Source organism: Bacillus sp. HMSC036E02, assembly GCF_001836235.1.
Taxonomy (GTDB): domain Bacteria; phylum Bacillota; class Bacilli; order Bacillales; family Bacillaceae_G; genus Bacillus_A; species Bacillus_A cereus.
The window spans coordinates 434,131-491,801 of sequence record NZ_KV827856.1; the positions used below are offsets into that span (position 1 = coordinate 434,131).

Consider the following 57,671-nt stretch of genomic DNA (forward strand, 5'->3'; position numbering starts at 1 on the left):
AAAATTGCACATATACATGTTTACGCAATGGATTCACCTTCTTGATTTTTCTATACTTTTATTAAAAAATGGCTTGATGGTGGCACAAGTCCTACTAATTAAAATGTGTGCTATCTATTATCCATATTATGACCTTTTTAAAAGATTTCTTTCTACACACAACAATCTTATTAACTTTTTGTAGATGTTTACAATTATCAATACTGAGGATTCTAAAAAGGATAAGCTGAAAAATGTAATTTTTTAAGTATTTGAGCATCGTAAATTTGGCGGGTACAACTTATCTACTCTTTACATATGAGATAGAATCTACTCCTCTATTGGATTATAGCTGCTATCTGTCACACTTAAAAAGGAATGAAAATATACTATCATTAAAATAGAAATTCAAATTAGTTTACGAAACCAACTGTAACTATTATAGTTACACAAAAAGTTGATGTCAATTTCATATCCTCCCTTTTTAACGGACAAAAGACATGACCTATTGAACAAAAATGTGATGTTTATAAAAAGGGCGGTAAAGTTTTATCTCCTTACTCAAAGAATTATAAATGATTTAGAATTAGATGAAATTGAAGCCAATATTGCATCTCCCTAAAAAGAATGTTACTCTAAAAATAGAATTATGAAAGGAATGATGGATGAATAATGATTAACTAATTTATATTTTAAGTTGAATTTTATAACTTCAAACTACAAAATATAGGGTTAGTCTATCCATTTTTAAAATTCAGTTCATACTTTATTTGTCATGATTCAAATGATTAATAAGTACTTATTAAGTATAGACGAAAGACTAATCCTTCCGATTACAAATTGGGGGATTTTTTTATTCCCGTTTGCCTTAGTTGAAACTTACTAATTGTTAAATGTACTTCACAAATAAAGGAGCGAGAAAAATGAGTACTTCAGATACTATTGTTACACATGTAATGCTCTATATAAGTCGTTAATATCCATCAAACTTATATAGAGGAATTAAAAAATGGATGGATGTTCCGACTTTATATGAAACGTTTCGATATATAAAGGAGGAATTATTATGTCAATGATAAAGGTCCAAGACTTAACTTTTTCATACCCAGGTAGCTTTGATAATATTTTTGAAAGTGTAAACTTCCAAATAGATACGGATTGGAAGCTAGGATTTATTGGTAGAAACGGACGAGGTAAAACGACATTCTTTAATTTATTGTTAGGGAATTATGAGTATAGCGGGAAAATCCTTGCTTCAGTAGAATTCAATTACTTCCCCTACTCTGTTTCAGATAAGAACAAATTCACTCATGAAATCCTTGAAGAAATTTGTCCCCAAGCCGCAGATTGGGAACTTCTACGTGAGATATCCTATTTAAATGTTGATGCTGAGGTCATGTACAGACCATTTAAAACATTATCAAATGGGGAACAAACAAAAGTGTTGCTTGCTGCACTGTTTTTAAATGCGGGTCAATTTCTATTAATTGATGAACCAACAAATCACTTAGATACAGATGCACGAAAGATAGTCTCCGATTATCTAAGGAAGAAAAAAGGATTTATTTTAATTTCACATGACAGAATCTTTTTAGATGGGTGCGTTGACCATATCCTATCTATTAATAGAGCAAATATTGAAGTTCAAAGTGGTAACTATTCTTCTTGGAAGTTAAATTTTGATAGACAGCAAGAACACGAGAAGGCTACAAATGAGCGTCTACAAAAAGACATAGGGCGATTAAAACAGTCTTCCAAACGTTCAGCAAGTTGGTCTCATGACGTGGAAGCTTCAAAAAATGGAACGAGGAATTCAGGCTCTAAGTTGGATAAGGGATTTGTAGGACATAAAGCAGCCAAGATGATGAAAAGAGCAAAAAACCTTGAATCAAGGCAACAAAAAGCTATTGAGGAAAAATCAAAATTACTAAAAAATGTGGAAAAAACTGAGTCATTAAAATTGGAACAATTGCAATTTAAATCAAATGAATTGGTTACTTTAGTTGACGTGTCCGTTAAGTACAATGATCAAATTGTGAATGAGCCGATTAGCTTCATAGTTGAACAAGGTGACCGAATTGTACTTGATGGAACGAATGGGAGCGGAAAAAGTAGTATCCTAAAACTAATTCTAGGACATCCGATACAGCATACAGGCTTAGTTACTTTAGGTACAGGACTCATCATTTCCTATGTCCAACAAGATACTTCTCATTTGAAGGGATCGCTATCAGGCTTTATTGAAGAGCACAAGATTGATGAAACCTTATTTAAGTCCATCCTAAGTAAGATGGACTTTGACCGAATTCAATTTGAAAAAGATATATCTCATTATTCTGGTGGACAAAAGAAAAAACTGCTTATCGCTAAAAGTTTATGTGAAAAAGCTCATATATATATATGGGACGAACCACTAAATTTTATAGATATCTATTCCCGTATGCAGATTGAAGAACTTATTCAACAATTTAATCCCACAATGGTTATTGTTGAGCATGATAAAATATTTCAACAAACAGTTGCAACGAAAACTATATCTATGTAGCTCAAAACGAATACTTGAAAATATAATCATTAACTTGAGTCTTTGAATTATAAAAACTTTAATGAATTGATAAAAAAAGCCTAATTTCTCTACAATACATTGAGAAATTAGGCTTTAAATAGTAATAATAGAATTCATAAACACTGAATAATTTACACATTAGGTTTATCTGTTAATGCAGTAACAATCCTGTCCACTAAGTTTTCTGGCATCCATTCATGATTTGTATCATTCGTTTCATTTGGTCCTAAAAAATCAATAAACTTTTTAAACTTTGGAAATAAAACAATAGAAGTGATCCAATGTATTGTATGATTTATGGAGAAGAAATGAAAAACTCCTTGCTTTTCACCCTCCTGTAATATTTCTTTTAACTGTTCAAAATTACCTATAAAATATGGTTGCTATTTTAAATGCCATTCACGCTTAAATATAGGAGTCTTCTTGGCTAAAATGATAAAAATAAGCACATCTTGTTATAAAAACAGATGTGCTTATTTTTTAATTTCTATGCATTTTTACGTTTTAAGAAAATCACTCCACCAACAATTAACAGTAATGCTCCTGCAGCCATAGAGATCCAACTTGTAAGATTAGTACCTGTTTGCGGTAACCATCCAATTTTAGATTGAATTTCTTTCTTAAGTTGTGGTTGTTCTTTTACTTGCTCGTTAGGTTGCTCTGGTGTTGGCGTATTTTTACCTGAATTTGGCTGTTCTGGTTTTGGTTGTTCCGATTTTCCCTCTTTAAATTTCACTGTTTGTCCCTTATCTTCAATTTCAGCGTGAATAGCTACTAATATATTATCTTGATACAGTTCTTCAAATACTACTACTTCTTTACCTTGTAATGCAGAAGCATTGAAAGTGAAGTCTAATGTGATAGAACCATTCTTCTCTTTAGCAGTAAACTTAGATTCTACTGTTACTTCTTTACCATCAACTAATAATGGCTTGTTTGTTGCTTTATCCACTAGTTTACCTTTTACTACGTACTCTTTACCCACGATTAAGTCTTTGTATTCCACTTTATCTTGGATTGTTACAGTTTTAGAAGCGTCTAACTCTTTAGAACCATCAGCTTTATTTGTAGCTGTCGTTTTAATAGAAGGCTCTACAAATCGAACTGTTTGACCTACATCGTTAATATCAGCGTGAGTTGCAATTACTTGCCCTTCATGTAATAAGTCTTCGAACACAACTACTTCTCTTCCTTGCTGTTCAGCACCAACAAAAGTAAAGTCTAATGTTACAAAACCGTTCTTTTCTTTTGCAGTAAATTTAGTCTCAGCTGTTACTTCTTTACCATCAATTAGTAATGCTTTGTTAATAGCTTTGTTCATTAATTTTCCTTTTACAGTGTACTCTTTACCAACAACTAAGTTAGTGTACTCCACTTTATCCTGGATTGTGATAGAATCCTTTGAATGAATCTCTTTTCCACCATCAGCTTTGTTTGTTGCTGTCGTTTTTACTGATGGCTTAACGAACTTAACTGTTTGACCTTTATCATTGATATCAGCATGTGTCGTAACAACTTTTCCGTCTTTCAGTAACTCTTCGAATACTACTACTTCTTTTTCTTCTAAACCAGTTGCATCAAAAGTGAAATCTAGTGTAATAGAACCATTTGCTTCTTTTGGTGTAAACTTCGTTTCAACAGTTACTTCTTTACCATTTACAACGAATGGTTTATTAGTCTCTTTATTCATTAATTTACCTTTTAAATTGTACTCTTTACCTACTTGTAGATCTTTGTATTCCACTTTATCTTGGATTGTTACAGACTTAGACGTGTGCATTTCTTTTGTACCATCTGTTTTATCAGTAGCTGTTGTTTTTATTGAAGGAATCTTTTCATCTTTGACAATGTGTTTAATGATTTGACCATTCTCTTTAATTTCAAAAGAGAACGTTTCTTCATTTAATACATAACCGTTTGGTGCAACAGTTTCTTTATATGTGTATTTTCCAAATGGTAGCTTTTCAAATTTAGCGATACCTTTATCATCTGTTTTACCTTTTACTACTTCTTTTCCTGCTTCGTTATAAATTGTAAATTCTGCATTTGGAAGCTTGTTATTTCCATCAGCTACATCTACCTTTGTAATTTCTAGATCACCTTTGATAAGATGATTAACTGCCAATAACTCAATAATCTTTCCATGTTCCTTTATTTCGAACGTAATCGGTTCTTTAACAAGAACGTAACCATTTGGAGAAGCCTTTTCTACAAATGAATATTTACCATACGCTAAATCTTTGACGTTAATCTCACCATTTTTATCTGTCTTATATTCCCCAACTACTTTTCCACTTGCATCTTTTAGCTCGAATGCTGCACCTTCTAATTTTTTACTAATATCCTCATTATCTACTTTTAGTAATTTTACACTACCTTTCACTTCGGTATTTTCCACTGTAAAAGTAAGTGTTTTATTGTTCTCTTTAATTTCAAAAGGATACTTTGTTTTATTTCCAATATATCCATTAGGTGTTTTTGTCTCTAAGAAATAATATTTACCATACGTAAGATCTTCAACGTTTGCAATTCCATTTTCTTTTGTTACTACTTTTTTCACTTCTTTTCCATCTTCAGTGAAGACTGTGAATTCAACATTTGGTAAAATCTTTCCTGAATCACTAAGCTTTTTAATTTCGATGTTACCTTTTACTTTGTTATTTACTATTTGGACAGCTCCTGTTTCCCCTGTCTTAACTTCAATAGTTTGTGGTTTATCATCTGAAACATAGCCTGTTGGTGCTTTAATTTCTTTTAATGTGTAAGTACCAATTGGTAAGTTGTTTAATTCTGCCATACCATCAGCACCAGTCGTGATTTTTCCGACTGATTCATTATTTGCATTAAAGACCTCAAATACTGCACCAGCTAAAACTTCTCCATTTTCTCCAACCTTTTTAATTTTTAAAGAACCAGCTGCTTCCCAATTTACTGCAAGATCACTACTAAGCTTTTCTTCATTTCTCTCTAATAGTACTGTAGCATTCTGAACAGTATCCGTACCACGATAAGCAATTGCTTGAACTTTAGTTAAATTAGCAGCAACACTTAAATTAAATTCACCCGTTTTTGTATTCTTAGGAATTTGGATACGAAATTTTTCTCCAACTGAAAGCTGATCTTTCACTTCTCCATTTTCACTAACAATTCTAACTCCATTAGGTGCATTTTTCGCTACTACCTTATAAGAACCACTCTTAGCATTTGTTTGTACTGAATATAGATTTGTTTCGAAGAATTCACCCTTTAATTCTGCTTTTTGCTTTTCAGCAGGAATCACATTCATAAAAACATCTTGAGTCTCTTCACTATTGTTAGCATTACTAATAATAGCCTTAGCTGCTTTTTCAACATTTTTATTCTCATGTTTTAATTCATTTACATCGAGTTGACCTAATGCATTCCAAACCGCAAGTTGCGTTGCATAATGCGCTTCATTTTTATTAGCTACTCCCAGCTGTTCAGCACTTTTTTGCGGGAAACCATTTAATAAGACTCTATATACTACATTATCTGTTTTCCCCATTTCAGGAAGATCTTCACCATTTGGTGATTTTAATCCAAGGGTTAAGCAATAAGCAATTTGACCACTTGAATTTTTAATCATTTCAGTGCGAATGTACTTACCTAGACTATTACTATAACTCCAGTCCATTGAATATTTCTCATGCGTCATAACCTCTGCACTAGCCCTAGGTAAAAATACATTAAGGAATAATGCCAGTACTGATAATAATGTAAAAACTCTTATAATGACTCTCTTACCCAATTTTGTAACCTCCCTAGAATAAATTAATCCGAGTATATATCGCAATATCTAAAACATTCACGATCGACCCAATTATCATTATAAAACAATAAATTACAAATATTAAATAATTTTAGTAAAATAGTCAAAAAATTTACACATTTTATTATTTATCAAGTTTTTTAACGAATTTACTATATACAAATTCTAAAACACGCCTACAATTTAAAAGACAAATATGTATGTTAAATATATAAATAGCAATTCCTTTACTCCAGTTATTAAGCTTTCCCCTATTAAAAATAGCCTTTTCATTTTCTTGTTAACCTGAGTAATTTATACACCTCTTTTAATCTATTACATTCCTCCATTTAAATATAAAGGTGACTTCTCGTTCAAATAATAAAGCGAAACTTTAATCCGCCCGATTCCCACCTAACTTCTTTGCTTTCATTGAATTTTTGGGCGGGAGGCTTACTGCCCAAAAATAACGGGATATATTATGCAATATTGCATTTGATAATCATTTTCATTGTAACTATAATGATTACAGGATTACTATTAATCTAATATTCTACATGGAGGTTTTATTATGTTTAAAAAAATTATTGTATCTTCTATGGCGCTTACTATGTTCGGTGGAGCTGCAACTATGCTAGAGGCACCTACTGCTCAAGCAGCTTCTTATAACTCAACGTCATCCTCTTACTTTGATGTCACTCCTGAAGAGGCTGTGGCTTTCTATCAATCTCAAGACTATAAAAAATTAAAAGTATTTTTGGATGACTTTGAAGCTAGAAACCCTTATACTCCAGGTGGAGGCTACGCTCAAGGGAGTGTACGTATGCAAAAATTCAACGATGCTCTTAGAGATGCCAAATTAACAAATGTCTACCAAGAATTTATTAGAATCTCATACTACAATCATTATCCAGAACCAAAATAATAACAACAGATTAAATGTTTATTATTTCTATAACTTAGCCTAATTTTAAATGTATAACCTAAAAATAATTACTAAAAACCACTCATATAAGGGTGGTTTTTCTATTTCCCCATATAATTTAGCGGAATGTTACATCATCTTTATTTTAATATCTTTTATAGTAGACATTCTCTCGTTGACACAATCTAGTAGGTTAGCAATGGGGATATCAAAATATATTTATAATTATTTTCTGTTTAATAGCAAAAAACGAACACCCTCTCACAATTAGATAAGGTGCTCGTTTTCATTTTTATCGGTAATTCTCAATTCATTTTAGCTTCTTTCCAATAAGCAAAGATTAAATTAACTTAAAAACAAAGCGTTTTAAATTTAATTCACAGATCTTACTGAAACTTGGAATTGCCCCTTAGAACCATCATCATTTGAAACGTAAATTTTATATGTTCCATTCGGTAATGGAGATAAAGCATTCCGTACATTTGTAACATTAATTTGTTGTTCTCCAGGTTTTATATAACCACCAACAATTAGCTCTGTATTTGGACCTTTTACACTATATCCCATTGTATTTTGACCATTATTTTTCATAGAGAAGCTTAAGTCAGTACTCCCATCATATACGAAAGAAGTTACAGCCTCGCCACTATAATTCATTGTTTGGGTTAATAATAAGTCTGCAGAAACATGTTCAACTACATGAATTGGATCATTCGTTTTGTGTACTTCTTCAGCATAAGTATTATTCCCTAACACACCAAGTGTTAATGCTGAAACTACTCCACAACTAAGCACTAGTTTATTTAACTTCATTTTAAGTTCCCCCTTGATGTTTGTATTCTATTACCATCATACATCCTTTTTTAAGTGCGTTTTTATGTAATAATTCATATCTATAAACCCATATATATTAACTTTACGCCTTAATAGTTATTGAGAAAGCCCCATAGATAAAGCTACAATATTACACTTCATAAAAAAACATGTAAATTTTAAAGTCTTTTTCTAACAAAGTTTTATACGAGTAAGTACCAAAATACTCAAATAAATAGCATTTCTATTTCAGATAAAATGTACTAATAAAATTTTTCTAAAATTTCACTTTGTAATTTGATATATTCCATGTTAATATAACGAAGGCTACAAAACAGGAGTCACCACGCATATCTTTTTCACAGAATATTCATACTTAAAAAGACTTATTTTATCAGTAACTCAATCCAAATTTCACCTATACAAAAGTTAGTTTATGATTTCATATGTACATAAATTTAAATAGATTTTTTATCTATTATTTTTTTCTATTTTCCTTATCAATTTTAATACGAGTAATATAACAGCACTTTTCAAGTACCCTTCCTTTTTTAGATAAAAAGTCTACTAATACTAAACATCTATGTCCAACTCATACATAATTCTACTTACAAACTATCGGAGATGCAAAACTATGGGAATTTCTACTCTTTTATTAAATACCTTTATTATAATAATTTGTATCCTTAGCTATCACGTATTTTGGCTAGAGTTTAAAGAAAAAATAACATGTAATAATATGTTATTTTCTATCCTTTCCTCCATTGCTATTATTTTTTGTATGACTTTTCCTTTTCATTTACATGTGGGATTTATTTATGATTTACGTTTTATTCCTATTATATTAGTTTTTCTATATGGAAATACAAAAAACATTGTTTTTATAGGAATTTTATATCTTTCTTACCGGTTTTACTTAGGCGGAAATGGCGTTCTTCCATCATTTATTATCTTTACTATCATTTCTGTTATAACAATGCTCTTTCGTTACTTATTACCTATGTATTTTAAAGAAAAAAAGATATTATTAAGCTTACTTCTTATTTTAGTATGTACAGCTTCCCTTTCTATTTGCGGTATTGTAACTCAAATAAATACAGGAGGTAAAATAGACTCTACTCTCATAGAATTTTTATTAAATTATATAGTCATTAATATTTTCACAGTATTATTATCAGTTTATTTTATAGAGGAAATGATTGAGAAATATAAAATGAAAGAAAAACTGCAACGGGCTGAAAAATTTTATATAGCTAGCGAACTAGCAGCGTCAATTGCACACGAAATCCACAATCCACTAACCACGGTACATGGATTCACTCAATTATTAAATGAAAAACATGCCTCTAAGCTATCTCAGGATCAATACTTAGAAATCATGTTAATTGAAATGCAGCAAATACAATCTACTATTAATAACTATTTATCTTTAACCAAACCACAGAATACCCTAAAAGAAAAAATAGATATTAATCACATTTTAAATCAGGTGAAAGATACTATTTCACCACTCGCTCTATCATACAAAGTTGAAATCAAACAAAATAGTACAGATTCCTTTTATATAAATGGGGACCCCGAAAAATTCAAACTCTGTCTAAACAACATCATCCAAAACGGAATTGAGGCTATGAAAAATGGTGGATTATTACAAATAAATATACAAAAAGTAAAAGGGAATATCATAATTGATATTATTGATTCAGGAATTGGGATGTCATCTCAACAAATAAAACGAATTGCTTTGCCATTCTATTCAACAACAGAAAAAGGAACTGGGCTTGGTACTATGATTGCTTATAGTATTATTAGAGAATTAAACGGAGATATAGAAATAGAGAGTGAATTAGGTAAAGGGACACGCTTTTCTATTAGTATCCCTTGCTAATGTGATAACAATTTTCTGTTTAGTTAATTACATAAATGAATTTTAAGAATCCCGCTAGCTAGCTTACTTATTAATTATCTTAAATTCATATGCGTTAATTAAATATAATAAGGATCAGAGCCTATCTATTGTTACAGATACACTCTGATCCTTTAGTTTAATTCAATTAAAAACACTTAATATTTATAACTTTTCTTACATCGTGATGAAATACTAGTTCATCGCTTTTATCTTATTTACTGATTAGATTGGTTTAATATAAATATAACATCTCGCGACACTTAATTTGTTATTATCATTAGAGACATTGCCTGCAGTTGTTTTTTCATTAAAGTACAGACCTTTTTCCATTCATTGAAAAAGACAACTCCCCTTTTACTACTTCACTTCCACCGTATAATTCCCTGTCCCCCCGCCATACTGATACACATGTAAATAATACTTCCCTGGATACGTATAGTAACTACCTACTAGTTTATTCCCTTGTTGCTGAGCATACGTAACATAATTATTTAAATCTGCTTCAGAATAAAGTACCCAGTTCATTCCAATATTATTTTCATTCGTTACGTTAATTTGAAGGTTTTTAGCAGTCTCCACATTAAATTCAAAGAAATCACTTGTATCGCCATTTCCTAAACTAGCACGTAAAACTTGATTTAACTGCAATTGGTTTGCTGTTTGGAATGAGTTATTCGGTTCTTTTTCTACACTGTTATCTTCTTTCTTTTGAACAGTTACAGTCGCTGTAGCAGTATTAGTTGCTCCTTTATCGTCTGTTACCGTTAATTTCGTCGTATACGTTCCTTCTTTTGTATATACGTGAGTTGGATTTTGCTCATTACTTACTGCTCCATCACCAAACTCCCATTTATACGAAGTAATTTTCCCGTCTTCATCTTTTGATCCGTCGCTTGTAAATAAAATTGCTTCATTTACATTTCCGCTATACGGACCGTTTATAACTGCAACTGGTGCTTTATTCTCTGCACCTTCTTCTGTATTAATACCGTGGAACACAACATCATATTCAAATTGTCCTGATGTATTCACGCGATATTTTACAAAGTATGCTGTTACTGTTTTATAGCCTGTCCATTCCTTTGCACTTAAACGTTTTAACGTATCATTAACGTTTTGTGTAATTGTTTCCCAATCTTCATATTCTCCTTTTGCTGCAGTTCCTGTATATGTTCCTTGTAGTGTGAATGTATTAAAGAACTGTGATTTATTTTTCTTCACTGATACATTTTTCAATTTTGCTTCCGCTGTTATTTCTGCTGCAATATCTGAAACTGGCTTCGATGCATGATTCGCTAAATAATCGTCTGATACTAATGGCACATTATATTTCTCACGATTATCAACTAGCATTTGCATATAGTCCTGATATTCTTTATTTAAATTCGCATCTTTACTTAATGTAGAGCGATATGCATCATATGCTGTTACATCATTTTTCCTAATAAGATCATGTATTTTATCGAACATATCATATCTCTTATTGTACATATACGATTGTAAAGCAAAGGAATAATTATAGAAATCCCACGTTCCATACTTTGCATTTAACGTTCGCTCTGCCGTATAACGCTCTGCTGGATTTGAAGATAATCCTCCTATAATACTCTTTCTCGGTACAACATTATCCGTTCTCGTTGCCCCTGCAAAAAACTCAGCATTTCCTTCTTCAAACCAAGATAATCTTTCATTTTCATATATTTTCCCTTGTCCCCATAACCCTGGTACTTCATATCTACCTTGTAAATAATGCGTGAACTCGTGTCTGAATAATTCTTCTAAACTATAAATACTTTCTTCTGGCGTACGCTCATAAGTAAAGAACGTACCTGTTCCTTCTATATAAAGACCACCGTTATTCGTTTCATAACCGTACAATTGACGATTAAATTGATATTCTGCTGGGCTATTATAAATAACCATCGTTAATACATCATCAGGATTTCCTTTTTCTAAAGGTTGATCACTTTCAACCGTACGATGGAATTGTGCCTTTACTTCTTTTGCCGCCCAATATAAACGTTTTACTTTTTCTTCTGTCACTTTATCTCCAGCTTTTAAAACAATTGCCCCATCATCAAACGTATACGTTTTTGGCAAATATTTTTTCTTTCCATCTTCTCTTATTTGATCTAAATTCACTACTTTACCATTTGCATCTTTTCCGCCATAATTCGTTGCAATTTGCTCAGCAGCTACGAAATATTGCTCCCCTAAATACGGATACATTTTCATCGCATCTGTTACAACTTGTAACCCTTTCGTTCCTGTACTATGGAACATACCGAGTCTACCTGTATAATAAATGCCATTATTAATAAGCCAACCGTTTTTTTCTGTAATCGTTCCCATTAATGCAAAACGACTTAATTCATTAATATAACTATCTATTTTCTGATACCATACTGTATCTTTCGGTGCTTTCCTCGTATCGTACAAATACGATTGAATGTCGTAATCAACACCTTGCATAATATCGTAAATAGCATTTCCAGCTGAAAGATTATCTACTAATGTAGAAAAATTATCATTATATTGTTTAAAAATCTTTGCAGCCGATGTTATCGTTTCCACATCGCTCGAAGCGTTTCCTATTAACTTTCCGTATGATGATACCACTCTATTTTGCTCTAATGTACCCAGCTTGAAATTTGAATTGTTAGCCATCGCTTTTAATGCAGGTAAGCATTTATCATGATAACTCCGTTCATTTAATTTACTAAGTTCCGAATTATAAAATCCTAAATAAAATCCTGAACGTAATACCTCTACTAATGTCTCAATCCCTTTTGAATCATCCTTCGTATAGGCTTGTCCTTGCTGCTTCAATTTATCAATAATCGCCTGCATCCTACTATCATTTTGATAGAATGCTAGACTGTCTGTATTAAACTGAAATAGCCCCGTAATTTGCTCCCAATCAATTGTTACAAGTAAATCTACTAACTGCTGATTGCTTAATTGATTTAATTCGGCAATTGTATAAGTTTTCGCTACAGCTAATTGCTTACTTTCTTTTTTCACCTCAGGTGGTCTTTGTGATAAATCGGCAAATTGTAACCTTTTCTCAAAAGACTTGCTTTCGAGCACTTTCGATGAATGAGCTAATTCTTGTACTGGTAGTTGTACACCGACTGGCTCCATTTTGAGCACATTTCGATAAGAAACTTGCTCTCCCTTAGTATCTTCTGCCAAACTTACCCCTTGAAAACTCCCTAACATTAAACTAGCAAAACTTACCCCTACTAACATTTTCTTTGAATAGCCTTTCATGCTCTCCCCTACCTTACATTTTTAGTGTCACGCTCCATTATTTTACTATTTTTACTTTTTGTCCTGTATTGAGAAAAAATAAGGTAACGTTCACACATGTATCCATTCCATATAAAATTAACGCTTGACTTTCCGTGCATTTTATATCAAAAAAGATAGATGATAGCAAAATTCCTGCTACATCTATCCTCGTTTTCAACACTATGATTTTAACTTTATAAATGTAACTTCCGGTAATGTTTGCATGTGCTGAATAAACTCATTCTTTTCTTCTGACGATATATTTTTCAGTTGCATCCCTACCTTATAAACAGTTTCTGTACTTTGCTGTGAAGCTTCCACCTCATATGAGAGTATTGGGATGCCTTTCACTTGTAGTGTTTCTAATATTTGTTGTACCGCTTCATGTTTATTTACAAACATTTGCACTGTTATATTTTGTGGAAATAAAAATTGCACCTTAAAAATACGACTTACAATTTCTAAACCAATTAAAACGAGAATCGTCGCTCCAATACCTACTACATACATTCCCGCTCCAATTGCTAATCCTATGCCGGCAGTAGCCCATAAACCAGCCGCGGTCGTTAATCCTTTCACCGCCTGCTTTTGAATAATAATTGTGCCTGCACCTAAAAAACCAACTCCACTAACGACTTGTGCTGCAATACGACTTGGGTCTAGAGACATATGCTCTTCAAACACAATATCTGAAAAGGCATATTTCGAAACAACCATTATTAACGCACTTCCTACCGCTACGAGGAAATGAGTCTTTAATCCAGCTTCTTTCGATCGAATTTCTCTTTCAATACCAATCATTGCTCCTAACAAGCCAGCAACACCGATTCGTATAATAAAATCAAAATCTACACTCACGGGCACTTCCCCCTTTCATTCATTATAGATAGATAAAACAAAAATTATCACAAACATCCTTTTATTTACATATAGGGGTACCGCTAAAATATACTTAATACTCCGACCGTTTTATGTTAATATTTAAAATATTAACATAAAATAAATAACTTCTAATTTTAAACCTTCACTAATTTTCTAAAAAATCAAAGATGAATTACGTGAAATTAGGTTGAGAAACTATGGAAAACGCTTTCGCTTTGTATCGTAATTTTTTATAAAAACTATATAAATAAAGGAGCTTACTAACAATGAACGTCTCATTACTCACACCTACTACTGATTTACAAGAAGAATACTTAGATTTCTATAACGAATGGAAAGATAGCGGTGAAACAATGATCCCGTGGATTATCTCAAAAAATCCTGCCAACTTCCCAGCTATGGTTCAAGAACTTCTCGATGCGCATAACGGAATAAATATCCCTGAAACTTGGGTACCAGACTCTACATATTGGCTTGTTACAGATGAAAATAAAATTGTGGGAGCTGTTAATATACGTCATAGTTTAACCAAACATTTATTTAACGCTGGCGGTCACATTGGTTATGGCATTCGCCCTTCTGAAAGAAGAAAAGGTTATGCTACGAAGTTACTAGCATTATCATTAGAAAAAACGAAGGAGTTAGACATCACGAAAGTACTTGTCGTTTGCGACGCTGTGAATACCGCTTCTGAAAAAACGATTTTGCATAATGGCGGGATTCGTGATGATGATTTCACTGAGGAAGATGGGAATATAGTAAGAAGATATTGGATTGAGCTATGAATAATCACAAATAAGCGAGAAAGTGATTATTCACTTTCTCGCTTATTTTACACTGCTTCTATTTCAAACTGCACTGTAATACCACTTGGATCTACCACCACAAACCCATTTGTAGTTTCATTTATTTCATGTTGTTTTTCTATTAATCTTTCTTTCACTTCGTCTAACGCTTCTTTATGCGGTAGTACAATAGCATATACCTTTAGTCCAGTTGCATATACTGGTGGGTGTGGATTGTTTACTCCGTTCCACGTATTTGCACCAATATGGTGATGATATCCCCCTGCTGAAATAAATAAGCAATCCTCTTCACGCTGTTGTACTTCAAAACCTACTGTTTCCACATAAAATTCATATGATTTCTCTACATCAGCTATTCGTAAATGTACGTGCCCAACGACAGTATTAGCAGGCAAACCATCAAACTCATAATCAACGAGTGTTGCCAATTCTTTTAAATCAAGTGGTGTACTTCCTCCTGACCCTTCTCCCCATTGATCACGCGGACGGTCTGCATAAATTTCAATACCATTCCCCTCTAAATCTTGCAAATAAAAAGCTTCGCTATATGTATGATCACTTGCACTATTAAACCTTGAAATTGGTAAAATTTCATTTGAATATGTATAACGCCCTTCTTGCTCATCCGGGCTGTCAATTACATTCTTATTACGAAGAACCCCAAATAGCGCAGAAGCAAAAGCTTCACGAGTCGGAACTAAAAAGGCTACATGATATATACCAGTCGTACGCGGTTCTTGCAGTACCCCGTCCTCTAACTTTTCAAGAACAAGTAACGCGTTCTTTCCACCTTTTCCAGATAAATATGCTTTATTCCCCTCTTGCTTAATTACCTCTAATCCTACAACATTTTCATAAAAAGCAATTTGACGCTCTAAATCTTTCACTTTAAATTCAATATGACCAATACGTGTTTTCGGATGAATTTGTACCATGAATAACTCCATCTCCTTATCCCTATATTTTTCCATTACATATAACCGTTACTATGAAGGATACAACTAAAATCATCCTATGTAAATAAGAAAAGTCAGAATTTACATATATTTTTATTTTCATAATAAAAAAGCCACCTTTTCTAAATTTCAGAAAAGGTGGCTTTATAACTCTTATCTCATTTTATGTACTTCAGCAACTAGTTTTCCACCCTGAATGCCCATATAAAGCTTCACAGGTGCATCATTCGTATTTTCAAATACTAAATCTAAATATGGATATGCAATTGTAGCATCTCTTCCTTGTGGAACATAACCTACCGTTTTAGAATGTGTAGTTCTCTCCACCATTTTCAGGCCAGCTTGATCTGCTGCATTGTATAAAGTTGAAGATGTTTGACAAACACCACCACCATATCCATCTACTAATTTACCATCAACTATTTCTTTCCCTAATTGATATCCTTTATCTGGTGTTGTATCACCGATTAATGAATTAAAAGAGAAACGGTCTCCTTTTGCTAACACAACTCCATTTATGCTCGCTGCTGACAAACGAATATTCTCAATACGGCCACCTGTTGAACCACCTAAGTTCGTTTCATATCTACCAATTACCGTACCATTTCCTTGCGCATCACTTAATGTTGCGACTGGTTTTTTCTCCACGATCGGCAACTGATACGTAGCATCCCACATACCAACGTTTAACAATTTATCTACTAATTCTTTTTCCAATAATTCATAAGAAGGTTTTCCTTCTTGCCAACTTCCATCAGGTGCTATACGTGAAGGAACCATTTTTTTGTCGACGCTTTTTCCAACCTCACCAACAACCTTTGTTACAGACTTTTTAAATTTCGCTTCATCTTCAAAATAGCCTAAACCAGATAAATCTAATTTTTTCACTTCAGTACCAGTTCGACCATCAACTAAACTAATAGTATCCTGTACTTCTGCTTTAGCCTCTACAGTGTGCCCACCAATATCACTTACCAATGCAACATCACTTACTTTTGCACCACAGCCACTCATTATAGCTACACATAACACCCCAACTAATATACCCTTTACTTTACGGAACAATATACTCTCTCCCTTTCCCCAACATCACTATTATGTATTTATTTCATTTTTATGTATGTTTTGTTACAATCATTTTACAATATGTTTATAAAATGTTACAAGTTATTTTTCACTCTATATAAATTACTCTTTTCTTTTATAAATGTCTATACATATTTACATAAAAGTTTGAGTTTGATAGAATTGTAACTTTTATGTAAACTCCCCCTTTTATCCAGTATATACCATTAAGCAAAAGAAATACAAATCAAAAACCCTCAAGCTATTTTTTATAAAGTGAAACTTTAATCAGTGGGGGTTTTACGGGCATCCCGACCTTCTTTGTTTCTGCTGAATTTTGACATGGGGGTCTTATTGCCCAGCAAATAGCGGGATAAAGAGAAATCCCGTCAACATAAATAGGTATTTGCCGTGCCACCGCTCCGCTTTTGCACATACATTATGGTGTATTCAACCTATTTTAAAGAAATGGAGGATGTTATTATGTATCCCTACAATCCATATGATCCATATAATCAATATGCGTACCAACAACCACAGTATGACTTACAAACACAATATCAATCTTATATAGATCAAGCAGAGCACACGAATCCATACGACCAAAATAGACAATTCCAACTTCCAATCTCTTTTCCTGGCACTGGAAATCGTCAATTAGAAAGACGCGTAAATGAGCTTGAACAAAGAGTACGTCAACTAGAAAATACAGTTGAGCGCCATACACGTAGACTCAACCGCTTAAACCAACGTTTACGCACAGTAGAAAACAGACTAAACATTCCATTCGCAGCATTAGAAGACGGATTTTAATTGAAAAAATAAAAATTATATAAGGAAGGGGCTCCCCCTTCCTTATATAAATTGACGAAAGTTTTTTCCATCTCTATACTGATAAGAGTTAATGAAATGAAACAAGGTGATAAATATGGATTTTGAAATAAATTATCTTTCCTTTTATGTTGTACAAGTAGAAGGAAAAGGTGAAGCAGTTGATAAACGCTACAAACATTTTCAAACTTTAGACGCTGAAGAATATGAAGATAGCTCCTTAAAAGAATTTTTGAATGGTGAGTTATTAAAAATATCGAAGCGAAAAGTAGAACGTCATGCAAAAACAGAACAAGCCCCAACAAAAATTGGTCGCTTTATTGTAGAAGAAGGGCACGAACTTGATTCAAACCCTCATTACAACCTTTTTAATCGTATTCGCTTTGCAGAAACAAAAGAAAACTTTAAAGATATGAGCGAACCTCTCGTTTATACATATCTTGACACAAGCGCTGTACGTGGTGGTGTATTTTTAATTGCTCAGGCAAAACTACGCAAATACTTTGATGATCCATTTGTATTCGTAATGAAATGCGACTTCGAACCAAAGGTTGCTTCTATTTCTGATGAATCAACACTGATTCGTAACGTTGAAATGGCCATCACAACAAAGAATATGAAATCTATCCAATATCCGTACATGCCTGAAGAAGGAATGGTTGAAGTAGGCGAACTAAAAATACATCAAGCATCACATGCCCGCTACTTTGAAGACTTCTTAAAATTCGTCGAATATGAACGCTCTATGCCTGAAATTATGAAAACACAAGTAATGGACATGGTATACGACCAAATTGAAGATGTATTTGAAGAAGGTACGGAAGAACGCGAACAATTCGACCAAGCGATGGAAGTATGGGCTGCCAGTCCGAAACGCGAAATTATGGAACAATTTTCAACTGAAGAAGTAATGGAAGCAACCGCTCAAATCGTCGAGCATGCTCCTGAAGTGGAATTAAAACTAAAAGCCGATCATATCTCTGTGAAGGCGTTGCTTGCGGATTTTGGGGATCAAATACATATTGCGAAGGTAAATGATCGATATGTACTTATGATTGAAGCAGACACACTTACATTTGAAAAAGGCTTCTCTCCTATTGAGTTTCTGAAGCCAGATGAGCTGCAAGATGTGATTGAGCGGATTGAGAATAAGCAGCAGTATTCGTTTGATCCGAGCGGTATTGAATAAAGTGAAACTTTAATCAGTGGGGTTTTGTTCATCCCCCACTAATTATTAGCCCTCACCAATCGGGCTTTTACGGGATAAATACTTCCATATAACTGTTGTTACTGGGCGCTTTTAATAAGCGCTCTTTTATTTATATTAAAAACCGATTCTACTAAGAATCGATTTTTAATATAAATAAAACATGTTTATTTTTAAATTTTTTTGATGCAAGATGACATTTGTTGCAGAATCAAATATATCCCTTCCTTGTTATACAGGCTTATTTCCATTAGAAATATCTACTTCAATATTTCTAGTTGACCAAGTCCTTCTATAAGTTGTTAAAATGCAAATTTCACTTTACTACCTCAAATTTATTGTACTCGTAAAAAGATAATTGAAAACGATATTCCGGATGTTCTCTCACCCAATCGTAGGCTTCTTCTAAAATTTCCATTTTGTTTTGCAAGTCATTAAGTTCACTACATTCGTCCCTTTTCTGTTTGCACAGAGGGCAGAATCCATTCACTATTTCCGCACTCGTCGCCCTAATAGTTTTACTTTCTAAATCAACTACTAGACGAAGAATAACAGAATGCTCTTCTTTTGTAGTCACCTTCATTTCAGCAATCCGATCCTCATTCCAAAAGACACCGTTTAATTCCATCTTTACTGTGACATCTTTAATATCCAAGTCTACCACTATCATACCTCCCTTATACAAAACTCAATCTTACTCTTCTATTTTAAACTTTAATACACCACAACTTAAAGAGATATTAAGTTTTTTCCAATTCTTCTTTACTATGAAAGAAAGTGTAGTTAATGCTAATTGTGTAGTAAATATTATCCAAAAAACTAAAACAGTTTAAATGTTAAAGATTGTTTCCATTAAGCTACACTCTTTTCTTTATATATATTTTTATTTTATTAATACAGTTTAAAACTCTTATTACGTCTTAACACTCCCAAAGCAATTATAATGCACAATCACAACAACAAGTTGATGCCTATTTAATATCAATACGCTGTTATTACATGTATGTAGTTAGAGATGGAGGAGCAATTCATTTAACCTCTGTATTCTCCTCCATCTCAGCCAAATACCTAATCTGCCGTTCCGCTTTTCTCACTGCTGTACGAAAATGTTTTTTCAGGAGTTCTACTGTATTTTCACTTATATAATATCTTTCCGTTATACTTTCCCACGTGTCACCACTTTCAAATGTACTCCATTCAAAAGGGCGTTCTGTATTTTTCTTTAGTTCTTTAAACACCCATTTTCGCATCTTTTTTTTCGCTTTTTCTGTTAGTTTTCCGTTTTTTACAAGTTCAAGTTCACCATGTCTTTTGTATCGCTTATTAATATCTCTCTCGCTACACACTTTAAGAAGTATATTTGCTGTATTTTCAGCATCTGCTAAAGCACGGTGCTGTTTTCCTTCCCACGTTAAAGCGAGCTGTTCTACCGCAAATTGTAAACTTGGCGTATGTTCAAACAATTCCTCATATGCTTGGAAAACAAATTTTTGCAAATCAATTCTATGTTCTTTTTCTATACTTGGGCATTCAACACCATATAATGTACAATCATGAGATAGAAAGCGATAATCTTCTTTTCCCCATGAAACAAATATAGAACCTTCGCCGATGAACTGAATAAATTTCTCTATAATTTGAGGGAATTTTTCTACACCCATTAAATCTTTTTTCGTAATACCGGTTAATTTTGTTGTATGACGAGTTAATCGTGCACTTGGTTTTACTAACTCCGAAAATTCTTCAATTATCTTCATTGTACCTATTTCTATTTTTACAGCTCCGATATCAACTATTTCTGACGGATCTTCTGATTTATACGGTCTGAAATTCCTCTCAATATCAAACACAATAAAATGTGTAGCGTTTTTCAATTTATTTACCTCTTTCTAAATTCCTTTTCACACAAACACTTTATTTTCAGTATTTATTTATTCATGTACTTTATACAAAAATACTCCGAATAAATAAATGAAAATTCAGTCTCGTTATGATATGTAAGTAGGAGGACATCTATAAAAATGCAAAAAAAAGAAGGGCGAGCCCTTCTTTTTTCAAAAATTACTTCTTGTTTACGTTAGTAGCTTGAGGTCCACGGTTACCTTGTTCTACTTCGAAAGTAACTTCTTGACCTTCTTCTAAAGTTTTGAAGCCTTCGCCTTGGATAGCTGAGAAATGAACGAATACGTCTTCTCCGCCTTCAACTTCGATGAAACCGAAACCTTTTTCTGAGTTAAACCATTTTACTTTACCGTTTTGCATGAAAAAAATCCTCCTACAATGTACCTATATGTACATATTCATTTTCAACCACCTTACAATAATAAGCCAGATATTAAAAAACTGCAACCCCTGAGGAGATTTAACATTGCTATCCTCCTCGGAAGTTACAGCTCATTTAAATCTCTATATTATTAAAAGTAAAATGGTTTAAATATACTATATCATATCAATATAATAAAAGTAAAGTTTTTTTCTTAAATTATTTTTTGTTCCCACTGCATTGCTTTTAATTCACCTGATCCGGCTACTACATAGCCATCTTTTTGATTAACAATGCGCCATCCGTGCCCTTTAACCGAATCACATACTGTAACAATACCTTCTTCAAGAAGCACACGGCACACACTACTAATACCCGCCTTATTTTGCGTTGAAGTTGTATATAAAATATGTTGATCTACACTTAAGTCTAAATAACTACTTGCTTTCTGCTCACTTTGACATGTGTGCCAATATATTTTTTCACTTGCAATACTTTCATCTATTTTACAATAAGAAATATTCCCGCTAACTCCCTTGCACGATCCACTTGCCGCTACTAAATAAGAATTGTGTAAAGTCAACGCAGAGATCATTTGATTCATCGCAATTTTAATCCTCTTTAATTTACGTGTCTTCAAATCAAAGAGCCAAACACCACCATATTTAGCATGAATTTTCGTACCAATAAATAAGTAATGTTTATATAAAAATAACGATCGAATAGACGGTGCCGCACTGCCATACTCAAGAAACGGATGAATAGTTTCCCATGTCGAACCGAAATTATTAGAAAGATACAGCATTTTTTCTCCATGAGCAACAACAGTTCCTTGTACATTGCTACATACATTCCAACTCGTTGCTTTTGTTGGAAAACGCTGAATTGTCCAATTCTCTCCACCATTCATACTACGAATAAAAATCCCTTCGTCACCTACACCATAAACTACATTATCTTCGCTATGTAAATCCCTAATTCGTTTCTGAAAACCATTTAAAATTCGTTTCCATTCTCCGTCTTGTTCAACAAATAAGCCATTATATGTAGTAGCTAACAACAGTTTTCCATCTCTTAACTTTGTAATAGCAGTTGCACTTAACATTGTCTCCACGTTGACACTCCCATTCTTAGAACTTCTCAGCAAATGCAATTGCAAAATTACTGCATTTTTCAACATCCTCTTCATCTTCTGGAGCTAATTCAATTTTCAGCCCTTCTTGTACAAGCTCTGCACCGCGTTCCACAAGACGTTCTTCAAATATCGTTACCGCTTCACAAAACAGTTCATACGCCGTATCACCCGATCCGAATACCGCTACCTTTTTCCCAGCTAAATCTATATTTTCTAAGTCATCATGAAAATCTTCCGCTTCAAATGGTAATTCACCATCGCCCCACGTATAAGATCCTAAAATGATTCCATCATAAGCTAATAATTCTTCAGCATCCATGCCTTCCATTTCTTGCAATACTACTTCATGATCAAAAGCATCTAAACTAACTTTAATTAAATCAGCAATACTCTCTGTATTTCCTGACATACTTGCATAAGCTATTAAAATCTTTGCCACTTTGGCATCCCCCTCTAACAATAAATGATTCTCATTCTCATTATATTAATAATGAGAATCAATTTCAATTATTTTTCTACTTTTATTTACATTTCACATTACTTATTTCAAATAAAGTGAAAGTTTAATGAGACCTCACCAATCAAGCTTTTTCAGACAGCCCACAAAGAGCGGAATAAATAAAAAAGCACAGATGACTATACAATCATCTGTGCTTTTTTATTACTTTTTAAAAATACCAAACGGCTTTCCAACTGGTAAAACAACTTTTCCAAAGTGTGTGTTTAACACTGCTGCTGCTGAACCATAGAAAGATAATAATGAAATAAGAAGTTCAGAATATGCTGCTAAATTATGCATTGCATGCGGCATAACACCTAAAGTACTTAATGAAAGACCGATAAATAAGAAATCAATAAGGACGAAGATCATAAATAATACTTTATGTGTTTCCATTGCACCAATTGTCATAAAGATTGTGAAAATCAAATATCCGATAAAGGCTACACCAAGCTGTTTTGAATCTGCAGCTTGTGCTAATTTTTCGCCAAATACTCCAAGTTGAATTAACCAAGTCATTCCAACACCTAGCCAAAATAGACCGTACGCACCGAATGCTGTTGTACCGAATGTATTGTTATGCTTTGCATCATGAATGCAAGCAAAGATTTGTGCAAATCCTCCTAAAAAGATTGCCCACGGTAATACAAGTGAAACGCCATCTGTTAAGCCTAACTTTTGAGATGATGCTACAAGTGTTACCATCGCTAATCCAAATAGTCCAATTCCAGATGGATCTGCTGTTGTCATTTTCACATGATGTGTAGTAGTTTGATTGCTCATATAAACCTCCTGATTATAAACATACTCGAATACAATACTTAAATCAGAAGCCTATGTCAATGGTTTTTTTTGTATGTTGTCAGACGTTATATTTTATAATGATTAAATATATTTCCGACCACTTCATAAGGTTTTATATTCACTTTTTCCAACTCATTTATCGGTAGCCATAACGGAATATAACTTCCTCTACCTTCCCACTGAAATTCCTCAGCTGTTCCACTTCCGAACACTCCGCCTGTAATATAGGCAGCATAATAATATTCATTTCCTTTATATTTTACCTTTGCAATGAGGTGCTCCACTTTTATATGTACCCCTAATTCTTCGTATACCTCTCTTTTCGTTGCCTCTTCAGGCGTTTCACCTTCCTCAATCCCTCCGCCAGGAAACACATAATATGTTTCCTCTTCTCGAATACGTTTTATAAGAGCGATTTTTCCTTCCTGTACAATGATAGCCGCTCCGCGATTTCTTATCATTTTATTACCTCAATACGAATCGCAACTGTTCCCCACTCTTTTTCTTGTTCTTTCGTATATATTTTGTATGTACTTTCTAACATTTCCTCTAAACTATCATTTTCACAATCCAATAATTTTTTATCGATTTGTTCATACATGGCTTTAAAGCTCTCGTATCGCTTTATTTCCGTTACTTTTACCGTCATCATTTCTTTTGTCGTAAGATTCGTAAATACGATTTCATCGCCTTTGTTTATTAGTTGACGTTTTTCATCGTATAGGCGTACTTCATATACTTTTTTTCCTGATTGAATTGACTGAAACGGTTTATTATATAGACCCATTTCGTATCGCATACATCCCACTTCCTTTTGTTCATTTCACCTATTAATACAGTTCACATTACTACATCTTGCATATAATATTCCATACGTATCACTTAATTGAGAAAGGAGGCTGAAGAAGCATGTTATATTTAAATCAAAAACCTGAATATAATAAATATGATATTGGTGATTATACTTATAGTAAAGTAGGGCCAACCATTTTTTCTTGGAACGATGAAACAAAATTAAAAATAGGTAAGTTTTGTTCATTAGCAGAAGAAGTCGTTTTCATACTTGGCGGTGAACATCGCGCAGACTGGATAACAACTTATCCATTTAATGCACTTTTTGATGAAGGAGCACATATTACTGGTCACCCTTCTTCAAAAGGTGATATCGTAGTCGGCAATGATGTATGGATTGGTTATCAATCCTGCATTTTATCTGGTGTTACAATTGGTAACGGTGCCATTATTGGTGCAAAAAGTGTTGTTACAAAAGACGTCCCTCCATATGCAATTGTGGCTGGTAATCCTGCAAAATTTGTTCGATATCGTTTCCCACAAGAAACGATTGACAAACTAGAGAATCTCGCATGGTGGGACTGGGACATTTCTGTTATAAAAGGAGCCATTCCATTACTACTCTCCGACAAAATCGACGAATTTTTCACCTCACCCGAAAAAGAATCTACATGATAAATACAGAAAGAGCATCCTTTTTTCCGGATGCTCTTTCTGTATTTATTTTTTATTTATTTGCAAATGATTACACGGAGAACATTGAAAAGGAATTTTCCTTAAGCAATTAAGATTCGTTTCACAAATTTGTTCTATCGTTGGAACAAATGGAATGACAACTATGTTACTTTCTAACATTTGTGTAACAGGTGGCAATACTGTGCCTACTTGATGTTCGAAACGAATACTCGCTTGATTTATATAATTTCCTGAACCATTTGGCGCGCTCTGCACTACTACTTGGAACGAAACTGTCCGTGCTTCACCTGGATTTAAATTTCCTATAATAAAACCTGATACTGGGTTTACATTTGGCACTGGCGTATTATCAATCGTTACAGTTCCAAGGACAAATTGAACACTACTATCTAACATATCTTGAAAACGAATATTTTGTATTGCTGTATCCCCCGTATTTGTAATAACTGTCGTAAACGTAATAACATCGCCAATTGTTGCTGCCTGTAAATTTGCCGTTTTTACGACTGTCGTTGAGACATTTTGAGGAATAAACGGGATAACAACTGTATTGCTATCACCTTCAACTACTACTGGCGGCTCATTCGGATTTACAGTTGCGAGCCCATTTGCTATAGCAGTATTTGTAACTAAATTATTTATTTGTCCTCCTGTTATTACGACTTGGAAATTAATAATTGCTGCGTCATTTGGCTGAAAATCACCTAACGGAATACCGGTATTCGGATTAGCAAATGGAAGAGGTACATCATTTACCGTTACCGTGCCATTTATAAATAGCGTATTCGGATCAATGATATCTGTTAACACAATGTTGGTCACAGGAACTGTACTATCATTTATAACAGCGATTCCGTAAGTGACAACATCCCCTATCATTGCTACTTCAAAGTTTGCTCCTTTTGCAACAAATAAGATTGCAGTATTTACCGTCACTATAACTGTATTACTCGTATCCATCACTGTAACTGGCGGCTCCCCTGGTACTAAAATATATTCTGCTAACGCCCCAGCAACGTTCACTACTGTACCACCATCTGGAAAGCTCGTAATCGTAGCTTCATATGTTACAATCGCCGTCTCACCGACTGGAATGTCTACAATCGTAAATCCAACCTGCGGATTCACTCCCGGACGAGCTACTCCATTTACAGTTACACTATTTGGTACAAAAACAGCTTCCGGAGATAGGACATCGATAAATTGAATATTCATCGCATCAGCAGTACCAGTATTTAATATTCGAACCGTATACTTTACTGTTTCTCCTACTCCAACAATTGAATGATCTACTTCTTTTTGCATATCTAAACTGCCTCTATTTACTGGTGTGACTGTCGTATTACTTGAATTTGTAATTGTAGACGGAGGTTCTCCTGGAATCAATTCGAAATCACCCGTTACTCTTGCTGTATTCATAATGCTACTAGAAGGCGGAACTGCGATTATATTTACTTCAAATGTAATTAATACACTATCCCCTACTGCAAGATTAGGCAATGCAAAGCCTATAAATGGATCTAAACCTACTTGCGGAATCCCATTTATTTGTACACTTCCAAGAACGAATTCTAAACTAGGTGATGGAACATCGCTAAACTGAACGTTCGTCGCTGTTACCGTTCCCGTATTTGTAACTTGCACACTATACGTTAACGTATCTCCTAATCGTGTCGCTTCTTTATTTACAGATTTTATAACGCTGAATCGTCCTCTATTCACTCTAGTTATCGTCGTATTACTCGGCTCTGTTACTACAACCGGTGGCTCTCCTGACACTAAAGTAAAGCTTCCTGTTATATTTGCAACGTTCGTAATTGTTCCTGATGACGGGATGTTTGTAACTGTCGCTTGAAACGTCACTATAACTGTTTCACCAACTGGAATATCTCCAACTCCAAATCCAGTAATCGGATTTAAGTTTGGTTGCGGGGCTCCATTTATTGTTACACTATTTGGTAAAAATGACGCACCTGTTGAAATCGTATCAATAAACTGAACATTGTTAGCTGTTACTGTTCCTGTATTCGTTATTTGCACTGTATACGTCAATACATCTCCAACTAGAGTAGCGGCTCTATTTACTTGTTTAATAACATTAAAGCGTCCTCTATTTACAGTTGTGAGTGTTGTATTACTTGGCTGATTTACTATAACTGGTGGTTCTCCTGGTACTAAAATAAAGCTTCCAGTAACATTTGCCGTATTGGCAATTGTTCCGTTTGACGGAACGCTAACAACTGTTACTTGGAATGTGACTTCTACACTTTCACCTGGAGTTATATCGGGAAGTGAGAAGCCAGTGTTAGGGTCTAATCCAGGCTGTAACACACCGTTTATCGTTACACTATTTGGTACGAATGTTATAGAGGATGGTAATACATCACTATATTGAACATTCGTCGCTATCACTGTTCCCGTATTTTGAACTACTGTTGTATATGTGATTGTATCGCCTACTGCAACAACCGGCTGACTTACTGATTTTAAAACATTCAAACCAGATTCATTGATTTCTGTTAATGTCGTATTACTTGTCGTTGTTTCCGTAATAGGCGGTTCTGTTTCACTTACAGCAAATGTAGCTGTAACGTCTACAAAATTAACAATCGTTCCACCTTCTGGTATGCTTGTAACCACTTCCTGATATGTGACAAGTACAAAATCATCGACAGGTATATCTGGAACTGTAAAACCAATGAAAGGATTTAATCCTGGTGCTGGTACCCCGTTTATGCTCACACTTCCTGGTACAAATGCTACACCCGCGGAAGTAGTATCGATAAATTGAACATTCGTCGCTGGCACTGTTCCGAAATTAAAAATCAATACATCATACGTTAATATTTCTCCTACCGTCGCTACTTCTTTATCTACTAGTTTCAATGGAAAAATAAACGCTATATTAATTGTCGTAACGACTAAATTTGTTAATATCGTTTCCGTAATCGGTGGTTCCTGCGGATTTGGTTGTGAAGTAAATGTAACATCTGCATCATTTAATATGACTTCATTATCTGGAATTTCTGTAATCGTCACTTGGAATGTGACCTCAATACTTCCACCAGCGATTAATAATGGAGTAGCTGTAAATCCTATTTCTGGATTTAATCCTGGTTGCTGCACTCCACCTATCGTTACACTATTGTCAACAAACGTCGTCCCTTCTGGAATGACATCTTGGAAGAGTACATCTGTAACAGGGATAATTCCTACATTCGTTATTAGCACTGTATACGTTAATACATCCCCGACAGCCCCAGTTGCAACATCAACTGTTTTTGTTGCTGTTACTTCACCAGGAGGAGGTAACGGTATTGTAACTACCGTTGTATTACTTGAATTTGTTGTTGTTACAGGTGGTTGTAAAGGATTCAATAAGAAAGTGGCTGTAGCAGATGCTGTATTTAATACTGCTCCACGTGTAGACGGTGCAACTACCGTAACTTGGAACGTTACTGTCAATGATGTTCCAGCTGCAATATTAGGAAGCGGGAAACCAATATTTGGATCAAATCCAGGTTGAGGCGTTCCATTTATCGTTACACTATTTGCTACAAATGTTGTTTCTAAAGCAATTGGATCAAGGAAAGAGACATTCGTTGCTGTTACTGTACCGTTATTTCGAATGACAACAGAATACGTGTAAGTTTCTCCAAGTGCTGCTTGTTGTACAGATGAAGATTTTTGTATATTTAACTGTGCTGTGTTTACTTGCGTCACTACAAAATTACTATTTGTAACAGTCGTTATTGGAGGGTTTGCTGGATTTATAAGAAAACTTGCAGTAACGTTCGATTGGTTTCTTATATTTCCACCGCTCGGAATACTCGTCACTGTAACTTGAAACGTAATCGTAGATGTTTGCCCGACCGGAATATTTGGTACTGGGAAACCTACCATAGGATCCGCACCTTGCTGAACGACTCCATTTATCGTCACACTATTTGCTACAAAGGCAGTACCAGACGGAATTGGATCTTGAAAAACAATATTCGTTGCAGGAACAGTTCCTGTATTTTGAATAAGAATCGTATACGTTAACGTATCTCCTACACCGGCTTGTGGTGTATTTACACTCTTCATTACATTAAGTGATCCTACATTCACTCGCGTCACAACAATATTACTAATCGTTACAATTGTAATTGGTGGCTGGAGAGGACTTACTTGGAAATCAGCAGTGACATTCGCATTATTCGGAAGAACTCTATTTGGTGGTATACTCGTGATTGTCACTTGAAAAGTGACCGTCACCATACCTCCTACTGGAATATTAGCAAGTGGAAATCCAGTTGTCGGGTTTAAACCTGGTTGAGGTGTCCCGTTTATTGTTACACTATTCGCTACAAAAGTGGTTCCAACTGGAATCGGATCAAGGAATGATACATTTGTCGCTGCCACCGTTCCACTATTTTGTATACGGACTGTATACGTTAACGTATCTCCTACACCGGCTTCAGTAGCACTTACACTTTTCCTTACATTTAACCCTGAAGAATTCACGACCGTCATAACAGTGTTACTTGGTACTGTTACAGTAATCGGTGGCTCTGTTGGATTTACAAGGAAATCTCCAGTTACATTCGCATTATTTACGACATTATTTCCTTGGGGAATTTCATCAATTAATACTTCAAACGTAACAATAACACTGGCGCCAGTAGGCAAATCATTTAATGGGAATCCAAGTCCTGGATCTGCCCCCTCTTGTAAAACACCATTAACCAATACACTATTTTCAATAAATAATGTCCCTTGTGGAATTGAATCTTGGAAAAATACATTTGTAGCTGGTACACTACCTGCATTTATAACTTCGATTGTATATACTAAAACATCTCCTACCGTCGCAACATCTGTATTCACTGACTTCACAACTTCAAAGTTTCCTGATTGTACTGTCGTATTCACAACATTACTCGGAACATTTATTGTCACTGGTGGTTCACTCGGATTCACTTGAAAGCTTGCTGTTACATTCGCTTGATTTAAAATATCTTCATTTTCTGGATCCTGTACAATTAACACGTCAAATGTGACTACAACTGTTTGAGCCGCAGGAATATTCGGAAGAGAAAATCCTGTATTCGGATTTAGTCCACTTTGCTGTACTCCATTAATTGTTACAGAATTTGCAACAAATGAAACAGCAGAAGAAATAGGGTCTTGGAAAAATACATTTGTTAACGGAACGTTCCCTGTATTTTGGACGGCAATTGTGTATGTTAAAGTATCCCCTACTGCTGCTTGCATTGTATTCACTTCTTTTATTACATTCAAACCACCTGTATTAACTTGTGTCACAACTGTATTCGTTAGTCTATTAATTGTTATCGGTGGCTGATTTGGAATAACGACAAAATTAGCAGACACATTTCCGCGATTCGGAATCGTACCACCTGACGGCGTAGATGTTACTCGTACTTGAAATGTAACAGTCCTACTTCCGCCAGGAGATATATTAGCTACCGTAAACCCACTCGCTGGATTTGCCCCAGGTTGTGAAACCCCGTCCACAGTCACACTATTTGCGATAAAAGTCGTTCCAATTGGGATTGGGTCTTGAAAAATAACGTTCGTTGCAAGTACATTTCCTGTATTTTGAATTGTTACCGTGTACGTAAGAACGTCGTTAACCGTTGCAAAAGCTTTATCCACTGTTTTTCTCGTTGTTATATCAGCTATATTAATTGTCGTAACTACAGTATTACTTGTCGCTTGCCCTGAAACTGGTTGTTGACCAGGCACTGGAGTAAAGGTAAATGTTGCACTTGCACGGTTTGGAATTGGATTGACAAGAGGGTTCGATGTTACTCGAACTTGAAAGCGCACTACAGTCGTTTGCGAAGCATTAATACTTCCTAGATTAATACTACTTGCTGGATTCGCTCCTGGACGTGCTACTCCATTTACCGTAACGCTATTTGCGACAAATGTTGTTCCAGCAGGGATACTATCAACAAAAATAACATTGCTCGCAGTGACATTTCCATTATTTGTGACATTAACTGTGTACGTTAATACATCATTAAGCGTTGCCGTCTGTAAATCTACAGATTTCTGCATACTTATAGTTGCTTGATTCACTGTCGTTTGTACTGTGTTTGAAGAAGACGTACTTGTAATAGGAGGACTACCAACGAAAGGACGAAATTGATATGACACCATTGCACGATTTAAAATAGGATTGGGATTCGGGAATGATGTTATTCGAACTTGAAATGTAACAATTCTTTGCGTGTTATTTGGGATTGTACCTAAATTAATTCCATTAGCAGGGTTTGCATTCGGCTGTGTTACTCCTCCTACCGTAACACTACCTGCAACAAACGTCGTTCCGTTCGGAATACTATCACGTAATACAACGTTTTCTGCACTTCCTGTTCCTGTATTTGGGACCGTAATCGTATAAGTGAGGGTATCCCCTACCCCTGCGACTGTTCTATTAACTGATTTAACAGGATTAATAATTGGACCTGTTGCATCAATTTGAACACCAAAACCAGCTGCAGCGTATCCATCTCCATTTGTAACAAATCGAACCGTTGCTGACGTTTGATTATTTACTAATGATGCAGAGGCATTTACATTCGTAATATCCCACCCTTGTCTTCGGACAGCTAAAGCTATCCCTAACGGCTGATTCAAATCTCCAAATGTCCCGGTTGTATCTAACTCTCCAATGTCATTACAAATTTGAGACTGGAAGAAATTATTCGCAGGGTTTCTCGGTCCGAATAATGCAACTGTAGCATTTGCATTCGGTCCAAAGCGAAGTTGATCTCCAACAATGTTAGAATCGCCTTCTTGAGCAGTTACGAGCACTCTTCCTGTAACAGCTCCTGTTGCCGGCGTAGCAAATCCTGAAATAGTAGCATCAACAGGCGGGGATGAAGCATCAATAATTTCTTGGCCTGCATAAACTGACAAATTCCGAAGAGGTAAACTTGCATTTTGATATACAACCTCAAGCGTCCAGCCAGCTGAACGACTGATTGTTGGATCAGCTGAAGTTCTTGCAGCGGGCACAGCACCTGTTGTATATGTGCCTGCCCCACCTGCACTAACAAGATTCGTTACATTAGCAGAGCGAGCATAATAAAACTGATTTCCTACTGAACCTTGCTGCGCGGTAGCGGGATCTGGCGTAACAGCAAACGTCCCTGATGGTGTTGTAAATGTAATATCATCATTTAAAAATGGTAAAACATCTTCCGTATCAGTCCGAAAAGTACCAGCCCAAACTAACTCTGCATATAGCACACTACTCCCCGCCGGAAGATTTAAAATTGCACTTGAAGAATTCAATTGCCATTCATCCGTCGTTCCTGCTGGGAACCCTGGTACTTGCAGCGCTGTATTTACCGTAGTAAACACAGCAAGTGTACCAAAAATATTACCTGGCGCAGGTGATGTAGGACTAAGCCCTAACGTGTTCCCAGTGAACGTGACGGCACCAGGTACTGTTGTTGTAAAACGGTTTATAAAAGGCACACAATCATCTCATTTCATTTATAGTAAAAAGTGCTCTATACTATGAAATGTAGACAAACTATGCAATGTACGTTGTCCAACAAAATTCCGCACATACGAGAGGAGTTTATAAAACTATGCGCTACGTTATCATAACAGGAACTTCACAAGGTTTAGGTGAGGCTATTGCCACTCAATTGTTAGAAGAAAGTACAACTGTCATCTCTATTTCTAGAAGAGAAAATAGAGAACTTACTAAACTTGCAGAGCAATATAACAGCAATTGCATTTTTCATTCCTTAGATCTTCAAGATGTACATAACTTAGAAACTAACTTTAAAGAAATCATTTCATCCATTAAAGAAGACAATGTATCCTCTATTCATTTAATTAATAATGCAGGTACAGTTGCACCTATGAAGCCGATTGAAAAAGCAGAAAGCGAACAATTCATTACGAACGTTCACATTAATTTACTTGCACCTATGATTCTTACATCTACGTTTATGAAACATACGAAAGAATGGAAAGTAGATAAACGCGTTATAAATATTTCATCTGGTGCAGGAAAAAATCCTTATTTCGGATGGGGCGCTTATTGTACGACGAAAGCTGGTGTAAATATGTTTACACAATGCGTAGCAACTGAAGAATGGGAAAAAGAATATCCAGTAAAAATCGTCGCTTTTGCCCCCGGTGTTGTTGATACAAATATGCAAGCACAAATTCGTGAAACAGCTAAAGAAGACTTCACAAATTTAGACCGCTTCATTGCATTAAAAGAAGAAGGAAAGCTATTATCACCTGAATATGTTGCGAAAGCTATTCGTAACTTACTAGAAACTGAGGAATTCCCTCAAGGCGAGGTTATTAGAATTGATGAATAACAAAAAGGCGTGCTAAAATAGCACGCCTTTTTGTTTTACTTCTCTAAAAATATGAGCACAGATTCCGCAATTTGTTCATAACCAATTTCTTGATAAATTTTATTAGATGTCGGATTCGCTAGATCAGTATATAACGTAGTCGTCTGATAGCCTTCATCTAACATACGTTGACTAAGTGCTGCTACACAATGAGATGCATACCCTTTTTTCCTTGCTTCTTTCGGCGTATATACGAAATTGACTGTTATATTATTTTTAGTTGGTCTCGTTTTTGCAGCTACAGAAACGAGTTTCCCATCTACTTCCAAACCAAACAGTCGATTTGTAATTATTAATGTATACGCAGTTTGTTTTGCTTCTTCTTTCGTAGTAGGAAGCTTTACGTCTTCACAAAATTGATATATCCACTGTTCTATTAATGGTAATTCATCATTATTTACCGCTCGGAAAAGTCCATTCGCATTACACTTCTTCTTTACTCTGTTCAGCTCATACACACCTTGCTCCATTGCAACATTCGTTTTTTTATTTTCTAATACGGCAATCTCTTCCGCTAATTTCTGTACAATTTTCTTATTACCGATCAATCCAGGAATATCCGGATATACTTTCGTTAATTCTTTTGCAAGTTCCTCAATAGTTACTCCCGCAATTTCAGAAGTTGCAACAATGATTTGTTTCTTCTCTTCTGTTTGCAGAAATACAACCGCAATTTCTTCTCCTTGTTTCGCTATCCCCATAAATATCGGTTCTTGGACCATTTGTAATACACCTAATATGAGATTGTTTTCCTGCTCATTCTTTTCTAGAAATGGTGTAACATCTTCTTTAAAATGAAAAATCTCTTCATATACATGTAATTGAATCATCGACAATCTCTTCTCTCTATTCATAGTTTAATTAAGTATTGGCGATTAATTCATCAAATCCCTCTTTTACGATTCAATAATATTCAAAGCTAATGTATTCAAAGCATTTTCAGCTTGTAAAATTCTCTGTTTTTCCTTTTCAAATACATCTTCTTCTTTTTGAAATGACTCTTTTCGATTTTTGATCATGCGCTCCATCTCTTTTTTACTCGGTCCACCGTATACATTTCTTTTTTGAATAAAAGCTTCTGGCGATATAATTTCTTTCCACTCTTTTTCTAATAAATTTATTTTAAAATGTTCTTGCAAGTACATATTTACCTCTTTGAATTGTAATTCATGTAGTTCTTTTTTCTGCTCCAATGACATATTTGCAATAGCACTTGCTGCATGATGAGCATGCCGAAATGGAATTTCATAGTTTTTTGTTAAAACATCGGCGAAATCCGTTATCGTTATTGCATGTTTATAGGAACGACTTTTTAACGTTTCTTCTTCTACTTTCATCGTTCGGATCACTGCATTCATCATACAAAAAACACGAATTGCCTTTTCAATCCCTTTATATAAATATGGCTGCAAGTCATCTTCCGTATCGACAATATCACCAAATGGTGTATTATGAATCATTTGAAATACTGTAAATGCTTCTCCTAAAGCACTACTCGTAATTGCACGAGCATGTTCAATTGAAACCGGGTTTCGTTTTTGCGGCATAATACTACTGATTTGTACATATGACTTTGCAACAGTAATACCGTCATATTCTTTCGTTGCTAACAACAAAAAGTCATGAATCCATCTACTCGTATTCGTCATCATTACCATAAGTAGCGAGCTAACTTCTAATAAATAATCCGCTCCAGCAACAGCATCATATGAGTTCTCAATTACATTTGTAAATCCAAGTAGATGAGCAACTCGTTCTCGTTTAATCGGGAAACTTGTTGTAGAGAGTGCAGCCGCCCCCATTGGAGACTGATTTAAAAGCTGGTACGTTTTTTTCATTCGTTCTAAATCTCTTTGCATCGTATCATAAATTGCTAACGTATAATGACCAAATGTTGTTGGCTGTGCTGGTTGTGTATGTGTATAAGCTGGCATGATCGTTTCCTTATGATCAGCAGCAAGTTGCAATACACTTTCTTGCAATAACAAATGATGTTCTATTAATCGCAATACATATCGCCTTAAACTCATGCGATACATCGTTACGCCCATATCATTTCTACTTCTACCAATATGCATATTACTTACAAAATCGCATTTCGCTTCTTGAGAAATTAAATGTTCGACTAAAAAAAAGAGATCTTCATGCTGCTCTGTATAGAGCAATTGCTCTTCTGGAATTCCCTCTACCTTTTTTAATGCGTGTAATATAACTTTAGCTTCTTCCTTTTTCATTAAATTTTCTTCCGTCAGCATCGTAATATGTGCTTTATGCACTTGAAACATATCTTTCAATAAGTAATTTCGTTGAAAATCAAATACATGTTGTAATACACAATCCACATATGTTTTCCCAGGGAAATCAGCGCCTTCACTCTTTATAAACTCTTCTTTACTTTGTTTCATCACCTTTTCCCCTCTCACCTAAGTATTACTACCCATCATACCCAGAGATAGAAAAAAAGTGCTTGTACATAAAAATAAACTCGGTGCTCTCTGCACCGAGTTTATTTAATAAAAGTCGCATCATACTTATCACTTTGCAACACTTGGAAATGCAAGTTTGCTAAATGTTTCCGTATTTCTGCACTATCGTCTTCATTTAAATTATTCGCCAAAAACACAATTTCTGTACAGTTTCCACGTTTATCCATAGCATAAACTGCTTTTGTAACCGTCCATGGTGTGTAACCATTCTTTTGCCCCGCATGTCTGAATGTTTTACGGTATTTCTTGGCACTCATGTCTGTTTCAACGATATTTGCCCACACTTTTTCTTCAGCCTCTGTCAAGCCACCTTTATGGTTTGCCTTTTGAAGTAATACCATATAATCATTTGCAGAAGCTGCTGGTAATCTATCTGACCAAATTTTGTCGTAACGTTCCTCTAAATAAAGCGGAATTTCCTTCTGTAATAATGGTCCCTTCTTCTTTAAGCGTTCATGAATAATCATCGCATATTCACGATATTGCTCTTGAGACATTTCTTTTAACTTTTTCTCTATTTTATATTTTGGAACATGTAATTCTTTATGCAAATATCCCGGGATATACAAAGATGAAACGATTGGAAATAGTGGTTGATGTGCAGGAAGTGATAAACTTTGTAAATTTCGATTGATGTTATCTAATCCTAACAATTCCATTAAGTATTCAGCATTTGCATTCGAACTAAACTTAACCATTCCTTTTGCCACTTCTTCTAAAGAAACCGCTCCTTCAGTTATCTTGCCCGTCTTCTCCAAATACTTTTGCCATCTATCTTGTGCACCACCATCTGTATTCGGCACATAATAACGATTCACATCATTAATCGACACGAAACTAGAAGAATCAATTTTCCCTTCAGTAACTTGTTTCGTATATTCAAGCGCCACAATTAATTTCATCGTACTAGCAACTGGCAATACAACATTTGGGTTTACAGAATAAACAACTTTATCATTTCTCTTTACTAGAAGCGCACTATTTTTTTCATCTTTATGTTCTTCAATAAAAGATGCAATATACTGTGCATCATCATTATTTGAACTCCACACTTTTTTCACTAAAAAGTTACCCGATATTAGCAAAACAAAAATACCCACAATTACTGCGCATACTATAGTTTTTTTCAAGTAAAATTCCTCTCCTATTGTGTAACTCTTCTCTATTTATCATTTAAAAACAAAATAATGGAGATGGTCATTTAAATAACCATCTCCATTATTTTAACTTGTATGCTCCTATTATGTCTACGTCATAAATTTCACAAAATCCTCAAGAAACTTTTTATAATGTAACGACCAACCAATTCGCACCCAATTTTTTAATGCTTTTGCATCAGGTTGAGGCCGAAAATCAGCAATACTCTCTCCTTTTGCAATTCCAACTGTATCTACATCGACACGACGATATACATAATCTAAAAGGGATGGATTTGCCGCAACCATCATTGTAACGACGTCATGTACTGGACTTCCTTTTATTTTCGGATTTAACTTTCTATAAGCTTTATAATAGTACGTAAATATCGGCTCGATTAACTTATTAAAACTCGTTTTAGAGTGTTTCGTAATATATTTTACCATTTCCGGTGTAATAATTGCTTCAGATGTAACGTTAAGTGGCACTAATGTTACATTTTTGGCATTTTGCATAACTAATTGTGACGCAATGGGATCACCATGAAAATTCGCCTCTGCGACTGGTGTTACATTGCCAGGCATTAAGAAAGCACCGCCCATTATATAATATTCTTTCACATACTTCATCATCGGCTTTTCTAAAATAAATGCTGTCGCTAATGTTGTTGATCTACCAGCATCGACTATTATTAATTCTCCTTTATATTTTTCAAGAAGATCAAAAAATGTACAAAAAGGCTTTATATTTGGTGAAAAAGTTTTTGGAGGTTTAATTGGCCCTAAACCGTCTGTCCCATGAATTTCTGGATAATACGTCGTAATATCTCCGGATAAAGGAATTTTCGCACCATTAATAACAGGTATATCTTCCCGTCCTGCCATTTGCAATAAATATGCGGCATTACTTGTCGCCTTTTCTTGTGTTACATTTCCATATCCCGTTACTACACCAACAATATCAATATCAGGATGCAACAATCCATACATAATTGCTAAAGAGTCATCAATGCCTGGGTCTCCTAAAAATAATACTTTTTTCATCGACCTCAACTCCATCCCCTCAGTTGTTATTAATTTATGAATAACCGTGGATATACAGAATAAAAAATGAACAAATTCACACAAAAAAACGCAGTCTTATAAGGACTACGTTTCTTCAGCTAACCTATACTGTTTTTTTTACAGCACTCATACTTCCAATGATGTAAGCGATAAACGCAAAACAAATCGGGAAGACAACTGTATGTATACCGAACGGATTTGGATAGAAAAGATGAATACACATATATGAGCCTACCCCAACTAAAATAGACGCAAGCGCTCCTGTAGCATTTCCTTTCCTCCAATATAACCCTAATACGATTGGCCAAATGAATGCTGCTTCTAATCCACCGAAAGAAAATAAATTTAGCCATATTAAAAAATCTGGTGGTTTAATTGCCGCTGCATAAACGAGTAGTCCTACAATACCCGTAATCCACAAACTTCCTTTTTTTATCGTACTGTCTGCTGCATCTTTATTTATGTAATTTACGTATATATCTTTAATAATTGACGAGCTTACAAGTAATAATAAAGAGTTTACTGTAGACATAATCGCTGCCATCGGTGCAGCTAAGAAAACTCCAGCTAACCAAGGTGGCAACACTTCCATCGCAAGTAGCGGCATTACTTTATCTGGTACCGTTATACCTGGAAGTACTACTCTTGCAAATACACCTGTTAAATGCATACCGATCATAATTGTGCCAACGACAACGGTTCCAATTATTAAAGCTTGGTGCATCGCTTTTGAATTTTTATAAGACATGGCACGCACGCTAATTTGCGGTAAACCGACAACGCCAATTCCAATTAAAATCCAAAATGATGTAACATATGATTTCGTTAAACTGCCATCTGCTCCGAATGGTGTAATTAACTTTGGATTAATTTGAACAAGTTCCTGCATAATCTTTTCAATTCCACCACCAGCAATGACAGTAGCAATTAAAATGATTGTTGTTCCAACTAACATAATGATTCCTAATAATGTATCTGATAGAGCAACTGCACGAAATCCACCAATTAATACGTACACAAGTACAGAAAAAGTAAATAAAAATAGTGCTGTTGTATACGATAGCCCCGTTAGTGACTCAATTAATCGTCCACCACCGACCCACTGGGCTACTGTCGCTGAAAATAAAAAGATAATAATACATAACGCAGAAAGTATAACAACTGCTTTATTATTGTATCTCCCTTTTAAATAATCGATAAGAGTAATTGCTTCCATCTTCCTAGCGATAATTGCAAACTTTTTACCGATAACCGTTAAAACGATATACCCTGTTACAACTTGAATCGCAGATAACAGTACCCATCCAAGACCCATATTGTAAGCAATACCAGGGCCACCAATAAAGCTACTTGCACTACCGTACGTAGCAATCATTGTCATCGCTAATAATAAACCGCCTAGCTCACGCCCACCAAGAAAATATTCTTGCAAAAATTTATTATGAGCAGTTGCTTGCACGCGTCTTGAAGCATATACACCAATTAAAAATACAACGATAAACGAAATTATCATTGGAATGATTACATACCAATTCATCTATTATTCCTCACTTTTTTCTTCCTCATCGAGTGAAATATCTTGAAATACAAAACGAACAACTAAACTAAGTAAAATAACCATAACGATAAATCCAACGATACAGCTATAAAAAAACCATGCGGGAAAACCTAATACATATGTATATTCATTCGGATTTTTACTACCAAGCCCATAAGCAAATCCGTACCAAATTATAAAATTAATAATAGCAAGTCCAAGACCAATTAACGCTTCTCTATGGGCTATTCGAAAGCGTGGATCATCATGATAATCTTTCATTTTTACCCCTCCTCTCACGATGTATTATTGTACCATTGTTCTTCTAGTTTTTCCTACTAGAAAGCAAAAACAAGCAGGATTTTTTTATAATCATATAGAAGATTCTCTTACATTACATATTTTTTACAATTGTAACACAAATGAAATTTGAATTTTCAGTATTTCTTAATTATGATTTTAATTAGAGGCTTTCCATCTAGTTTCCACATCCTTGATTTCGGAATAAGCGCCGTCTCGTACTGCGTTTACATTATATTTTCAAGGGGGTTATACAATGAGTCAACTAGCTGTAAATCTTCATGAAAAGGTAGAGAAGTTTCTTCAAGGTACAAAAAAGTTATATGTGAATGGATCTTTCATTGAAAGCGCTTCCGGTAAAACATTTAAAACACCTAACCCAGCAACTGGTGAAACACTTGCCGTCGTTTCTGAAGCTGGTCGCGAAGATATTCATAAAGCTGTAGTCGCAGCTCGTATGGCTTTTGACGAAGGTCCTTGGTCTCGTATGAGCACTGCTGAGCGAAGCCGTCTCATGTACAAGTTAGCTGATTTAATGGAAGAACATAAAGAAGAGCTTGCACAGCTCGAAACATTAGATAACGGAAAGCCAATCCGTGAAACAATGGCAGCAGACATCCCACTTGCAATTGAGCATATGCGCTATTACGCTGGCTGGGCTACGAAAATCGTTGGTCAAACAATTCCTGTTTCCGGTGATTACTTTAACTATACACGCCATGAAGCTGTTGGTGTCGTTGGTCAAATTATTCCTTGGAACTTCCCGCTTCTTATGGCAATGTGGAAAATGGGAGCAGCGCTTGCTACAGGATGTACAATCGTTTTAAAACCTGCAGAACAAACTCCACTATCTGCTCTATACTTAGCTGAATTAATTGAAGAAGCTGGATTCCCGAAAGGTGTTATTAATATCGTACCTGGATTCGGTGAATCAGCTGGACAAGCTCTCGTTAATCATCCACTCGTTGATAAAATTGCATTTACCGGTTCTACTCCTGTCGGTAAACAAATTATGCGACAAGCATCCGAATCATTAAAACGCGTTACACTTGAGTTAGGCGGTAAATCACCAAATATCATCTTGCCGGATGCTGATTTATCTCGCGCGATTCCTGGTGCACTTTCTGGTGTTATGTTTAACCAAGGACAAGTATGCTCTGCTGGATCACGCTTATTTGTTCCGAAGAAAATGTATGATAATGTCATGGCTGATCTCGTCCTCTATTCTAAAAAACTAAATCAAGGTGTCGGTCTTAACCCTGAAACAACAATTGGTCCTCTCGTTTCTGAAGAACAACAAAAACGTGTAATGGGCTACATTGAAAAAGGGATTGAAGAAGGCGCTGAAGTACTTTGCGGAGGAAGTAATCCATTCGATCAAGGCTACTTCGTTTCTCCTACAGTATTCGCTGACGTAAATGATGAAATGACGATCGCAAAAGAAGAAATTTTCGGTCCAGTTATTTCTGCAATACCATTTAACGATATTGATGAAGTAATTGAACGTGCAAATAAATCACAATTCGGCTTAGCGGCTGGTGTGTGGACAGAAAATGTTAAAACAGCACACTATGTTGCAAGTAAAGTACGTGCAGGTACAGTGTGGGTAAACTGTTATAACGTGTTTGATGCAGCATCTCCATTTGGAGGATTTAAACAATCTGGTCTTGGCCGTGAAATGGGATCTTATGCATTAAATAACTATACAGAAGTAAAGAGCGTTTGGCTTAACTTAAATTAATGAAAAGAACCTGACCTATCCGGTCAGGTTCTTTTCATTATGTATTCCTTTAAACTTGCAGTCCTCCGCTCACATTTAGTACTTCACCTGTAATATAAGATGCGTATTCTGATGCTAAAAAGGCTGCTGCGTTCGCAATATCTTCTGGCGTTCCAATTCTACCAACTGGAATAGCGCCAACCATCTTTTCTTTCACTTTATCTGGTATCGTTTTGGTCATATCTGTATCCATAAACCCCGGACAAATCACATTACAAGTAATACCGAAACTTCCAACTTCTTTCGCTGCTGTTTTTGTTAATCCTACAACTCCAGCTTTCGTTGCAGCATAATTTGCCTGTCCAATATTCCCCTCTCTACTTATAGAAGAAATATTAATAATTCTTCCATATCCTTGTTGTCTCATATAAAGAAGTGCTGGTTGCATACAATAAAAAACACCAGTTAAATTCACTTGTAATACTTGTTCCCAAGCAGATTTCTCCATTTTATGTAACATTGCGTCTCTTGTAATTCCAGCATTATTCACCAAAATATGTAATGTACCAAATTTTTGAACTGCATATTCAATTAACGACTTTGCTTCATTTTGATTACTCACATCACATCGATATGAGCACACTTCATATCCTTCATCTGATAACTCACGTGTCGTTTTTTGTAGCTTCTCTTCATTTACATCGCTAATTAATACTTTCGCCCCTAGCTTTGCATAAACCCTTGCAATCTCTTTTCCAATTCCCTGTGCAGCTCCTGTTACAACAGCTGTTTTCCCATTTAAAAACTCCATTCCTATCCCCCATTTCTATTACTTATACTGTATATTTCGGCTTTTTACTTTCCAACTCCTCTTTGTATAAAAAAGTCTATTTGTGTCAAACTAACTTTGCAACGTCGCATAAAGTGAAACTTTAATTAGTGGGAAGTTTGTTCATCCCCCACTGATTATCAGCCCTCACCAATCGGGCATTTACGGGCAGTTAATCTCCCACCTAGCTTCTTTGTTCCATCTGAGTTTTAAGGTTGGAGTTTTACTACCCGTTATGCGGGATAAAGTGCAAGGAGATTGTGTCGAATGAATAAAAAGAATTTCAAACAAAGCAAAGCAACGGATGGCATTGATGTTGAGTTCTCTCGCGAACTCGCTGACCACAATGACTTAGAAGCAAACGCACGTGCAAATGCCGCTGATGCACGTCAAAAGCGCCAACCAACCGAAAAATAAGGTACATCACAACCTTATTCTTTTCAAAAGGGACCTACTACCCAACAAAATAAACCGAGAGACATCTCTCGGTTTATTTTCTATATTTTTTTGCATAATGAGCCAAAGTAAGCAACGGATATATATGAGCATAACTATGATAACGAATATAAAACCCACCTGGTAAACCTGTTCCAGTAGGATATTTTTCATTTATATAAGGGTTGGAGAGCAAATATGAAATACCTTTTCGAATAACTGGCGTTTCTTTATCATAGTAAGAAATGAGGGCATCTAACGCCCATGCTGTTTGGGATGGTGTACTAAATGGCAAAGTAACAAATCTTTTTTCTACACTACTTTGGCAAGATTCTCCCCAGCCACCATCTTCATGCTGTATATGTTCAAGCCATAAAGCTGCTCGTTTCAATGATGGATCGCTAGATGGTATTCCTAGTGACCGTAAACCAGTCAACACTGCCCACGTACCATATATATAACAAATTCCCCATTTCCCATACCACGATCCATTTTCCTCTTGTACATTCATTAACCAATTTATCGCACTTTGTTTTTGTTTCTCGGGCAATTCATTTTGCGTATACGTTCCGAAAAATTCTAACACTCTTCCTGTAATATCTGGTGTAGAAGGGTCTGTAATCATATCACTTGCATTTTCGATTGGTAAATTTGCTAATATACGGCTCGTTACCCCTTTTTCAAAAGCCCCCCAACCACCATCATTATTTTGCAATCCTTTAACCCAATTAACCGCTCGCTTCCAAGCATTATCTACATGTTCGTTCCCTCTACTTCGCGCCAATGCTCTTAACACAGCAGTTGTATCATCAATATCTGGAATCGTCGTATTCACATCCGAAAAGCCCCAACCACCCGGGAAGAGATCCGGTGCATGTACACTCCAATCTACTTTCTTCGTTTGCTGTTTTCTTAGTAAATATGCTGATGCATTTTGAATCACTTTACTTGCTTTCGGAACTTGAGCTTCTTGCAAAGCATAACTGAGTAAAGCTGTATCCCATATAGTTGATGGAGAGTTTTGCAAATGGCTCCCTCTCTCCACCTTCCATATATAAGATGTAATTCCCATTATAGCCTTCTCAATAATTGGTGATTGAATAGAATGTCCTAATGCAAGTAAAGCATAAATCATATAAAACGAGGCAGTTGCGTAGCTATATAATGTTCCATTTTCATCAATACGCTCTTTCATAAAACGTTCTACTTCCTCATATCCTTTATGATGCAAAGAAAGTGGATACGTTATAATTTTCTTCACGTCACTTACTAACGTTTGAAAAACTGGAGACCGATCCTCTCGAAACCATTCTCCGCCTCCGCCTGCAATGTGATTTAAATTTGGCAATAACTTTTTCCCTACTCGAAATCTTTTATTTAAACACAACATCATCGGAATTAAATGAATACGTGCTGAGCTACTCAATTCAAATATACTGAGAGGGGAATCATTCTGCAGAAACATAATTGGTGTTGGCAAATGAAAAAGAGAAGGATATTCATATTCTCCATGAATCGCTAATAAAAACTTCGTCATAAAATGAGCACGTGCTACCCCACCGCGCTCATTTATAAACATTTCCGCTCGCTTCATATTCGCATCTTCTTTTGTGTATTTTTCCGATGCAAGTAAGGCGGCATAAGATTGAATGGTAGCTGATAAATTACCTCCCACCTCATCTTCATACAATTTCCATGTTCCTTCATTTGTTTGAAGTGATGCTAATCTTTTCACAAACGGTTCTATCTCTTTATCTCTACCTAATAATTTTAATAAAAAAATCATATGGCAATCTGTTAATGGAGCTCCTTCAAAACAAAACCGCCACGTACCATCTTGCCGTTGCATTGTTTGAAGTGCAGTTGTTCTTCTCGCTATTTCTTCATGCACTTTTTCATATAATAACAAGTTACTCACCCACCCTTTCGAAATCCGTATAACGATATTCAAAAAGGTAGCTGAATATGTATAAAAACAAAGAAAAGCAGAACATATAAAATGTTCTGCTCATAAACAATACCCTACTCCGACAATAATTCCTAATAAAGCACCGACTACTACTTCATACGGTGTATGCCCAACAAGTTCATTTAACTTCTTATATTCTGTTTCTCTACCGTGAAAAAAGTCATTCAATATTTTTGCTTGTTTACTTACTGCAAGCCTTACTCCTGAAGCATCATACATAACAATAATGGCAAAAATAGTAGCAACCGCAAACATCGAGCTTTCCACACCTTCCACTACTCCAACTCCTGTAGCAAGCGCTGTAACTGTTGAAGCATGAGAACTTGGCATCCCACCTGAAGCAAAAAACTTTGCAAAATCAAATTCACCTGTTTTAACTAATTTAAAGACTACTTTCGTTAATTGTGCTAAAAACCATGAAATTACAGCTGCCATAAGCGGATCATTATGTAAAATTGTTTCCATGTTCTCAGCTCCTTACTAGCTATAATGGAAATCCTATATAGTATCAGTATAAAGAAAAATGCGTAGAAAATACTACGCATTATGATACTTTTGCTGATTTATTTTTTATAAATTTCGGTTGTTTCTGCACTAAAAACTTAGTCTTCGCTACCGAGAATACAAATAATGCAACCCATATACAGAAAAATGCAATCATATGAGTAGATGTGAAATGTTCACCAAATACGAATACACCTAAAATTAAGCTAATTGTTGGTGCAATATATTGTAAAAAACCTACCATATAAAGCGGAATAAGTTGGGCTCCTTTTGCAAAATAAAAAAGTGGTAGAGCTGTAACAATACCCGCTCCTATTAATAGTAATGTCGATAACATTGAGATAGAGCCAAATGAGCCGAAACCATGTACTCCTGTCATTACTAGATAAATAATCGCAAACGGCGTTACTAACATCGTTTCCATCGTAAGTCCAATTGTCGCATCATAGTTTAACAATTTTTTCGTTAATCCGTATAATCCAAATGAAAGGGCAAGTGATAAAGAAACCCACGGGATAGCCCCGAAACGTACTGTTAAAATGATAACCCCCACTCCAGCTAAACCAACTGCAACATATTGCCAGAAGTTTAACTTTTCCTTTAAAACGACTGTACCAAGTAAAATACTAATAAGCGGATTAATATAATAGCCAAGACTCGCTTCAATAACATGATTATGATTAACGGCCCATATGTAAACAAACCAGTTTCCACTAATCAAGACTGAAGCTATTGTTAATGACATTAATAATTTAGGTCGTTTAAAAAGATTCACAAATTCCCCAATAAACTGGCGAAACCTCTTCGTAACACCTAATACGAGTAACATAAAAACAAACGCCCAAACGATGCGGTGTGCTAATATTTCATCTGCTGGAACTTCCTCAACCCATTTCCAATAAATCGGTAGGATTCCCCACATCGTGTAAGCACCAGCCGCATATAGTATCCCTTTTTTTTGCTCTGCTGATTGACTCCCCATCTTCCTTTTTCTCCTCTTCTCATTTTTTCTCCATTATACGGTCTCACATGCTCACTTTACCAATAATCAATCTGCATTTCTTTCGACATTTCTCATACAACGAATAATAAACATACCGTTATTACAACAAGTAACGGTATGCCGAAAACAAATTTCTTTTTATGAGTTTTATGATGAAACATATACATGCCAATCCAAGCTCCAACTGCTCCCCCAGCTGCCGCTGATAAAAACAACGTACTTTCTGGCGTTCTCCACTGTTTCTTCTTCGCTTTTCGTTTATCAAGCCCCATAAGGCTAAAAGCTATAATGTTAATAATAAGAAAATAAATCCATTTCATCGCTTTCTCTCCTTATGAAAAATTCGCTTAATGGTAACACGAAAAAACGACGGAAACAACTGAAGAACTCTTTTTATCCAACTAGTTTCATTCCTTTTTCTTAATTAGTTACCTTCATATTTACATAACCAACTAAAATCGCAGTTAAAGCATTTAATATAGAAAAATGTTATGAGCAGAATCCTATATTTCATTACATTCATCCACTACCATATCATCAAAAAAATTGCTCTCAATCACTTTCTCATCAAAACGAAGAACTACAATTAGCCCTACATATAAAGAAACAAAATTTAGAAACCATTCCCCATTCTCATCTTTCTTAGCTAAGCATTTAAATATCTCTTGAAATTGCATACGCTCATCTGTCGCAACAACCGGTCGCACGCCAAAATATTTCAATACAAGATGTAGGTTGAGCTGCACGGATAATGATAAAATATACTTTAATAACTCGGTATAATGAGCAACATTTTTTTGACTATATAACTTCACAAGTTCTTGATGTAAAGTAGAAATTGATAATTCTTCTTTAGTCACTTTTGTTGCTTCTATCATTTCAATCATCTTTTTCATATCCATTCCATTTACCCCTCCTGTTACAAAACAAAAGCCAAAGTATACTTATTTTATAATCAACAATAATTGATTATTTCTCGTCTCTCTTTCTTCTTCACTTACTAAGTCATACTTTTTTAAAAGATGAAATACATCATTTAATATTTCTTGTGAGTGATTACCTTGTAAAAAATTTTTTAACCCTTTAAAAATCTCTTCTGATAAAAAACTCTTTTGACTTTCAAGCTTATTCATCACATCTTCAATAGAATGATCAATGTTACATGCCATACTAAACTTCCCCCTCTATCCTCTATAAATAATATCCTCAGCTAACGATGTAAACACTTCTCCAACAAGAGAATCTTCATCATATACAGATGAACCATTATTTTCTTCACGTTTCGCAAAAGGTATTTGAGCAATTACTTCTGTTTGCAATTGTTCTGCAAGCATTTCGCCGCCGCCTTTTCCGAAGAGATAATTTTTCGATCCATCTTGTTCTTCATAATAAGCCATATTTTCCACAATACCTAAAATCTCATGCTTCGTATGTTTTGCCATTACACCGACTCTTGAAGCAACGAATGTAGCTACATTGTGCGGAGTTGTAACAATTATTTCTTTCGCTTGCGGAATCATCGCTGCAACATCGATCGCAACATCTCCTGTACCTGGTGGTAAATCAAGTAATAAATAATCTAATTCTCCCCAGTGCGTATTCGCAAGAAAATTTTGAATCCATTTATTTAGCATCGGTCCGCGCCACATAACTGGGTTATTTCCTTCTGTAAAAAATCCCATCGACATGATTTTAACACCGTGACTAATGACTGGAATTGCCGTTTGATCAATCATCGTTGGTTTCTTATTCGTTTCCATCATAGCTGGAATACTAAAACCATATATATCTGCATCTAATATCCCCACCTTTTTGCCCATACGCGCTAGTGCAGTTGCAAGATTAATTGTCACCGTTGATTTTCCAACTCCGCCTTTTCCGCTCGTTACAGTAATAAAACGTACTCCTGAATCCGGGCGAAGCATGCTCGGCATACCAGTTTCTGTTCTAGTATTTTTCTTTAATTTCTCTGTTAAAGCTGTACGTTCTTCTTGCGTCATAGAACCAAATGTTACCTCCACTTTAGAGGCACCAATTGCGTGAAGTGATTCTTCAATATCTTGTTGAATTTTTGCTTTTAACGGACAACCTTGGATTGTTAGTACTACCTCAAGTTTAACCTTTGTTCCGTTCATTTGTATATTTCTAACCATATTTAATTCTACAACACTTTTGTGTAACTCTGGATCCTCTACATGTTTTAATGCATTCATTATTTGTTCTTGAGTAAGCATAGAACTCATCCCTTCTCTTATTCTAATTTATATACAACATTTTCTTGGCGCTTCATCTGGTGAAAAAGCTTATCATCCACCGCTAACAGGCGGGATTAATGCGACTATATCTCCAGCTTTTATCATCTCTTCATTCATTACAAACTCTTCGTTAACAGCGACCATCACTTTATCCAACGATTGTAAACAATAGCTAGCTTTGAGCCATTCTTTTAATTGTTGCACTGTCATTTCTTGCTTTTCTGAAATCACTAATCGATCCGATCCAACTTCCTCACGCAAATTTGCAAACAATAAAATTATAATCATTTTCTCATTCTTCCTTCTTTGGTTTTCCTTCTGGATATGGTGTATTTTCAAGTTGATCTCCAATCCACATCGTTCCATCTTCCCAAAATTCTTTTTTCCAAATTGGAACAATTCGTTTTATACGTTCAATCGCGTACTCATTCGCTTCATAAGCTACTTTACGATGCGGTGATGAAACTGCAATGACTACCGCAATATCCATTATTTCTAGCCGCCCTACACGGTGCGTAATTGCTACTTTTGTATCCGGCCATCTTTCACTAATTTCTTCTCCAATTCTCATAAGTTGTTTTACTGCCATCGGTTTATATGCTTCATACTCTAAATGTAGCGTTCGTTTTCCTTTTGTTAATTCTCTCACCGTACCAATAAATGTTGTAATCGCACCTGCTTCTCTTCTTGCGACTTTATTCGTTACTTCTTCAACTAAAATCGGATTATCTACAATCTCAAATAGCACTTGTTCCATTAAAACCACCTCTCACTTTATGAAATGTCCAAGGCCATTCACTACCTTCGTTATCTTCTAATAAAAGAACATCGACAAACATATCTTTTTTATATCCTCTTGTCCCGCCCGGCAATACGATAAACGCGTTGGATTTTGCCAATGAAGAAACTGAGCTAGATTTATCAAACCCTGATGGATAAGCGATTAATTTCCCCTCATCATATTGCAATTTTGCTCGTACAAATCTTGTAAATGGATTCGGTTTTAGAAAATCTTCTCCTAATAACGCTTTTTCTCTTTTTAAATGTACTTTTTCACTAAACATATACGTCCGAATACACGGTCTTACGAATAATTCAAACCCTACGTAACAAGCTGATGGATTTCCTGATAAACCAAATAATAACTTGCCATTTAATTGTGCTACAGTCGTAACACTTCCTGGTCGCATTGCAACTTTATTAAAAAGAACAGATGCACCTAACTTTTCGTAAATAGCTGGTAAATAATCATAATCTCCTACTGATACACCGCCCGTTGTAATTAACATATCTACTTGGCCAAGCGCTTCTTTCACAGCTGTAAAACACGTATTAAAATCATCACTAAACTTCCCAAAATATTTTACTCTTCCGCCCGCTCTTCGAATTTGAGCCAATATCATGTACGTATTACTGTTTCGGATTTTCCCTGGCTGTAATGAATCATTGACATCCAGTAATTCACTCCCAGTCGCTAACAGTCCAATTACAGGCTTTCTCGCAACTGGTACTTCACTATAACCGAATGTAGCAAGAAGAGCTGAAATACCTGGATTAATGTACGATCCTTTCTTTGCAAGAACCGTTCCTTTACGAGCATCTTCACCTTGAAAAGAAATATTGTCGCCCTTTTTGAATGATCGCTTCACTTCCATATAATTGTTGCCATTCTTCTCATATTGACGAGTCAGCTCTAACATAACAACCGCATCACACCCATTCGGAATTTGTGCTCCCGTCATAATTCGAACTGCTTGAAACGGAGCTACTTTCTCATGGAATAGCGATCCTGCACCAATTTCACCCACTACTTCAAATACAATTGGCGTTTCATAACTTGCTAAATTAGTATCTTCTGCTCGAATAGCAAATCCGTCATATGGCGAACGATTAAATGACGGTACATCATGGTCAGCTACTAAATCCTCTGCTAATATACGTCCATAAGCTAATTCAATTGGTAATAGCTCCTTTAAGCCTTTATCAGCAAATCCCATCACTTTACGAACAGCTTCTTCAACCGTAATTGGCACTCTTCTTTCCATTGTTGACACCCTCTCTATTAACCGAATACGCGATAATATAGTTGTTTCGCTTTCGAAATATCATTTGTACCATGAATAAAAACACGACCATCTCGAAAAACAACCACGCGGTAATCATCGAATTGGCAAGATAGTAAATACGGATTCCGATCTACTTTCCCCAGTTTTTGTAATACTTTTTCTATATCATCAAAATTGTATTTCCTATTGTCTACTGTTCTAATTTGAACTGTATTTCTTCCGCATAAAACAGCTGCTTTCGTTTGATTTTCGTATGATAAATAAGGATAAGTTCGATTTGAACCGCATGAGAGACAAGCGTCTGTTTTTATTTTCCCTAATTTTATAAAATGATTTTGATTACTCCATATATCAAACATGAAAAATGTTTTTCTAATTGCTGAGAAATCTTCCACTAAAATTTTGAGTGCTTCTGCCACTTGATATGCTGCGACGATTTGAACAGTAGGGCTAATAATTCCAGCGGTATCACATGTCACACCTGTAACAGGAATATTTTTAAGCATACAATGTAAACACGGTGTCTCTTGTGGAATAATTGTATAACTCATACCATACGATCCAACGCAAGAACCATATACCCACGGAATATTATGTTTTTGTGATAAATCATTTATTACAAATCGAATATCAAAATTATCTGTTGCATCAATGATTACATCTACATTTTTTAATAGACCTTCCATATTTTCTGAAGTTGCATCCATTACGAAAGCATGTATTTGTACTTCCGAATTAATTTGTTCTAGCCGATTTTTTGCAGCAATTGCTTTCGGCATTTTCTCTCTCGCATTTTGTTCAGAGTACAATTGTTGCCTTTGTAAATTACTCCATTCAACGTAGTCACGATCAATAATCGTCAACTTGCCAACACCTGCACGTACGAAACTTTCGGCACTTGCACTTCCTAATGCGCCTGCCCCTACAATTAACACATGTTTATTTCGAATTTTTTCTTGTCCTTTACTCCCAATTGGTTTGAACAACTGTTGTCGTGAATACCGATCAGCCATTACATACCCTTCCTCTCAAGAACTCTATTTCATATTAGAATGTTGTTTCTGATAACAAGCAAAGTAAGCAAAACCAACAAACCCAGCTCCTCCAATTACATTTCCGATAAAAACAGGAACAAAATTTTTAGCCAGATCCATCCACGTTAGATGACCAGCAAAAATAACAGCGGAAATGACAAACATATTTGCTACTACTTGCTGAAATCCAATCACTACAAATGCCATAATTGGAATCCAAATTCCGATGATTTTTCCGACAAAATCACTCGTCCCGTAAGCGAGCCAAAGAGCAAGACAAACGAGCCAATTACAACCAATTGCTAAAATCAAAGTTCTCCCAAATGATTCATGTAACTTCCCTTCCGCTATCGCTACCGTTTTATTTAAATACTCTCCCTCTGTTAATCCGCCAAGATGTCCAAAGCAATACGCAACGAAAATTGCCCCAATAAAATTCATAAGAGTAATCCAAACCCAGTTATTCAGTACACTTATCAATGTAATTTTCTTTGCATAAAGCGCCATAGACAGTGACATCATATTTCCCGTAATTAATTCTCCTCCTGCTAATACTACGAGCATGAGTCCAACAGGAAATACTGCTCCTCCTAAAACATTCACTAGACTTCCCCAGCGCTCAGGTAAATTCCCTAAAACTCGAATGTTAAGTAAAAAACCTATCGCAATAAACGCTCCTCCTAAAAAACCGAGAATAAGCATCGCTGGCAATGTCTGTCTTACTTTTTGAACACCGGCCTCAATGACAAGCTCAGCAATTTGTTCCGGCTTATGAAATGCCATTACCCATTCCTCCATTTTCTCCAAATAAAAAAGCAGCTTCAAAAAACCTCCTCAAAATAAAGGTTTTTGAATGCTGCTTAATTTCTCTGCACATCTTTTACAGAGATATCAATCATCACTTTTACTATAAAATAGAAAATCCACAACTCTTGTAAATTTTCCATTTTTCACTATGAAGCTAGCTTTATATATTAACCACCGATATGTGACATTTCAATTTTAGGTATTGTTTTCTTATTTGTATGATTTAAGCGTTCATCTGAATAACGATCTTCCCTATTATTCCATATATCGCGTACTACATCTGTAATGTCCTCATCTGTATGTTCAGAACGAAGCAATTCTCTTAAATCATTTCCTTTAGAAGCAAATAAGCAAGTATATAATTTTCCTTCTGCAGAAATACGAGCTCTCGTACATGATGAGCAAAAAGAATCTGTTACTGATGAAATAATACCTATTTCCTCATCGCTTCCTATATAACGATACCTAGTAGCCACTTCACCAGAATAATTTGCTTCTATCCGTTCTAACGGCATAACTTGATGAATCGTATCTACTATTTCTTGTTTAGAGACGACCTCTTTTAAATCCCAACCATTATAATTTCCAACATCCATATACTCAATAAAACGAAGAATATGCTTATTTTCCTTAAAATATTGCGCCATCTGCAAAATGTCCTGTTCGTTTTTTCCCTTTTGAACGACCATGTTTATTTTAATTTTCATTCCAACTTCAGCTGCAGCCTGTATTCCTTCCAGAACCCTTTGCACTTTGCTCCTATTACCATTTAAATAGAAAAACCGCTCTTCTTCTAAGGAATCTAAGCTAACTGTTACACGTGATAGTCCCGCCTTATATAAATCAGGAGCAAACTTTTTAAGTAACGATCCATTGGTTGTTAAACCGATATCTTCTACACCATCAATTTTATTAAGGCGCTCAATAAGCTTTGGAAGCCCTCTTCGAAGTAACGGTTCTCCGCCCGTAATCCGTAATTTTCTCACACCTAAAGAAACGAAAATACGTGTTATCCTTTCAATTTCATCAAAAGATAAAATTTTATCATTAGACAAAAACGAGTAATCAGGACCAAATATTTCTTCTGGCATACAATATCGACAGCGAAAATTACAGCGATCAGTAACTGAAATACGTAAATCCTTTAACGGACGTTGCAACTTGTCTAATGTAACTGATTTCATCTTCATTGCCTCACTTTTATTTTATATTTAAAACACGTTCTGGATGGGTATATACATTTAAGGAGTGATTACGAATAAATCCTATTGTCGTAATACCTAAATCTTCCGCTAGTTGCAAAGCTAACTCAGTTGGAGCTGATTTTGATAGTATAATTTCACAACCGATTTTTGCAACTTTCAATAATATTTCCGAAGAAATACGACCACTAAAAACAATGATTTTATCTTTTATAGAAATATCGTTTCTTAAACAATAACCGTAAATTTTGTCTAATGCATTATGCCTACCAATATCCATTCGACTTAAAATAATACCATTCACATCACATAAAGCTGCATTATGAACCCCACCAGTATGATGAAACGTATCCGCAGATTGCTGCATTTCTTTCATTAACCGAAAACAATCCTCTGCAGCAACCTGTACATGGACACCCTTCATTTTTTTTGCACTTAGTGCATCATTTGCAAAAACAAACCCTTGCCTACTCATACCACAACAAGACGTAATATAGCGTTTATTTTGCATTTGTTCATAATACGGATTTACTTTTGTCGTTGTTACATGCACAAATCCTTCTTTCTCCTGCACCCATACACTATCAATATCTTCATACTTCCGAATGATTCCTTCAGACGCTAAGAAGCCTATTACCATATCTTCTATATATTCTGGAGTACTAACCATTGTAACAAACTCCTGTCCGTTCATTTTAATGGTGACAGGAAACTCTGTTACAATGCTGTCCTCTATATGTTTAAATGCTCCTTGTTCATAACGAAAGATTTCTCTTTCTACCTGTATCGGTTTCACGATCAGTATCCTTCTCTCACGTTATATTTTTATCAAAAACAAATACAGAAACTGCAATATCTTCTTCTACTTTCATATCTGAAAACAAATTCACTAATTTCGCTCCAACAAGTTCCTCCAAATGTTCACGTGAATTCACAGCATACACTTCTTGAATCATTTTCGTTCTAGCCATATGAACCATTTCCGCACCGTCCATCGTACTTGAAATAAATTTTTCAGTAGGTGTTAAGTTTCCATAAAGAGTCGCTATAGCCATATTTTCCGCAAAAACAGTATGAATTCGTTCTGGTCCTTTTCCGAAAAGTTCCTTTCGAAGTTTTCGTATCATATCATTAAATTCATGTACTTTTTTTGACATACAATTATACCTCCCAAAAGCCTCATTTTACTTTATTATATATTTTACCAAAATGAGCCTTCCGCCCAAACTATTTCGTACAAATATTTGGGCAGAAAGGTTCACTTCATGAAGTTTATTCGTCTTTTAACCCTTTCCCCATACCTTTTAAGAAATGAAGCCCAAACCCGATAGCACGGTTAATATCTGGGTCTTTCAATACTTTCATAAGATCGAATACCCCTACTTTTTTATTACTTTCTAGATGTTCATTACCTTCTTCTAGTCCGACTAATAAACTACCTATAAGCTTTTTCGTAAGTTCTGGGTCAAGTTCAGTTAACGCACCTGCAGCACCCATCATATTATTAATTAAATTTGTAACAGGCTCACGAGTTACTTGACCTAGAACAATTTTCGCAATTGGTTCTTTCGCTTTTAGCATTGAATTTGCAGCTTCTAGCATTCCAATGTCATTTAATTCTCCTACTATATTAAACATCTGATTTAGAGCTTCCTCATTATTAGTTAGAAGCTCTTTTAAATCATCTAACTTTTGCTGTTTTATTTCTTCCTCAGTTAATTCTTGTTTTTGAATCATTTTTATAGGTGCAGCCATAGTTTTCTCCTCCTACTTATCCGTTAAATGCACATACCCTGGACGTGCCCACTTACGATGTACCTCAATGCCAGCTTGAGGGTGACGTTTTTTATTGCGTGGGTTCGCTTTTGGCATCGGATTTTCGCCGTCAACTTCTAACACTTCCATACGTACTTTCGTTTGTTTATACGCAGGTGTATTCGTACGTACATCCACAGCAGGACCTGTTAAGAAATTAATTGCCGTTTCGTTATCTGTAGAGTTCATCGGTAAATATAACTCATTCGCTTTTACACGATCTGTAACGAGTGCACGTAATTTTAATGCTCCAAAAGGAGAGACAAGACGAACTAACGAACCTGTTTTTACGCCACGTTCTTTTGCAAGGTCTGGAGAGATTTCAACGAAAACACCAGGTACTTTCGTTTGAATACCTGTTGATTTATTTGTCATATTCCCTTCATGGAAATGCTCAAGCATACGACCGTTGTTAATGTGAAGGTCGAACTCAGCTGGAAATTCAGCTGGACGTACCCAGTCAGCAATCGCAAAACGAGCTTTTTTATCTGGGAAGTTAAATCCATCTTGGAACAGAAGTGGTGTATTTGTTCCATCAAAACTTCCCCAATGGAAACTGTTCCATCCTTCAAGCACTTCATAGTTCGCTTGCGAGAATAATGGTGATAAACTTGCCATTTCAGCAAAGATTTCACTTGGGTGGCTATAATTCCAGTTTGCCCCTAGTTTATTCGCAACCTCCTGGACGATCCACCAGTCTGGTTTCGCATCTCCTAGCGTAGGAAGCACTTGATATAATCTTTGGACACGGCGCTCTGTATTTGTGAAAGTACCTTCTTTCTCAAGAGATGGCGCTGCTGGTAATACAACATCTGCATATTGAGCAGTTTTAGAAAGGAAAACATCTTGCACAACGAAGAAATCAAGGCTAGATAACACTTCATGTACATGATTTGCATTAGAATCTACAAGAGCCATATCTTCTCCGACAAGATACATTGCTTTCATTTTTCCTTCGTCAATTGCGTGAAGCATTTCAATATTATTAAGACCTGGTTCACTATCAATTTTCACTCCGTAAGCAGTTTCAAATTTCACACGTTCCATTTCGTTAGTAACGTGCTGATATCCTGGAAGCCATCCTGGTAAAGTACCCATATCACAAGCACCTTGTACGTTATTGTGACCTCGAAGTGGGTATGCACCTGCTCCTGGACGACGATAGTTCCCTGTTGCAAGAAGTAAGTTTGAAATTGCAGCGGAAGTATCAGAACCACCTGTATTTTGCGTTACCCCCATACCCCAAAGGATACATGTACCATCTGCATCACGAATCATTTCAGCCATTTGAATAAGTGTTTCTTTTGAAATACCTGTTACTTCTTCTGCATATTCAAGTGTATATTCTTCTAGGCTCTCTTTGAAATCTTCAAAGAAGTTTACATTCTCATTAATAAATTCCTGATCATGCCAACCTTGATCGATCATATATTTCGTAACAGCCATTAACCATACTTGATCTGTTCCTTGTTTTGGACTAATAAAGACATCTGATCGCTCTGCCATTTCGGTTTTACGAAGATCAGCTACAATTAACTTTTGTCCGTGTAATTTATGTGCACGTTTAATACGTGTAGCTAGAACAGGATGACCTTCTGTCGGATTACATCCCACAATAATAACAAGACCAGATTGCGCAATATCTTTAATCGTTCCGGCATCACCGCCCATACCAATTGTACGGAACAAACCATCCGTTGCTGGTGATTGGCAATAACGTGAGCAGTTATCAATATTATTCGTTCCAAATACTTGTCGAGCTAATTTTTGAATTACATAATTGTCTTCATTTGTAATTTTAGAGGAAGAAATAAATCCAATAGAACCTTTACCGTACTCTTCTTTAATAGCGCCTAATTTATTTGCAACTACATTCAGTGCTTCTTCCCATGTAGATTCAACAAACGTTCCATTT

Annotated in this window: 49 protein-coding genes and 1 pseudogene (1 of these 50 running past the window's edge); 10 read left to right on the forward strand and 40 right to left on the reverse strand. The window is 35.4% G+C overall.

Annotated elements, in window-relative coordinates; translation table 11 throughout:
• The first annotated feature begins 1,045 nt into the window (after positions 1–1,045).
• Positions 1,046–2,524: an Lsa family ABC-F type ribosomal protection protein gene (locus HMPREF2590_RS20200; RefSeq protein ID WP_000061795.1), complete on the forward strand. Its 1,479-nt coding sequence runs from the start codon at positions 1,046–1,048 to the stop codon at positions 2,522–2,524.
• 152 nt (positions 2,525–2,676) lie between these two features.
• Here the strand turns inward: HMPREF2590_RS20200 and HMPREF2590_RS20205 are convergent.
• A pseudogene (locus HMPREF2590_RS20205) lies at positions 2,677–2,928 on the reverse strand (TetR/AcrR family transcriptional regulator); the annotation flags it as partial.
• 104 nt (positions 2,929–3,032) lie between these two features.
• Complete coding sequence (locus HMPREF2590_RS20210; protein WP_003316042.1) at positions 3,033–6,314, reverse strand: VaFE repeat-containing surface-anchored protein; 3,282 nt, start codon at positions 6,312–6,314, stop codon at positions 3,033–3,035.
• 571 nt (positions 6,315–6,885) lie between these two features.
• On the opposite strand from HMPREF2590_RS20210, the gene HMPREF2590_RS20215 reads away from it, so the two are divergent.
• A complete protein-coding gene (locus HMPREF2590_RS20215) occupies positions 6,886–7,239 on the forward strand; it encodes a hypothetical protein (protein WP_000473483.1) in 354 nt (117 codons plus the stop codon).
• A gap of 372 nt (positions 7,240–7,611) precedes the next feature.
• Here the strand turns inward: HMPREF2590_RS20215 and HMPREF2590_RS20220 are convergent, their stop codons facing one another.
• Positions 7,612–8,052, reverse strand: a complete 441-nt coding sequence (locus tag HMPREF2590_RS20220; RefSeq protein ID WP_000773526.1) for a hypothetical protein — start codon at positions 8,050–8,052, stop codon at positions 7,612–7,614.
• A gap of 634 nt (positions 8,053–8,686) precedes the next feature.
• On the opposite strand from HMPREF2590_RS20220, the gene HMPREF2590_RS20225 reads away from it, so the two are divergent.
• A complete protein-coding gene (locus tag HMPREF2590_RS20225) occupies positions 8,687–9,940 on the forward strand; it encodes a sensor histidine kinase (RefSeq protein ID WP_000513017.1) in 1,254 nt (417 codons plus the stop codon).
• Between the two features lie 378 nt (positions 9,941–10,318).
• Here HMPREF2590_RS20225 and colA read toward each other — a convergent pair whose 3' ends face one another.
• Entirely contained in the window at positions 10,319–13,234 is a 2,916-nt protein-coding gene (colA, locus tag HMPREF2590_RS20230; protein ID WP_000679524.1) for a collagenase ColA, read from the reverse strand.
• Between the two features lie 201 nt (positions 13,235–13,435).
• A complete protein-coding gene (locus HMPREF2590_RS20235; protein ID WP_000109721.1) occupies positions 13,436–14,113 on the reverse strand; it encodes an MgtC/SapB family protein in 678 nt (225 codons plus the stop codon).
• A 290-nt stretch (positions 14,114–14,403) separates the two neighbouring features.
• On the opposite strand from HMPREF2590_RS20235, the gene HMPREF2590_RS20240 reads away from it, so the two are divergent.
• A complete protein-coding gene (locus HMPREF2590_RS20240; protein WP_003316013.1) occupies positions 14,404–14,922 on the forward strand; it encodes a GNAT family N-acetyltransferase in 519 nt (172 codons plus the stop codon).
• Between the two features lie 47 nt (positions 14,923–14,969).
• Here the strand turns inward: HMPREF2590_RS20240 and HMPREF2590_RS20245 are convergent, their stop codons facing one another.
• Positions 14,970–15,878: a VOC family protein gene (locus HMPREF2590_RS20245; protein ID WP_003316003.1), complete on the reverse strand. Its 909-nt coding sequence runs from the start codon at positions 15,876–15,878 to the stop codon at positions 14,970–14,972.
• A gap of 174 nt (positions 15,879–16,052) precedes the next feature.
• Positions 16,053–16,964, reverse strand: coding sequence for a VanW family protein (locus HMPREF2590_RS20250; protein ID WP_000488970.1), 912 nt, complete (start codon positions 16,962–16,964; stop codon positions 16,053–16,055).
• Between the two features lie 483 nt (positions 16,965–17,447).
• On the opposite strand from HMPREF2590_RS20250, the gene HMPREF2590_RS20255 reads away from it, so the two are divergent.
• Both HMPREF2590_RS20255 and HMPREF2590_RS20260 read left to right on the forward strand, forming a co-directional pair.
• A complete protein-coding gene (locus HMPREF2590_RS20255) occupies positions 17,448–17,777 on the forward strand; it encodes a hypothetical protein (protein WP_000283715.1) in 330 nt (109 codons plus the stop codon).
• Between the two features lie 115 nt (positions 17,778–17,892).
• On the forward strand, positions 17,893–18,984 hold the full coding sequence (locus tag HMPREF2590_RS20260) for a DUF3900 domain-containing protein (protein ID WP_000345046.1): 1,092 nt from the start codon (positions 17,893–17,895) through the stop codon (positions 18,982–18,984).
• Between the two features lie 334 nt (positions 18,985–19,318).
• On the opposite strand, the gene HMPREF2590_RS20265 is transcribed toward HMPREF2590_RS20260, so the two are convergent.
• From HMPREF2590_RS20265 to HMPREF2590_RS20305, 8 genes are all read right to left on the reverse strand, one after another.
• Positions 19,319–19,666, reverse strand: a complete 348-nt coding sequence (locus HMPREF2590_RS20265) for a hypothetical protein (protein WP_000227983.1) — start codon at positions 19,664–19,666, stop codon at positions 19,319–19,321.
• A 364-nt stretch (positions 19,667–20,030) separates the two neighbouring features.
• Positions 20,031–20,876, reverse strand: coding sequence for an exonuclease (locus HMPREF2590_RS20275; protein ID WP_050822043.1), 846 nt, complete (start codon positions 20,874–20,876; stop codon positions 20,031–20,033).
• Between the two features lie 187 nt (positions 20,877–21,063).
• Positions 21,064–21,264, reverse strand: coding sequence for a cold shock-like protein CspB (gene cspB / locus HMPREF2590_RS20280; RefSeq protein ID WP_001179150.1), 201 nt, complete (start codon positions 21,262–21,264; stop codon positions 21,064–21,066).
• Positions 21,265–21,479: 215 nt separating this feature from the next.
• Positions 21,480–22,379 carry a WD40/YVTN/BNR-like repeat-containing protein gene (locus tag HMPREF2590_RS20285; RefSeq protein ID WP_000449493.1) on the reverse strand — a complete coding sequence of 300 codons (900 nt, stop codon included), beginning with the start codon at positions 22,377–22,379 and terminating at the stop codon, positions 21,480–21,482.
• Between the two features lie 16 nt (positions 22,380–22,395).
• Entirely contained in the window at positions 22,396–22,839 is a 444-nt protein-coding gene (locus tag HMPREF2590_RS20290; protein ID WP_001062752.1) for a flavodoxin, read from the reverse strand.
• A gap of 222 nt (positions 22,840–23,061) precedes the next feature.
• Complete coding sequence (locus HMPREF2590_RS20295; protein ID WP_000070938.1) at positions 23,062–23,682, reverse strand: acetate uptake transporter; 621 nt, start codon at positions 23,680–23,682, stop codon at positions 23,062–23,064.
• An 86-nt stretch (positions 23,683–23,768) separates the two neighbouring features.
• Complete coding sequence (locus HMPREF2590_RS20300; protein WP_000620829.1) at positions 23,769–24,164, reverse strand: NUDIX hydrolase; 396 nt, start codon at positions 24,162–24,164, stop codon at positions 23,769–23,771.
• Positions 24,161–24,502, reverse strand: a complete 342-nt coding sequence (locus tag HMPREF2590_RS20305) for an ASCH domain-containing protein (protein ID WP_001268348.1) — start codon at positions 24,500–24,502, stop codon at positions 24,161–24,163. Before HMPREF2590_RS20305 ends, HMPREF2590_RS20300 begins: the two co-directional genes overlap by 4 nt.
• 110 nt (positions 24,503–24,612) lie before the next feature.
• Between HMPREF2590_RS20305 and HMPREF2590_RS20310 the strand changes: the two genes are divergently transcribed.
• On the forward strand, positions 24,613–25,170 hold the full coding sequence (locus tag HMPREF2590_RS20310) for a CatB-related O-acetyltransferase (RefSeq protein ID WP_000966304.1): 558 nt from the start codon (positions 24,613–24,615) through the stop codon (positions 25,168–25,170).
• A 45-nt stretch (positions 25,171–25,215) separates the two neighbouring features.
• On the opposite strand, the gene HMPREF2590_RS20315 is transcribed toward HMPREF2590_RS20310, so the two are convergent.
• Positions 25,216–32,688 carry a DUF7507 domain-containing protein gene (locus HMPREF2590_RS20315; protein WP_050822044.1) on the reverse strand — a complete coding sequence of 2,491 codons (7,473 nt, stop codon included), beginning with the start codon at positions 32,686–32,688 and terminating at the stop codon, positions 25,216–25,218.
• Positions 32,689–32,804: 116 nt separating this feature from the next.
• Between HMPREF2590_RS20315 and HMPREF2590_RS20320 the strand changes: the two genes are divergently transcribed.
• The gene (locus tag HMPREF2590_RS20320) at positions 32,805–33,554 is read left to right on the forward strand and encodes a (S)-benzoin forming benzil reductase (RefSeq protein WP_050822045.1); all 750 of its coding nucleotides are present in this window, start codon (positions 32,805–32,807) and stop codon (positions 33,552–33,554) included.
• Between the two features lie 35 nt (positions 33,555–33,589).
• Here the strand turns inward: HMPREF2590_RS20320 and HMPREF2590_RS20325 are convergent, their stop codons facing one another.
• The 6 genes from HMPREF2590_RS20325 to HMPREF2590_RS20350 form a co-directional block, all read right to left on the reverse strand.
• Entirely contained in the window at positions 33,590–34,423 is an 834-nt protein-coding gene (locus HMPREF2590_RS20325; protein WP_000615375.1) for a GNAT family N-acetyltransferase, read from the reverse strand.
• Between the two features lie 66 nt (positions 34,424–34,489).
• Positions 34,490–35,998 (reverse strand): argininosuccinate lyase, encoded by a 1,509-nt coding sequence (argH, locus tag HMPREF2590_RS20330; RefSeq protein ID WP_000813963.1) that lies wholly within the window; start codon positions 35,996–35,998, stop codon positions 34,490–34,492.
• 101 nt (positions 35,999–36,099) lie between these two features.
• A complete protein-coding gene (locus HMPREF2590_RS20335) occupies positions 36,100–37,209 on the reverse strand; it encodes a serine hydrolase (protein WP_000751366.1) in 1,110 nt (369 codons plus the stop codon).
• Positions 37,210–37,326: 117 nt separating this feature from the next.
• Positions 37,327–38,259, reverse strand: a complete 933-nt coding sequence (locus HMPREF2590_RS20340; protein WP_000756459.1) for a nucleoside hydrolase — start codon at positions 38,257–38,259, stop codon at positions 37,327–37,329.
• Positions 38,260–38,383: 124 nt separating this feature from the next.
• Complete coding sequence (panF, locus tag HMPREF2590_RS20345; RefSeq protein WP_001104819.1) at positions 38,384–39,817, reverse strand: sodium/pantothenate symporter; 1,434 nt, start codon at positions 39,815–39,817, stop codon at positions 38,384–38,386.
• 3 nt (positions 39,818–39,820) lie between these two features.
• Positions 39,821–40,099, reverse strand: coding sequence for a YhdT family protein (locus HMPREF2590_RS20350; protein ID WP_000656239.1), 279 nt, complete (start codon positions 40,097–40,099; stop codon positions 39,821–39,823).
• A gap of 274 nt (positions 40,100–40,373) precedes the next feature.
• Here HMPREF2590_RS20350 and dhaS point away from each other — a divergent pair, with 274 nt between their 5' ends.
• Positions 40,374–41,858: an aldehyde dehydrogenase DhaS gene (gene dhaS, locus HMPREF2590_RS20355; protein WP_000080279.1), complete on the forward strand. Its 1,485-nt coding sequence runs from the start codon at positions 40,374–40,376 to the stop codon at positions 41,856–41,858.
• Positions 41,859–41,907: 49 nt separating this feature from the next.
• Here the strand turns inward: dhaS and fabG are convergent, their stop codons facing one another.
• A complete protein-coding gene (gene fabG / locus HMPREF2590_RS20360; RefSeq protein ID WP_000395030.1) occupies positions 41,908–42,648 on the reverse strand; it encodes a 3-oxoacyl-ACP reductase FabG in 741 nt (246 codons plus the stop codon).
• A 285-nt stretch (positions 42,649–42,933) separates the two neighbouring features.
• On the opposite strand from fabG, the gene HMPREF2590_RS20365 reads away from it, so the two are divergent.
• Positions 42,934–43,083: a YfhD family protein gene (locus tag HMPREF2590_RS20365; protein ID WP_001035813.1), complete on the forward strand. Its 150-nt coding sequence runs from the start codon at positions 42,934–42,936 to the stop codon at positions 43,081–43,083.
• Between the two features lie 73 nt (positions 43,084–43,156).
• Here HMPREF2590_RS20365 and HMPREF2590_RS20370 read toward each other — a convergent pair whose 3' ends face one another.
• From HMPREF2590_RS20370 to fdhF, 17 genes are all read right to left on the reverse strand, one after another.
• Positions 43,157–45,010 carry a terpene cyclase/mutase family protein gene (locus HMPREF2590_RS20370; protein ID WP_003315873.1) on the reverse strand — a complete coding sequence of 618 codons (1,854 nt, stop codon included), beginning with the start codon at positions 45,008–45,010 and terminating at the stop codon, positions 43,157–43,159.
• Positions 45,011–45,109: 99 nt separating this feature from the next.
• The gene (locus HMPREF2590_RS20375; protein WP_000447820.1) at positions 45,110–45,535 is read right to left on the reverse strand and encodes a divergent PAP2 family protein; all 426 of its coding nucleotides are present in this window, start codon (positions 45,533–45,535) and stop codon (positions 45,110–45,112) included.
• A 79-nt stretch (positions 45,536–45,614) separates the two neighbouring features.
• Positions 45,615–46,556: an EamA family transporter RarD gene (rarD, locus tag HMPREF2590_RS20380; protein WP_000535537.1), complete on the reverse strand. Its 942-nt coding sequence runs from the start codon at positions 46,554–46,556 to the stop codon at positions 45,615–45,617.
• 92 nt (positions 46,557–46,648) lie between these two features.
• On the reverse strand, positions 46,649–46,897 hold the full coding sequence (locus tag HMPREF2590_RS20385; protein ID WP_000871346.1) for a DUF1294 domain-containing protein: 249 nt from the start codon (positions 46,895–46,897) through the stop codon (positions 46,649–46,651).
• Between the two features lie 183 nt (positions 46,898–47,080).
• Entirely contained in the window at positions 47,081–47,479 is a 399-nt protein-coding gene (locus tag HMPREF2590_RS20390; protein ID WP_000367289.1) for a hypothetical protein, read from the reverse strand.
• 42 nt (positions 47,480–47,521) lie between these two features.
• The gene (locus tag HMPREF2590_RS20395) at positions 47,522–47,746 is read right to left on the reverse strand and encodes a hypothetical protein (protein WP_000752383.1); all 225 of its coding nucleotides are present in this window, start codon (positions 47,744–47,746) and stop codon (positions 47,522–47,524) included.
• 15 nt (positions 47,747–47,761) lie between these two features.
• The gene (locus HMPREF2590_RS20400; protein ID WP_003315853.1) at positions 47,762–48,811 is read right to left on the reverse strand and encodes a P-loop NTPase; all 1,050 of its coding nucleotides are present in this window, start codon (positions 48,809–48,811) and stop codon (positions 47,762–47,764) included.
• Positions 48,812–48,883: 72 nt separating this feature from the next.
• Complete coding sequence (moaD, locus tag HMPREF2590_RS20405; RefSeq protein WP_000583943.1) at positions 48,884–49,120, reverse strand: molybdopterin converting factor subunit 1; 237 nt, start codon at positions 49,118–49,120, stop codon at positions 48,884–48,886.
• 4 nt (positions 49,121–49,124) lie between these two features.
• A complete protein-coding gene (moaE, locus tag HMPREF2590_RS20410) occupies positions 49,125–49,589 on the reverse strand; it encodes a molybdopterin synthase catalytic subunit MoaE (RefSeq protein ID WP_000438665.1) in 465 nt (154 codons plus the stop codon).
• Positions 49,570–50,877 (reverse strand): molybdopterin molybdotransferase MoeA, encoded by a 1,308-nt coding sequence (locus HMPREF2590_RS20415; protein ID WP_000442194.1) that lies wholly within the window; start codon positions 50,875–50,877, stop codon positions 49,570–49,572. Before HMPREF2590_RS20415 ends, moaE begins: the two co-directional genes overlap by 20 nt.
• Before the next feature lie 17 nt (positions 50,878–50,894).
• Positions 50,895–51,911: a molybdopterin-synthase adenylyltransferase MoeB gene (locus HMPREF2590_RS20420; protein ID WP_000785270.1), complete on the reverse strand. Its 1,017-nt coding sequence runs from the start codon at positions 51,909–51,911 to the stop codon at positions 50,895–50,897.
• Between the two features lie 24 nt (positions 51,912–51,935).
• Entirely contained in the window at positions 51,936–52,715 is a 780-nt protein-coding gene (locus HMPREF2590_RS20425; RefSeq protein ID WP_000863998.1) for a formate channel, read from the reverse strand.
• A gap of 191 nt (positions 52,716–52,906) precedes the next feature.
• Complete coding sequence (gene moaA / locus HMPREF2590_RS20430) at positions 52,907–53,923, reverse strand: GTP 3',8-cyclase MoaA (protein WP_000844124.1); 1,017 nt, start codon at positions 53,921–53,923, stop codon at positions 52,907–52,909.
• Between the two features lie 16 nt (positions 53,924–53,939).
• A complete protein-coding gene (fdhD, locus tag HMPREF2590_RS20435) occupies positions 53,940–54,737 on the reverse strand; it encodes a formate dehydrogenase accessory sulfurtransferase FdhD (RefSeq protein ID WP_000802689.1) in 798 nt (265 codons plus the stop codon).
• A 16-nt stretch (positions 54,738–54,753) separates the two neighbouring features.
• Positions 54,754–55,098 carry a Na-translocating system protein MpsC family protein gene (locus HMPREF2590_RS20440; protein ID WP_000039583.1) on the reverse strand — a complete coding sequence of 115 codons (345 nt, stop codon included), beginning with the start codon at positions 55,096–55,098 and terminating at the stop codon, positions 54,754–54,756.
• Positions 55,099–55,213: 115 nt separating this feature from the next.
• Positions 55,214–55,696 carry a helical membrane plugin domain-containing protein gene (locus HMPREF2590_RS20445; RefSeq protein ID WP_000729897.1) on the reverse strand — a complete coding sequence of 161 codons (483 nt, stop codon included), beginning with the start codon at positions 55,694–55,696 and terminating at the stop codon, positions 55,214–55,216.
• Between the two features lie 12 nt (positions 55,697–55,708).
• Positions 55,709–57,671, reverse strand: the 3' portion of a protein-coding gene (gene fdhF, locus HMPREF2590_RS20450) for a formate dehydrogenase subunit alpha (RefSeq protein ID WP_000999401.1). Its footprint extends 977 nt past the window's final position; 1,963 of the gene's 2,940 nt are visible here — the last part of the coding sequence; the start codon falls outside the window, past its right edge; the stop codon is at positions 55,709–55,711.

What these genes read in the sequence shown, in the direction of transcription:
- HMPREF2590_RS20200 (WP_000061795.1), top strand. Translation starts at nt 1,046, where the DNA reads ATGTCAATGATAAAGGTCCAAGACTTAACTTTTTCATACCCAGGTAGC.
- HMPREF2590_RS20215 (WP_000473483.1), top strand. Translation starts at nt 6,886, where the DNA reads ATGTTTAAAAAAATTATTGTATCTTCTATGGCGCTTACTATGTTCGGT.
- HMPREF2590_RS20220 (WP_000773526.1), bottom strand. Translation starts at nt 8,052, where the DNA reads ATGAAGTTAAATAAACTAGTGCTTAGTTGTGGAGTAGTTTCAGCATTA.
- HMPREF2590_RS20225 (WP_000513017.1), top strand. Translation starts at nt 8,687, where the DNA reads ATGGGAATTTCTACTCTTTTATTAAATACCTTTATTATAATAATTTGT.
- colA (WP_000679524.1), bottom strand. Translation starts at nt 13,234, where the DNA reads ATGAAAGGCTATTCAAAGAAAATGTTAGTAGGGGTAAGTTTTGCTAGT.
- HMPREF2590_RS20240 (WP_003316013.1), top strand. Translation starts at nt 14,404, where the DNA reads ATGAACGTCTCATTACTCACACCTACTACTGATTTACAAGAAGAATAC.
- HMPREF2590_RS20245 (WP_003316003.1), bottom strand. Translation starts at nt 15,878, where the DNA reads ATGGTACAAATTCATCCGAAAACACGTATTGGTCATATTGAATTTAAA.
- HMPREF2590_RS20255 (WP_000283715.1), top strand. Translation starts at nt 17,448, where the DNA reads ATGTATCCCTACAATCCATATGATCCATATAATCAATATGCGTACCAA.
- HMPREF2590_RS20260 (WP_000345046.1), top strand. Translation starts at nt 17,893, where the DNA reads ATGGATTTTGAAATAAATTATCTTTCCTTTTATGTTGTACAAGTAGAA.
- cspB (WP_001179150.1), bottom strand. Translation starts at nt 21,264, where the DNA reads ATGCAAAACGGTAAAGTAAAATGGTTTAACTCAGAAAAAGGTTTCGGT.
- HMPREF2590_RS20295 (WP_000070938.1), bottom strand. Translation starts at nt 23,682, where the DNA reads ATGAGCAATCAAACTACTACACATCATGTGAAAATGACAACAGCAGAT.
- HMPREF2590_RS20300 (WP_000620829.1), bottom strand. Translation starts at nt 24,164, where the DNA reads ATGATAAGAAATCGCGGAGCGGCTATCATTGTACAGGAAGGAAAAATC.
- HMPREF2590_RS20305 (WP_001268348.1), bottom strand. Translation starts at nt 24,502, where the DNA reads ATGCGATACGAAATGGGTCTATATAATAAACCGTTTCAGTCAATTCAA.
- HMPREF2590_RS20310 (WP_000966304.1), top strand. Translation starts at nt 24,613, where the DNA reads ATGTTATATTTAAATCAAAAACCTGAATATAATAAATATGATATTGGT.
- HMPREF2590_RS20320 (WP_050822045.1), top strand. Translation starts at nt 32,805, where the DNA reads ATGCGCTACGTTATCATAACAGGAACTTCACAAGGTTTAGGTGAGGCT.
- HMPREF2590_RS20325 (WP_000615375.1), bottom strand. Translation starts at nt 34,423, where the DNA reads ATGATTCAATTACATGTATATGAAGAGATTTTTCATTTTAAAGAAGAT.
- argH (WP_000813963.1), bottom strand. Translation starts at nt 35,998, where the DNA reads ATGAAACAAAGTAAAGAAGAGTTTATAAAGAGTGAAGGCGCTGATTTC.
- HMPREF2590_RS20340 (WP_000756459.1), bottom strand. Translation starts at nt 38,259, where the DNA reads ATGAAAAAAGTATTATTTTTAGGAGACCCAGGCATTGATGACTCTTTA.
- panF (WP_001104819.1), bottom strand. Translation starts at nt 39,817, where the DNA reads ATGAATTGGTATGTAATCATTCCAATGATAATTTCGTTTATCGTTGTA.
- HMPREF2590_RS20350 (WP_000656239.1), bottom strand. Translation starts at nt 40,099, where the DNA reads ATGAAAGATTATCATGATGATCCACGCTTTCGAATAGCCCATAGAGAA.
- dhaS (WP_000080279.1), top strand. Translation starts at nt 40,374, where the DNA reads ATGAGTCAACTAGCTGTAAATCTTCATGAAAAGGTAGAGAAGTTTCTT.
- fabG (WP_000395030.1), bottom strand. Translation starts at nt 42,648, where the DNA reads ATGGAGTTTTTAAATGGGAAAACAGCTGTTGTAACAGGAGCTGCACAG.
- HMPREF2590_RS20365 (WP_001035813.1), top strand. Translation starts at nt 42,934, where the DNA reads ATGAATAAAAAGAATTTCAAACAAAGCAAAGCAACGGATGGCATTGAT.
- HMPREF2590_RS20375 (WP_000447820.1), bottom strand. Translation starts at nt 45,535, where the DNA reads ATGGAAACAATTTTACATAATGATCCGCTTATGGCAGCTGTAATTTCA.
- rarD (WP_000535537.1), bottom strand. Translation starts at nt 46,556, where the DNA reads ATGGGGAGTCAATCAGCAGAGCAAAAAAAAGGGATACTATATGCGGCT.
- HMPREF2590_RS20385 (WP_000871346.1), bottom strand. Translation starts at nt 46,897, where the DNA reads ATGAAATGGATTTATTTTCTTATTATTAACATTATAGCTTTTAGCCTT.
- HMPREF2590_RS20390 (WP_000367289.1), bottom strand. Translation starts at nt 47,479, where the DNA reads ATGGATATGAAAAAGATGATTGAAATGATAGAAGCAACAAAAGTGACT.
- HMPREF2590_RS20395 (WP_000752383.1), bottom strand. Translation starts at nt 47,746, where the DNA reads ATGGCATGTAACATTGATCATTCTATTGAAGATGTGATGAATAAGCTT.
- HMPREF2590_RS20400 (WP_003315853.1), bottom strand. Translation starts at nt 48,811, where the DNA reads ATGCTTACTCAAGAACAAATAATGAATGCATTAAAACATGTAGAGGAT.
- moaD (WP_000583943.1), bottom strand. Translation starts at nt 49,120, where the DNA reads ATGATTATAATTTTATTGTTTGCAAATTTGCGTGAGGAAGTTGGATCG.
- moaE (WP_000438665.1), bottom strand. Translation starts at nt 49,589, where the DNA reads ATGGAACAAGTGCTATTTGAGATTGTAGATAATCCGATTTTAGTTGAA.
- HMPREF2590_RS20415 (WP_000442194.1), bottom strand. Translation starts at nt 50,877, where the DNA reads ATGGAAAGAAGAGTGCCAATTACGGTTGAAGAAGCTGTTCGTAAAGTG.
- HMPREF2590_RS20420 (WP_000785270.1), bottom strand. Translation starts at nt 51,911, where the DNA reads ATGGCTGATCGGTATTCACGACAACAGTTGTTCAAACCAATTGGGAGT.
- HMPREF2590_RS20425 (WP_000863998.1), bottom strand. Translation starts at nt 52,715, where the DNA reads ATGGCATTTCATAAGCCGGAACAAATTGCTGAGCTTGTCATTGAGGCC.
- moaA (WP_000844124.1), bottom strand. Translation starts at nt 53,923, where the DNA reads ATGAAATCAGTTACATTAGACAAGTTGCAACGTCCGTTAAAGGATTTA.
- HMPREF2590_RS20440 (WP_000039583.1), bottom strand. Translation starts at nt 55,098, where the DNA reads ATGTCAAAAAAAGTACATGAATTTAATGATATGATACGAAAACTTCGA.
- HMPREF2590_RS20445 (WP_000729897.1), bottom strand. Translation starts at nt 55,696, where the DNA reads ATGGCTGCACCTATAAAAATGATTCAAAAACAAGAATTAACTGAGGAA.